At 73.6% G+C, this 45,201-nt stretch carries 42 protein-coding genes; 4 read left to right on the forward strand and 38 right to left on the reverse strand.

Going from position 1 to position 45,201, the window contains the following annotated elements:
• Positions 1–146 precede the first annotated feature (146 nt).
• The 13 genes from metK to pyrR all read right to left on the reverse strand — a co-directional run bounded on the left by metK (position 147) and on the right by pyrR (position 14,705).
• On the reverse strand, positions 147–1,337 hold the full coding sequence (metK, locus tag ACSNN7_RS16125; protein WP_436681618.1) for a methionine adenosyltransferase: 1,191 nt from the start codon (positions 1,335–1,337) through the stop codon (positions 147–149).
• A 99-nt stretch (positions 1,338–1,436) separates the two neighbouring features.
• Entirely contained in the window at positions 1,437–2,645 is a 1,209-nt protein-coding gene (coaBC, locus tag ACSNN7_RS16130; RefSeq protein ID WP_436681619.1) for a bifunctional phosphopantothenoylcysteine decarboxylase/phosphopantothenate--cysteine ligase CoaBC, read from the reverse strand.
• Between the two features lie 14 nt (positions 2,646–2,659).
• A complete protein-coding gene (rpoZ, locus tag ACSNN7_RS16135; protein WP_007075826.1) occupies positions 2,660–2,923 on the reverse strand; it encodes a DNA-directed RNA polymerase subunit omega in 264 nt (87 codons plus the stop codon).
• Positions 2,924–2,970: 47 nt separating this feature from the next.
• Positions 2,971–3,504, reverse strand: coding sequence for a guanylate kinase (locus tag ACSNN7_RS16140; RefSeq protein ID WP_436681620.1), 534 nt, complete (start codon positions 3,502–3,504; stop codon positions 2,971–2,973).
• 25 nt (positions 3,505–3,529) lie between these two features.
• The gene (gene mihF / locus ACSNN7_RS16145; RefSeq protein WP_088970961.1) at positions 3,530–3,847 is read right to left on the reverse strand and encodes an integration host factor, actinobacterial type; all 318 of its coding nucleotides are present in this window, start codon (positions 3,845–3,847) and stop codon (positions 3,530–3,532) included.
• Between the two features lie 170 nt (positions 3,848–4,017).
• The gene (pyrF, locus tag ACSNN7_RS16150; RefSeq protein WP_436681621.1) at positions 4,018–4,851 is read right to left on the reverse strand and encodes an orotidine-5'-phosphate decarboxylase; all 834 of its coding nucleotides are present in this window, start codon (positions 4,849–4,851) and stop codon (positions 4,018–4,020) included.
• Between the two features lie 65 nt (positions 4,852–4,916).
• The gene (locus ACSNN7_RS16155; protein WP_436681622.1) at positions 4,917–6,191 is read right to left on the reverse strand and encodes an adenosylmethionine--8-amino-7-oxononanoate transaminase; all 1,275 of its coding nucleotides are present in this window, start codon (positions 6,189–6,191) and stop codon (positions 4,917–4,919) included.
• 43 nt (positions 6,192–6,234) lie between these two features.
• Entirely contained in the window at positions 6,235–7,272 is a 1,038-nt protein-coding gene (locus ACSNN7_RS16160) for a quinone-dependent dihydroorotate dehydrogenase (protein ID WP_436681623.1), read from the reverse strand.
• A 103-nt stretch (positions 7,273–7,375) separates the two neighbouring features.
• On the reverse strand, positions 7,376–10,768 hold the full coding sequence (gene carB, locus ACSNN7_RS16165; RefSeq protein WP_436681624.1) for a carbamoyl-phosphate synthase large subunit: 3,393 nt from the start codon (positions 10,766–10,768) through the stop codon (positions 7,376–7,378).
• The gene (gene carA, locus ACSNN7_RS16170) at positions 10,761–11,924 is read right to left on the reverse strand and encodes a glutamine-hydrolyzing carbamoyl-phosphate synthase small subunit (protein WP_436681625.1); all 1,164 of its coding nucleotides are present in this window, start codon (positions 11,922–11,924) and stop codon (positions 10,761–10,763) included. The genes carB and carA overlap by 8 nt, the downstream gene beginning before the upstream one ends.
• Positions 11,924–13,201 (reverse strand): dihydroorotase, encoded by a 1,278-nt coding sequence (locus ACSNN7_RS16175; protein ID WP_436681626.1) that lies wholly within the window; start codon positions 13,199–13,201, stop codon positions 11,924–11,926. Before ACSNN7_RS16175 ends, carA begins: the two co-directional genes overlap by 1 nt.
• Positions 13,198–14,124, reverse strand: a complete 927-nt coding sequence (locus ACSNN7_RS16180) for an aspartate carbamoyltransferase catalytic subunit (RefSeq protein ID WP_436681627.1) — start codon at positions 14,122–14,124, stop codon at positions 13,198–13,200. Before ACSNN7_RS16180 ends, ACSNN7_RS16175 begins: the two co-directional genes overlap by 4 nt.
• Positions 14,121–14,705 (reverse strand): bifunctional pyr operon transcriptional regulator/uracil phosphoribosyltransferase PyrR, encoded by a 585-nt coding sequence (gene pyrR, locus ACSNN7_RS16185; RefSeq protein ID WP_436681629.1) that lies wholly within the window; start codon positions 14,703–14,705, stop codon positions 14,121–14,123. Before pyrR ends, ACSNN7_RS16180 begins: the two co-directional genes overlap by 4 nt.
• A 287-nt stretch (positions 14,706–14,992) precedes the next feature.
• Here pyrR and bldD point away from each other — a divergent pair, with 287 nt between their 5' ends.
• Positions 14,993–15,481: a transcriptional regulator BldD gene (bldD, locus tag ACSNN7_RS16190; RefSeq protein ID WP_013285505.1), complete on the forward strand. Its 489-nt coding sequence runs from the start codon at positions 14,993–14,995 to the stop codon at positions 15,479–15,481.
• 96 nt (positions 15,482–15,577) lie between these two features.
• Here the strand turns inward: bldD and nusB are convergent, their stop codons facing one another.
• The 4 genes from nusB to aroB all read right to left on the reverse strand — a co-directional run bounded on the left by nusB (position 15,578) and on the right by aroB (position 18,601).
• Positions 15,578–15,988 (reverse strand): transcription antitermination factor NusB, encoded by a 411-nt coding sequence (nusB, locus tag ACSNN7_RS16195; RefSeq protein ID WP_436681652.1) that lies wholly within the window; start codon positions 15,986–15,988, stop codon positions 15,578–15,580.
• A 23-nt stretch (positions 15,989–16,011) separates the two neighbouring features.
• Positions 16,012–16,569 (reverse strand): elongation factor P, encoded by a 558-nt coding sequence (gene efp, locus ACSNN7_RS16200; protein WP_018785069.1) that lies wholly within the window; start codon positions 16,567–16,569, stop codon positions 16,012–16,014.
• 518 nt (positions 16,570–17,087) lie between these two features.
• On the reverse strand, positions 17,088–17,528 hold the full coding sequence (gene aroQ / locus ACSNN7_RS16205) for a type II 3-dehydroquinate dehydratase (protein ID WP_436681630.1): 441 nt from the start codon (positions 17,526–17,528) through the stop codon (positions 17,088–17,090).
• Complete coding sequence (gene aroB, locus ACSNN7_RS16210) at positions 17,525–18,601, reverse strand: 3-dehydroquinate synthase (protein ID WP_436681631.1); 1,077 nt, start codon at positions 18,599–18,601, stop codon at positions 17,525–17,527. The genes aroQ and aroB overlap by 4 nt, the downstream gene beginning before the upstream one ends.
• A gap of 144 nt (positions 18,602–18,745) precedes the next feature.
• On the opposite strand from aroB, the gene ACSNN7_RS16215 reads away from it, so the two are divergent.
• Together ACSNN7_RS16215 and ACSNN7_RS16220 are read left to right on the forward strand one after the other, a co-directional pair.
• Positions 18,746–19,267 (forward strand): DUF2243 domain-containing protein, encoded by a 522-nt coding sequence (locus tag ACSNN7_RS16215; RefSeq protein ID WP_436681632.1) that lies wholly within the window; start codon positions 18,746–18,748, stop codon positions 19,265–19,267.
• Positions 19,264–20,031, forward strand: a complete 768-nt coding sequence (locus ACSNN7_RS16220; RefSeq protein ID WP_436681633.1) for a cytochrome c oxidase assembly protein — start codon at positions 19,264–19,266, stop codon at positions 20,029–20,031. Before ACSNN7_RS16215 ends, ACSNN7_RS16220 begins: the two co-directional genes overlap by 4 nt.
• Before the next feature lie 89 nt (positions 20,032–20,120).
• On the opposite strand, the gene ACSNN7_RS16225 is transcribed toward ACSNN7_RS16220, so the two are convergent.
• A complete protein-coding gene (locus ACSNN7_RS16225; protein WP_436681634.1) occupies positions 20,121–21,101 on the reverse strand; it encodes a helix-turn-helix transcriptional regulator in 981 nt (326 codons plus the stop codon).
• Between the two features lie 82 nt (positions 21,102–21,183).
• Between ACSNN7_RS16225 and ACSNN7_RS16230 the strand changes: the two genes are divergently transcribed.
• Positions 21,184–21,912, forward strand: a complete 729-nt coding sequence (locus ACSNN7_RS16230) for an alpha/beta fold hydrolase (RefSeq protein ID WP_436681635.1) — start codon at positions 21,184–21,186, stop codon at positions 21,910–21,912.
• Positions 21,913–21,925: 13 nt separating this feature from the next.
• On the opposite strand, the gene ACSNN7_RS16235 is transcribed toward ACSNN7_RS16230, so the two are convergent.
• The 20 genes from ACSNN7_RS16235 to ACSNN7_RS16330 form a co-directional block, all read right to left on the reverse strand.
• Positions 21,926–22,432, reverse strand: coding sequence for a shikimate kinase (locus ACSNN7_RS16235; RefSeq protein ID WP_436681636.1), 507 nt, complete (start codon positions 22,430–22,432; stop codon positions 21,926–21,928).
• Complete coding sequence (gene aroC, locus ACSNN7_RS16240) at positions 22,429–23,607, reverse strand: chorismate synthase (RefSeq protein ID WP_436681637.1); 1,179 nt, start codon at positions 23,605–23,607, stop codon at positions 22,429–22,431. The genes ACSNN7_RS16235 and aroC overlap by 4 nt, the downstream gene beginning before the upstream one ends.
• A 100-nt stretch (positions 23,608–23,707) precedes the next feature.
• Entirely contained in the window at positions 23,708–24,358 is a 651-nt protein-coding gene (locus ACSNN7_RS16245) for a methyltransferase domain-containing protein (protein WP_436681653.1), read from the reverse strand.
• A gap of 59 nt (positions 24,359–24,417) precedes the next feature.
• Entirely contained in the window at positions 24,418–25,302 is an 885-nt protein-coding gene (locus ACSNN7_RS16250) for a sulfotransferase family protein (RefSeq protein WP_436681654.1), read from the reverse strand.
• A 19-nt stretch (positions 25,303–25,321) separates the two neighbouring features.
• Entirely contained in the window at positions 25,322–26,887 is a 1,566-nt protein-coding gene (locus ACSNN7_RS16255; RefSeq protein WP_436681638.1) for a lipopolysaccharide biosynthesis protein, read from the reverse strand.
• A complete protein-coding gene (locus tag ACSNN7_RS16260; RefSeq protein WP_436681639.1) occupies positions 26,884–28,188 on the reverse strand; it encodes an O-antigen ligase family protein in 1,305 nt (434 codons plus the stop codon). Before ACSNN7_RS16260 ends, ACSNN7_RS16255 begins: the two co-directional genes overlap by 4 nt.
• 173 nt (positions 28,189–28,361) lie before the next feature.
• Complete coding sequence (locus ACSNN7_RS16265; RefSeq protein ID WP_436681640.1) at positions 28,362–29,309, reverse strand: glycosyltransferase family 2 protein; 948 nt, start codon at positions 29,307–29,309, stop codon at positions 28,362–28,364.
• Entirely contained in the window at positions 29,302–30,942 is a 1,641-nt protein-coding gene (locus tag ACSNN7_RS16270; protein ID WP_436681641.1) for a Wzz/FepE/Etk N-terminal domain-containing protein, read from the reverse strand. The genes ACSNN7_RS16265 and ACSNN7_RS16270 overlap by 8 nt, the downstream gene beginning before the upstream one ends.
• Positions 30,943–31,125: 183 nt before the next feature.
• Positions 31,126–33,048, reverse strand: coding sequence for a hypothetical protein (locus ACSNN7_RS16275; RefSeq protein ID WP_436681642.1), 1,923 nt, complete (start codon positions 33,046–33,048; stop codon positions 31,126–31,128).
• Positions 33,049–33,266: 218 nt separating this feature from the next.
• Positions 33,267–34,208 carry a glycosyltransferase gene (locus ACSNN7_RS16280; protein ID WP_436681643.1) on the reverse strand — a complete coding sequence of 314 codons (942 nt, stop codon included), beginning with the start codon at positions 34,206–34,208 and terminating at the stop codon, positions 33,267–33,269.
• 79 nt (positions 34,209–34,287) lie between these two features.
• On the reverse strand, positions 34,288–35,118 hold the full coding sequence (locus tag ACSNN7_RS16285; RefSeq protein WP_436681644.1) for a phosphatase PAP2 family protein: 831 nt from the start codon (positions 35,116–35,118) through the stop codon (positions 34,288–34,290).
• A 308-nt stretch (positions 35,119–35,426) separates the two neighbouring features.
• Entirely contained in the window at positions 35,427–36,671 is a 1,245-nt protein-coding gene (locus ACSNN7_RS16290; protein WP_436681645.1) for a hypothetical protein, read from the reverse strand.
• A gap of 122 nt (positions 36,672–36,793) precedes the next feature.
• Entirely contained in the window at positions 36,794–38,245 is a 1,452-nt protein-coding gene (locus ACSNN7_RS16295) for a family 16 glycosylhydrolase (protein WP_436681646.1), read from the reverse strand.
• Between the two features lie 162 nt (positions 38,246–38,407).
• Complete coding sequence (locus tag ACSNN7_RS16300; RefSeq protein WP_436681647.1) at positions 38,408–39,235, reverse strand: shikimate dehydrogenase; 828 nt, start codon at positions 39,233–39,235, stop codon at positions 38,408–38,410.
• Between the two features lie 49 nt (positions 39,236–39,284).
• On the reverse strand, positions 39,285–40,487 hold the full coding sequence (gene mltG, locus ACSNN7_RS16305; RefSeq protein ID WP_436681648.1) for an endolytic transglycosylase MltG: 1,203 nt from the start codon (positions 40,485–40,487) through the stop codon (positions 39,285–39,287).
• Positions 40,484–40,945 carry a Holliday junction resolvase RuvX gene (gene ruvX / locus ACSNN7_RS16310; RefSeq protein WP_436681649.1) on the reverse strand — a complete coding sequence of 154 codons (462 nt, stop codon included), beginning with the start codon at positions 40,943–40,945 and terminating at the stop codon, positions 40,484–40,486. Before ruvX ends, mltG begins: the two co-directional genes overlap by 4 nt.
• A 72-nt stretch (positions 40,946–41,017) precedes the next feature.
• A complete protein-coding gene (gene alaS / locus ACSNN7_RS16315) occupies positions 41,018–43,696 on the reverse strand; it encodes an alanine--tRNA ligase (RefSeq protein WP_436681650.1) in 2,679 nt (892 codons plus the stop codon).
• Positions 43,693–43,998, reverse strand: coding sequence for a hypothetical protein (locus ACSNN7_RS16320; protein WP_154938113.1), 306 nt, complete (start codon positions 43,996–43,998; stop codon positions 43,693–43,695). Before ACSNN7_RS16320 ends, alaS begins: the two co-directional genes overlap by 4 nt.
• 32 nt (positions 43,999–44,030) lie before the next feature.
• Positions 44,031–44,492 (reverse strand): DUF948 domain-containing protein, encoded by a 462-nt coding sequence (locus tag ACSNN7_RS16325; RefSeq protein ID WP_280837126.1) that lies wholly within the window; start codon positions 44,490–44,492, stop codon positions 44,031–44,033.
• A 147-nt stretch (positions 44,493–44,639) separates the two neighbouring features.
• Positions 44,640–45,201 (reverse strand): hypothetical protein (locus tag ACSNN7_RS16330; protein ID WP_436681651.1); only part of this gene is annotated, 562 nt, incomplete at its 5' end.

Consider the following 45,201-nt stretch of genomic DNA (forward strand, 5'->3'; position numbering starts at 1 on the left):
CCGCACCCCCGGTACGGCGTCGCCGTCCAGCTCGGCCGGGACCAGGTAGTCGAAGGGGCGATCGAGGTGCGGCAGCGGCACGTCGACGCAGACACGAGCGACCGGCGACCCCTCAGCGGGTCGCCGGTCGCTGCGCCTGGTGCCGGTCAGGCTCCCGCTACCGACTTGAGGTCGGCGGCCCGGTCGGTGCTCTCCCAGGTCAGGTCCGGCAGCTCGCGGCCGAAGTGGCCGTACGCGGCGGTCTGCTGGTAGATCGGGCGGAGCAGGTTGAGGTCCCGGATGATGGCGGCCGGGCGGAGGTCGAAGACCTCGGTGACGGCCTTCTCGATCGAGGCGACCGGCACGGTCTCGGTGCCGAAGGTCTCGATGAAGAGGCTCACCGGGTGGGCCTTGCCGATCGCGTAGGCGACCTGCGCCTCGCAGCGCTCGGCCAGGCCGGCGGCGACCACGTTCTTGGCCACCCAGCGCATCGCGTACGCGGCCGACCGGTCCACCTTCGACGGGTCCTTGCCGGAGAACGCGCCGCCGCCGTGGCGGGCGTAGCCGCCGTAGGTGTCGACGATGATCTTGCGACCGGTGAGGCCGGCGTCGCCCATCGGGCCACCGATCTCGAACCGGCCCGTCGGGTTGACCAGCAGCCGGTAGCCGCCGGTGTCCAGGTCGAGGCTCTCCAGCTCCGGGGCGATGACGTGCTCACGCACGTCCGGGGTGAGCAGCGAGTCCAGCGAGATGTCGGCGGCGTGCTGGCTGGACACGACCACGGTGTTGAGCCGGACCGGGCGCAGGCCGTCGTACTCGATGGTGACCTGGGTCTTGCCGTCGGGCCGCAGGTAGGGGACGGTGCCGTCCTTGCGCACGGCGGCCAGCCGGCGGGCCAGCCGGTGGGCCAGGGCGATCGGCAGCGGCATCAGCTCGGGGGTCTCCGAGCAGGCGAAGCCGAACATCATGCCCTGGTCGCCGGCGCCCTGCGCGTCCAGCGCGCTCTCCGACGCACCGGTCCGCAGCTCCATGGCGTTGTCGACACCCTGGGCGATGTCGGCGGACTGCCCGCCGATCGAGACGCTGACCCCGCAGGACGCCCCGTCGAAGCCCTTCTTCGACGAGTCGTACCCGATCCCGAGGATGGTCTCCCGGACGATGGTCGGGATGTCGGCGTACGCCTTGGTCGTCACCTCACCCGCGACGTGCACCTGCCCGGTGGTGATCAGCGTCTCCACCGCGACACGGCTGTGCGGGTCCTTGGCCAGCAGGGCGTCCAGGATGCCGTCGCTGATCTGGTCGGCGATCTTGTCCGGGTGGCCCTCCGTGACCGATTCGGACGTGAAAAGACGTGTCACGGCACTCCTAAGCACTTGAGTCTCTCTGGAAAGGTCGCTCCGCGGCAGTTTAGTCACCTGATTCCAGAGTGACGCAGCCAACGGCGAAGTGACCAGGGTTCAGGACGGTGCGGGCAGCCGGCCCACCACGAGGTCCCAGACCTGGTCCGCCAGGTCCTCCTTGGACTGCTCGGGAAGGGTGACGACACTGCCGTCCGCGCCGACCACGGTGGCCGCGTTGGTCTCGGCTCCGAAGACCTTGTCCACGCCCACCTCGTTGATCACGATGAGGTCGGCCCGCTTGCGGGCGAGCTTCGCCCGGCCGTTGGCCTCCGCGTCGCCGGTCTCGGCGGCGAAGACCACCAGCACCTGCTCCGGGCGGCGCCGCCGGCCCAGCTCGGCCGCGATGTCGGGGTTGGTGACCAGCGCGAGGGTCGGCGCGCTGCCGTCCTCCGACTTCTTGATCTTGCCGGACGCGTAGGTCGCCGGCCGGAAGTCGGCCGGCGCGGCGGCCATCACCACCGCGTCGGCGTCGGCGGCGGCCGCCAGGGTGGCCGTGCGCAGCTCCTCGGTGGTGCCCACCCGGACCAGGTCCACCCCGGCCGGGTCGGGCAGGGCGACGTTCGCCGCGATCAGCGTGACCCGGGCGCCCCGGGCGACGGCCGCGCGGGCGAAGGCGTACCCCTGCTTGCCGGAGGAGCGGTTGCCGAGGAAACGGACCGGGTCCAGCGGCTCCCGGGTGCCGCCCGCGGTCACCACGATGTGCCGGCCGGCCAGGTCGGCGGGGGCGTCGACGCCCCGGGCCAGCGCCCGCCGGGCGACGGCGAAGATCTCCGCCGGATCGGGCAGCCGGCCCTTGCCGGTGTCCGCGCCGGTGAGCCGCCCGACCGCCGGTTCGATCACCCGCACGGCGCGCGAGCGCAGCGTGGCGACGTTGGCGACGGTGGCCGGGTGCTCCCACATCTCGGTGTGCATGGCCGGGGCGAGCACCACCGGACAGCGCGCGGTGAGCAGGGTGTTGGTCAGCAGGTCGTCGGCGAGGCCGTGGGCCGCCTTGGCCAGCAGGTCGGCCGTGGCCGGCGCGACGACCACCAGGTCGGCCCGCTGGCCGAGCCGGACGTGCGGGACCTCGTGCACGTCGGACCAGACGTCGTCGGCGATCGGCCGGCCGGAGAGCGCCGCCCAGGTCGGCGCCCCGACGAAGCGGAGCGCCGACGCGGTCGGCACGACCCGGACCCGGTGGCCCGACTCGGTGAAGAGCCGCAGCAGCTCACACGCCTTGTAGGCGGCGATGCCGCCGCCGACCCCGAGGATGATCTCGGCGGGCATCGGCGGAGCGGGGGTTACGGCTGGTCGGTCGGCTCGGCGGTGAGCAGGCCCGCGTTGATCTCACGCATCGCGATCGAGAGCGGCTTCTCCTGCGGGGTGGTCTCCACGAGCGGGCCGACGTACTCCAGCAGGCCCTCACCGAGCTGGCTGTAGTAGGCGTTGACCTGGCGGGCACGCTTGGCGGCGAAGATCACCAGCGCGTACTTCGAGGTGGTCTTCTCGAGGAGCTCGTCGATCGGCGGGTTGGTGATGCCCTCGGGGTTGGCGATGGATCCCACGAAATACCCTCTGCGTCTGAAGTGTCCGCGCGAGCGCGGCTGGTCGCTCAACCGCGCAGTCGCGGCTGGGCGGGAGCCAGATAGGAAGAACCGAGCAAGCCTACCAGTTCGGCCACGACCCGCTCGGTGAGGTCGTGGACCACGGTGTGTCCGACGGCCGCGGCGACCGTCGGGTCCGGACGATGGCCCGGCGGCGCCAGCAGGATCAGCCGGACGTCCGGCAGGGCCTCCCGGACGGCGAGCGCGCCGGGCAGGTCCAGCGGGAGCAGCACCGGCCGGCCGGCGGCCAGCCGGGACCGCAGCGGCTCCCGGGGCGTGCCACGCCGGTGCCCACCCATCCGGGACCACTCCAGCAGCTCGCCGGCGGCGATCATCCGGTCGAAGCCGGCCGGGCCCACGAAGCGCCGGTCGACGCCGTCGACCTCGTCCGGGCGCCGGGGCCGGGTGGTCACCGGCACCGGCATCCACACGGACGGAGAACGCGCCCGGACCAGCTCGACGACACTCTCCCGCGCGGCGCCCGAGGGCCCCGCCAGGACAGTGAGCCGAGCCGCCGGGCGCGCCTCGTCATCCGTGCTCACCGCTTGTTTCTACACGTTGCGGCGTTCAGTTTGCGGCGAACTCTCCAAGCAGAGCCTTGCGCTGCTGCTCGCCCAGCCCGCGCAGACGACGGCTGTCGGCAATCTTGAGCTTCTCCATGATCTGGGTGGCCCGGATCTTGCCGATGCCCGGCATCGCCTGCAGGACGGCCGAAACCTTCAGCTTGCCGACGACATCGTCGGACTCGGCCCTGTCGAGGACGGCGGCGAGGGTGGTCTTGCCCTGCTTGAGCTGCTCCTTCAGCTCAGCACGGGCCTTGCGGATCTCCGCGGCCTTCTCCAGCGCGGCAGCGCGCTGCTCGGGGGTCAGTGACGGGAGCGGCACCAGTTCTCCTCAGGTCCCTATCGCGACGGGCGGGGCGCACCGCCGCTGTCGTGAAACGTGGTGTCGCTGGCAACCAAAGGGGTCCGTGGTTCCCAGCGCGGGGAAAACTAGCGGTCGCGGGCGGTTTCGGCAACGTGGACGCGCGAAGATCAGCGAAAGTGACCGAGCCGTCAGTCAGCCAGAACGCCGCGGCAGTCGGCCAGCACGCGGTCCACGGCGGCCCTCAGGGCGGCCTCGTCCGGGCCGGCGCCCAGCACCTCGCGCGAGTACGACGGCAGCACCGACGGCAGGCTGGAGCCGAAGACCGTCCGCAGGTCGGCGGCCGTCGCGCCCTGGGCGCCGAGCCCCGGTGCGAGCAGCGGCCCGTTGACCTTCGACAGGTCGTGGCCGGTGTCGCCGATCGTCGCGCCGACCACCAGCCCGAAGCTGCCCAGCGGCTCGGCACCTTCGTTGAGCTGGGAAATCTCGTCGATGACGGTCTGCGCGACGGTGCGTCCGTCGGCCGTGCGGGCCCGCTGCACGGCGGCGCCCTCCGGGTTGGACGTGAGCGCCAGCACGAAGACCCCGCCGCCGTGCGTGGCCGCCAGTTCGAACATCGGGGCGAGCGAGCCGACCCCCAGGTACGGGCTCGCGGTCACCGCGTCGACATGCAGCGGGCTGGACGGGTCGAGGTAGGCCGAGGCGTACGCGGCGACCGTCGAGCCGATGTCGCCGCGCTTGACGTCGAGGAGAACGAGCGCGCCGCAATCTCGTAACTGTCGGATAGTTGACTCAAGAATTCCGACACCTCGGGCACCGAACCGCTCGAAAAAGGCCGACTGGGGCTTGACCACCGCGACCCGGTCCGCAAGCGCTCCCACGACGGTCCGGGCGAACCGGTCCAACCCGTCGACGTCATCCGGCAGCCCCCAACGGGCCAGCAGCCCGGGATGCGGGTCGATGCCCACGCAGAGCGGCCCCCGCTCGGCGACGGCGCGGTGCAGCCGGGTCCCGAAACTCTCCATCGGCTTCCTCTCCTCACGCTCGCGCTCGGTGACCGGCCGGTGCCGGTCCCGTCCTGCCCGCCGGCTCAGCCGGCCTTCACCGCCGCCGCGACGCCGGCCGCGATCCGGGCCACGTCCGCGTCGTCGGTCACGTACGGCGGCATGGTGTAGACCAGGTCGCGGAACGGGCGGAGCCAGACGCCCTGGGCCACGGCGGCGGCGGTCGCCGCCGCGATGTCCACCTCGTGGTCCAGCTGCACCACGCCGATCGCGCCCAGGACCCGCACGTCGGCCACGCCCGGCGCACCGCGCAGCGGCTCCAGGCCGGCCCGCAGCCCCGCACCGACCCTGGCGACCTCGGCGGCCCAGTCACCGGCCCGCAGCAACCCCAGGGACGCGTTGGCGACCGCGCAGGCCAGCGGGTTGCCCATGAAGGTGGGACCGTGCGCCAGCACCCCGCCGGCGGAGATGCCCCGGGCGACCTGCGGGGTGCAGAGCGCGGCGGCCAGGGTGAGGTACCCGCCGGTGAGCGCCTTGCCGACGCAGAGCACGTCCGGGCTCACCCCGGCGTGCTCGGCGGCGAACATCGTCCCGGTCCGGCCGAAGCCGGTGGCGATCTCGTCGAAGATCAGCAGCACCCCGTGCGCCCGGGTCACCTCGCGCACCACCCGCAGGTACTCCGGGTGGTGGAAGCGCATCCCGCCCGCGCCCTGCACCACCGGCTCCACGATGACGGCGGCCAGCTCGTCGGCGTGCCGCTGCACCGCGTCGGTCAACGCCGCCACGTACGCCTCGTCGGGCGGGTCGTCGAAGCCGCCGGGCGGCACCGGGGCGAAGACCTGCCGGGGCAGCACGTCGCCCCAGAGGTGGTGCATGCCGCCCTCGGGGTCGCAGACGCTCATCGGGTGGAAGGTGTCGCCGTGGTAGCCGCCCCGCCAGGTGCCCAGCCGGCGGCGTTCCGGGCGGCCCACGGCCCGCTGGTACTGCAGGCACATCTTGATCGCCACCTCGACGCTGACCGAGCCGGAGTCGGCCAGGAACACGTGCTCCAGCCCCTCGGGGGCCAGCTCGACCAGCGTCCGCGCCAGCCGCACGGCGGGCTCGTGGGTGAGCCCGCCGAACATCACGTGGCTCATCCGGCCGAGCTGGTCGGTGACCGCCGCGTCGAGCACCGGGTGCCGGTAGCCGTGGATCGCCGCCCACCAGGACGACATCCCGTCGACCAGTTCCCGGCCGTCGGCCAGCCGCAGCCGGACGCCCTCGGCGCCGGCCACCACGTACGGCGGCTGGGCCGGGGGCAGCGCCGCGTACGGGTGCCAGACGTGGGCCCGGTCGACGGCCAGGATCTCCTCGGGCGTCACGTGCTCTCCTTCGTACCCTCGGGGGCTTCCCGGCCGGGACGGCTCACCCGGCCGGCACCGGCGCGGTGGCGCCCGCCGACGCGCGGGCCGCCGCCCGGACCAGGGCGGGGCCCCGGTAGATGAAGCCGGTGTAGAGCTGGATCAGGCTGGCCCCGGCGTCGAACATCCGGGCGGCGTCGTCGGCATCGAGGATGCCGCCCACACCGACGACCGGCAGCCGACCCCCGGTCTCCCGGTGCACGAAGGCGACCACCTCGCGGGCCCGGGCGGCCAGCGGACGGCCGGAGAGCCCGCCGGCCTCCGCGGCACGCTGCGCATCGGCCGGGGCGAGCCCGTCGCGGGCCAGCGTGGTGTTGGTGGCGATCACGCCGGCCGCGCCGCGGGCCAGGCAGACCTCCAGCAGCTCGGCGATCGCCGGCTCGGTCAGGTCCGGGGCGATCTTCACCAGCACCGGCTTCTCCCCCACCAGCGCCGCCAGCAGCGTGTCCAGGTGGCACTTGTCCTGCAGCGAGCGCAGGCCCGGGGTGTTCGGCGAGGAGACGTTGACCGCGAAGTAGTCGCCGTGCTCCCGCAGGGCCCGGTACGAGGCGAGGTAGTCCCCGACCGCGTCGTCCAGCGGGGTCACCTTCGACTTGCCGAGCGAGATGCCCAGCGGCGCCCCGATCGGGCGGGGCAGCGTGGCCAGCCGGGCGGCGAGGGCCTCGGCGCCGGCGTTGTTGAAGCCCATCCGGTTGACCACGGCCTCGCTGTCGCGCAGGCGGAACAGCCGGGGCCGGGGGTTGCCCGGCTGGGCGTGCGCGGTGACCGTGCCGACCTCGACGAAGCCGAAGCCGAGCGCCGGCCAGGCCGGCAGCGCCACGCCGTTCTTGTCCATGCCGGCCGCCAGCCCGACCGGGTTCGGGAACTGGACCCCGAACACCGTCCGCGGCGCGCGCACGGCGTAGCGGGCTCGCAGCGCCCCCAGCACCGCCGCCCGCCGCGACACCCCGGCCAGCCGCCGCAACGTCCACTCGTGCGCCGCCTCCGCGTCCCCGCCCCCGATCCGGAACAACTGAGGCCGCACCACCCGCTCGAACATCACCGCCCCATCCCCCGGCTCCCTGCCGCGCCGATCATGAGGTTGACGGCGATGTCGATCTCCTCGACCCCCGCCAACCTCATGATCATCGCAACGACGGGGGCGGTCACTCGCCCGCCCGGAGAGCGGCGTGGAGCTCCTGGAGGGGACGGACCTGCATGTCGCCACGGATGCGGGCCTCGATGCCCATCACCGCCGCCGCCGCGCCGGGGACGGTGGTGATGCAGGGGATGTCGGCGGTCACCGCGGCGCTGCGGATCTCGTAACCGTCGGAGCGGGCGCTCGCGCCGGAGCCCTGCGGGGTGTTGACCACCAGCGCCACGTCGCCGCCGAGGATCATCGAGACCGCGTCCTCGCCCTCGCCGGACTCGTAGTGCTTACGGATCTGCTCGCAGGCGATGCCGTGCCGGCGCAGCACCTCGGCGGTGCCGGTGGTGGCGACGATCTCGAAGCCCAGGTCGGCCAGGCGCTTGATCGGGAAGATCATGCCGCGCTTGTCCCGGTTGGCGACCGAGACGAAGATCCGGCCACCGGTGGGCAGCGACCCGTACGCAGCCGACTGGCTCTTGGCGAAGGCGTGCCCGAAGTTGGTGTCGATGCCCATCACCTCGCCGGTGGACTTCATCTCCGGGCCGAGCAGCGAGTCGATGCCCTTGCCGGACGGGGTGCGGAACCGCTTGAACGGCAGCACCGCCTCCTTGACCGCGATCGGGGCGTCGGCCGGCATCTCGCCGCCGTCCCCGGTCGGCGGGAGCAGCCCCTCGGCGCGCAGCTCGGCGATGGTGGCGCCGAGCGCGATCCGGGCCGCCGCCTTGGCCAGCGGCACCGCCGTGGCCTTGGAGACGAACGGCACCGTCCGCGACGCCCGGGGGTTGGCCTCCAGCACGTAGAGCATGTCGTCCTTGAGGGCGTACTGGACGTTGAGCAGGCCCTTGACGCCTACCCCCCGCGCGATCGCCTCGGTGTAGCGGCGCACCTGGGCCAGGTGCGAGCCCGCGAGGGTGATCGGCGGCAGCGCGCAGGACGAGTCGCCGGAGTGGATGCCGGCCTCCTCGATGTGCTCCATCACCCCGCCGAGGTAGACCTCACCGTCGGCGTCGCAGAGCGCGTCCACGTCGATCTCGATGGCGTCGTCGAGGAAACGGTCCACCAGCACCGGGTGGTCCGGGGAGATGTCGGTGGCCCGGCCGATGTAGTCGCGCAGGGTGGCGTCGTCGTAGACGATCTCCATGCCCCGCCCGCCGAGCACGTACGACGGCCGGACCAGCACCGGGTACCCGATCTCGTCGGCGATCGCCTTCGCCTCGTCGTACGAGGTGGCCATGCCGTGCGCCGGGGCGCGCAGCCCCGCCCGGGCCAGCACCGCGCCGAACGCGCCGCGCTCCTCGGCGAGGTGGATCGACTCCGGGGAGGTGCCGACCACCGGCACGCCGGCGTTCTTGAGCCGCTGCGCCAGCCCCAGCGGGGTCTGCCCGCCGAGCTGCACGATCACCCCGACCACGCCCGGCCCACCGGCCGCCTTGCCCGACGAGTCCTCGGCGTGCCAGACCTCCAGCACGTCCTCGAAGGTCAGCGGCTCGAAGTAGAGCCGGTCGGCGGTGTCGTAGTCGGTGGAGACCGTCTCCGGGTTGCAGTTGACCATGACGGTCTCGTAGCCGGTGCCCGCGGCGCCGGAACCGGACGCGGCGGCTCCGCCGATCGGCGCGCTGCGCAGCGCCTGGACCGCGTGCACGCAGGAGTAGTCGAACTCGATGCCCTGACCGATCCGGTTCGGCCCGGAGCCCAGGATGAGCACCTTGGGCCGGTCCGAGGGCACGACCTCGGTCTCGGAGTCGTACGTCGAGTAGTGGTACGGGGTGGTCGCCTCGAACTCGGCGGCGCAGGTGTCCACCGTCTTGTAGACCGGCCGCACGCCGAGGCGGTGCCGCAGGGTGCGCACGCCGTCCTCGGCGGCCAGCTCCGGCCGCAGCGCGGCGAGCTGCCGGTCGGACAGGCCGGCCCGCTTCGCCCGGCGCAGCAGCTCGGCGTCGAGCACCGGGGCGTCCACGATCTCCGCGCGCAGCTCGACCAGGCCGGCGATCTGGTCCAGGAACCAGGGGTCGATCCCGCCGGAGGCCGCGGTGACCTCGGCGATGGAGGCGCCCAGCCGCAGCGCCCGCTCCACCGTGTAGAGCCGGCCGTCGTGCGGCATCCGCAGCGCGGCGAGGGTGTTCTCCTTCGTCGCCCCCACCGGGTCCGGGGTGGTCCAGAAACCCGAGGATTGGGTCTCCATCGAGCGCATCGCCTTGTTGAGCGCCTCGGTGAAGTTGCGTCCGAGGCTCATCGCCTCGCCGACCGACTTCATGGTGGTGGTCAGCTCCGGGTCGGCGCCGGGGAACTTCTCGAACGCGAACCGGGGGATCTTCACCACCACGTAGTCCAGCGTCGGCTCGAACGCCGCCGGGGTCTTCAGGGTGATGTCGTTGGGGATCTCGTCCAGGGTGTAGCCGATGGCCAGCTTCGCGGCGATCTTCGCGATCGGGAAGCCGGTCGCCTTGGAAGCCAGCGCCGAGGAGCGCGACACCCGGGGGTTCATCTCGATCACGACGATCCGGCCGTCGGCCGGGTTGACCGCGAACTGGATGTTGCAGCCGCCGGTGTCCACCCCGACCTCGCGCAGCACCGCGATGCCCAGGTCACGCAGGCGCTGGTACTCCCGGTCGGTCAGCGTCATGGCCGGGGCGACGGTGACGCTGTCGCCGGTGTGCACGCCCATCGGGTCGATGTTCTCGATCGAGCAGACCACCACCACGTTGTCGTGCCGGTCGCGCATCAGTTCGAGCTCGTACTCCTTCCAGCCGAGCACGCTCTCCTCGATGAGCACCTCGTGCACCGGGCTGGCGGCCAGGCCGGCACCGGCGATGCGGTGCAGGTCCTCGTCGGTGTGCGCCATGCCGGAGCCCAGGCCGCCCATGGTGAACGAGGGCCGGATCACCACCGGCAGGCCCAGCTCGGCGACGGTCGCCTCGACCTCGGCCATCGAGTGGCAGACCCGGGAGCGCGGCACCAGGCCGGCCGGGTCCTCGACGCCGAGCCGGGCGCCCGCCTTGGCGACGATGTCCTTGAACAGCTGCCGGTCCTCGCCGCGGTTGATCGCGTCGATGTTGGCGCCGATCAGCTCCACGCCGTACTTGTCCAGCACCCCGGCCTCGTGCAGGGCGACCGCGGTGTTCAGCGCGGTCTGCCCGCCCAGGGTGGGCAGCAGGGCGTCCGGGCGCTCCTTGGCGATGACCAGCTCGACGAACTCCGGGGTGATCGGCTCGACGTACGTGGCGTCGGCGAACTCCGGGTCGGTCATGATGGTCGCCGGGTTGGAGTTGACCAGGCTGACCCGGATCCCCTCGCTGCGCAGCACCCGGCACGCCTGGGTGCCGGAGTAGTCGAACTCGCAGGCCTGCCCGATGACGATCGGCCCGGAGCCGATCACCAGGATGTGCTTGAGATCGGTCCGCTTAGGCATTCGCGCGCCCCTTGCTCTGAGTCCGGCCCTCGATCAGCTCGGCGAAGCGGTCGAAGAGGTAGTCCGCGTCGTGCGGGCCCGCCGCCGCCTCCGGGTGGTACTGGACGGTGAAGGCGGGCACGTCGATGGCCCGCAGCCCCTCGACCACGTTGTCATTGAGGCAGACGTGCGACACCTGGACGCCCCCGAACTCGGTGTCGATCACCTGGTCGGGGACGACCGCGCCCTGCCCGGCGCCCGGCACCTGCACGGCGAAGCCGTGGTTGTGGCTGGTCACCTCGACCTTGCCGGTCGCCCGGTCGAGCACCGGCTGGTTGATGCCGCGGTGGCCGTAGCCGAGCTTGTAGGTGCCGAAGCCCAGCGCCCGGCCGAGGATCTGGCTGCCGAAGCAGATGCCGAAGAGCGGCACCTCGCGGCGCAGCACCTCCCGGGCCAGCGCGACCGGCCCGTCGGCGGTCGCCGGGTCGCCCGGGCCGGGCGAGAGGAAGACCGCGTCCGCGCCGGTGGCCAGCAGGTCGTCGACGGTCGAGCCGGCCGGCAGCACGTGGGTGGTGACGCCGCGCGTGGCGAGCCGGCGCGGCACGTTGCGCTTGATGCCCAGGTCGAGCGCGGCCACCGTGAACCGGTGCTCGCCGATCGCCTCGACGACGTACGGCTTGTCGGTGGTCACCTCGGCGGAGAGGTCCGCGCCGACCATCTGCGGCGACTGGCGGACCCGGGCCAGCAGGGCGCGCGGGTCGTCGTCGACGCTGGAGATGCCGACCCGCATCGCGCCGCGCTCGCGCAGGTGCCGGGTCAGCGCCCGGGTGTCCACGCCGGCGATGCCGACCACACCCTCGGCGGCGAGCCGGTCCTCCAGCCCGCCGGTGGCCCGCCAGTTGGAGCCGATCCGGGCCGGGTCGCGCACCACGTACCCGGCGACCCAGATCCGGCCGGACTCGTCGTCCTCGCCGTTGACGCCGGTGTTGCCGATGTGCGGGGCGGTCTGCACCACCACCTGGCGGTGGTACGAGGGGTCGGTCAGGGTCTCCTGGTAACCGGTCATGCCGGTGTTGAAGACCGCCTCGCCGAAGGTCTCGCCGACGCTGCCGTACGCCTCGCCGGGGAAGGTGCGCCCGTCCTCGAGTACGAGGATCGCGGGCCTGCGCTTTGCCATTACTTGACAGCCTTTCCGTCCAGGACCGTCGGCTCGCCGCGCAGGAAGGTCGCCACGATGCGACCTGGCAGCGTCATGCGGGCGTACGGGGTGTTGCGACTGCGGCTGGCCAGCTCCGCGGGCTCGATCACCCGGCGGGCGGCCGGGTCGACCAGGGTGAGGTTGGCCGGGACGCCGGGCGCCGGGTCGAGGCCGTGCCCGTCCAGGCCGGCGATCCGGGCCGGGGTGCGCGACATGCGCTCGGCGATCAGGTCCCACTGCGGCCCGAACACGTCCAGGGCGATGGAGAGCGCCGTCTCCAGGCCGAGCATCCCCGGCCGGGCGTACGCCCACTCGCACTCCTTGTCCTCCACCGCGTGCGGCGCGTGGTCGGTGGCGACCACGTCGATGACGCCCTCGGCCAGCGCGGCGCGCAGCGCGGCCACGTCGCTCTCGGTACGCAGCGGCGGGTTGACCTTGTAGACCGGGTCGTACGTCTCGGCCTTGGCGTCGGTGAGCAGCAGGTGGTGCGGGGTCACCTCGGCGGTCACCTTCACCCCGCGCGACTTGGCCTGACGCAGCACCTCGACGCTGCCGGCGGTGGAGACGTGGCAGACGTGCAGCCGGCTGCCGACGTGCTCGGCCAGCAGCACGTCGCGGGCGATGATCGCCTCCTCGGCGACCGCCGGCCAGCCGGTCAGCCCGAGCCGGGTGGAGACCTCGCCCTCGTGCATCTGCGCGCCCTCGGTGAGCCGGGGCTCCTCGGCGTGCTGGGCGATGATCCCGTCGAACGCCTTGACGTACTCCAGGGCGCGGCGCATCAGCTTCGGGTCGGCCACGCAGTGGCCGTCGTCGGAGAAGATCCGCACCCGGGCGGCGGAGTCGGCCATCGCGCCCAGCTCGGCCAGGCGCTCGCCGGCCAGCCCGACGGTGACCGCACCGATCGGCTGCACGTCGACCAGCCCGGCCTCGCGGCCCAGCCGCCAGACCTGCTCGACCACGCCGGCGGTGTCGGCGACCGGCGAGGTGTTGGCCATCGCGCAGACCGCGGTGTAGCCGCCGAGCGCCGCGGCACGGGAGCCGGACTCGACGGTCTCGGCGTCCTCGCGGCCGGGCTCGCGCAGGTGGGTGTGCAGGTCGACCAGGCCGGGCAGGGCGACCAGCCCGGTGCCGTCGACGACGGTGGCCTCCGGCGCGGTCAGCCCGGCGCCGGTCTGCGCGACGACGCCGTCGCGGATCAGCAGGTCGGTCGGCGCGGCGCCGACGACGCTCACGTTGCGGATCAGGTACGAGGTCACAGGTTGTTTCCTCCGAGCAGCAGGTAGAGGACGGCCATCCGCACGGAGACCCCGTTGGCGACCTGTTCGACGATGGTGGAGCGGGGCGAGTCGGCGACCTCGGGCGTGATCTCCATGCCCCGGTTCATCGGGCCGGGGTGCATCACGATCGCGTGGTCGGGCAGCCGGCGCATGCGCGGGCCGTCCAGGCCGTAGCGGCGGGCGTACTCGCGGGCGGAGGGGAAGTAGGAGTCGCTCATCCGCTCCCGCTGCACCCGCAGCATCATCACCACGTCCGACTGCGGCAGCACCGCGTCGAGGTCGTAGGAGACGTCGGTGCCGGGCGCGAGCGCCTGGCCGATGTGCACCGGGATCAGCGTCGGCGGGCCGACCAGGGTGACCTTGGCGCCGAGGGTGGAGAGCAGCAGCACGTTGGAGCGGGCCACCCGGGAGTGCAGCACGTCCCCGACCACCGCGACGTGCAGGCCGGCGAGCCGGCCCAGCCGGGAGCGCATCGTGTACGCGTCGAGCAGCGCCTGGGTGGGGTGCTCGTGGGTGCCGTCGCCGGCGTTCACCACCGAGCCGGCCACCCAGTTCGCCAGCCGGTGCGGCGCGCCGGAGGCGGGGTGCCGGACGACCACCGCGTCGGCCCCCATCGCCTGGAGGGTGAGCGCGGTGTCCTTCAGGCTCTCCCCCTTGGTGACGCTGGAGCCCTTGGCCGAGAAGTTGATCACGTCCGCGCTGAGCCGCTTGGCGGCCGCCTCGAAGGAGATCCGGGTCCGGGTGGAGTCCTCGTAGAAGAGGTTCACCACGGTCCGGCCGCGCAGCGCGGGGAGCTTCTTGACCTCCCGGCCGGCGACGGTGGCCATCTCGGCGGCGGTGTCGAGGATCTGGGTGGCGGTGGCGGCGTCCAGGTCGGCGCCGGAGAGCAGGTGCCGGATCATGAAGGGGTACCCCCGAAGAGCTTGACCTCGTCGGCACCGTCGGTCTCGGCGAGGGTGACCTTCACACTCTCGGCGAGCGAGGTCGGGATGTTCTTGCCGACGTAGTCGGCGCGGATCGGCAGCTCGCGGTGGCCGCGGTCGACCAGGACGGCGAGCTGCACGCTGGCCGGCCGGCCCACGTCGTTGAGCGCGTCGAGCGCGGCCCGGACGGTGCGGCCGGAGAAGAGCACGTCGTCGACGAGGATGACCCGCTTGCCGTCGATGCCACCCGGCGGAAGCTGGGTCGGGCCGACCGCGCGGGTGGCGTGCCGGCGCAGGTCGTCGCGGTAGAGTGTGATGTCGAGCACCCCGACCGGGACGTCGACGTCCTCGAAGGTGCTGATCCGGGCGGCGAGGCGCCGCGCGAGCGGGGCGCCCCGGGTGGGGATGCCGAGCAGTACGGTGTCGGCGGCGCCCTGGGTCTTCTCCAGGATCTGGTGGGCGATCCGGTCGACGACGCGCTGGACGTCGGCGCTGGCGAGGATCACCTTCACCGAGGGTTGTCGCTCCTGCGACGTTTGGGCAGCCGGTGGGCAGGCCACGGCGGACCTCCTTCCCCGCCTCACGGGACGGGTCGTTAAAGGACGTCTGAATGTCCGGCCGGATCGCGAACGGTCCGGGCCGGGGCTTCAGGCCACGTTACCAGCGGTCACCGGGCGGGCCGTCAGCACCCACTGATCCCCGGATCAGGTCGGCGAAATGGGGATAAGTCCCCCCGCGCTCCCCAACGGCAGGGTCGCGACCACTTGACCACGTGTCGCAATCCCCGTACCGTCACGCTCCGTAGCGATCGCTGGGAGAACCCCACAGCAGCACTGGGAGTGTCCGAATGCCCTCTGAATACGCCAAGTCGCTGGGCGCCCGCCTGCGCTCCATCCGCCAGCAGCAGGGCCTGTCCCTGCAGGGTGTGGAGGAGAAGTCGAACGGGCGGTGGAAGGCCGTGGTGGTCGGCTCGTACGAGCGCGGCGACCGGGCCGTCACCGTGTCCCGCCTGGCGGAGCTGGCCGACTTCTACCGCGTTCCCGTCTCGGAGCTGCTGCCCGACGGCAGCGGGGTGCGGCACGAGCCCACCAGCAAGATCGTCCTGGACCTGGAGCGGCTCTACGACGAGGCCTCCGAGGACCTCGCCTACGTCGCCCGGTACGCCCGCGCGATCCAGCAGCAGCGAGGCGACTACAACGGCCGGGTGCTCTCCATCCGCGCCGACGACCTGCGTGCCCTCGCCATCGTGTACGACGCCTCGCCGTCGGGCCTGATCGAGCGGCTCACCGAGCACGGTGTGCTGGTCGCCGACCCGCGGGCGTTCTTCGCGTCCTGACGGTTCGCACTGCGAAGGGCCCGTGCCGGACGGCACGGGCCCTTCCTGCATCTGCGGGCGGTCGGTGCCGGAGCACCGGCACGCCCGGCCGCCGCGTCAGCGGGTGGCGTACTCGGCGATCCGCCCGAGGATGCCGTTGAGGAAGCGCGGCGAGTCGTCGGTCGACATCTGCCGGGCCAGCTCGACCGCCTCGCTGATCGCCACCGCGTCGTCGATCTCGTCGACGTAGAGCAGCTCGTAGACGGCGATCCGGGCGAGGTTGCGGTCGACCACCGGCATCCGGTCCAGCGTCCACCCCTCGGCGTAGCTGGCGATCACCTCGTCGATCCGGGCGAGGTGGGTCGCGACCCCCTCGACCAGGCCGACCGCGTAGCCCAGGTGCTCCGGCCGCGGCTTCTCGATCCGCTCGACGTAGCCGGCGAGCACCTCGACCGGGGGCCGGTCGCGCAGGTCGGCCTCGTAGAGCACGTCCAGCGCCCGCTTACGCGCCTTGCGGCGCGACGGCATCTGCTGCTTGGGACCCTCGGCCATCAGGCTCGGCCGAGGTAACGGCCGTCGCGGGTGTCGACCTTGATCTTCTCGCCGGTGGTGATGAAGAGCGGTACCTGCACGGTCGCGCCGGTCTCGACGGTGGCCGGCTTGTTGCCGCCGGTCGACCGGTCGCCCTGCAGACCCGGCTCGGTGTAGGTGACCTCCAGCACGACCGAGGTCGGCAGCTCGATGTAGAGCGGGACACTCTCGTGGGTGGCGACGGTCGCCTCGGCCTCGGGGAGGAGGTAGTTGGCCGCCTCGCCGACGGTGCCGCCGGGGACGGTGATCTGGTCGAACGTCTCCAGATCCATGAAGACGTAGTCCTCGCCGTCGGCGTACAGGTACTGCATGGTGCGCTTGTCGACGGTCGCGGTCTCGACCTTGGTGCCCGCGTTGAAGGTCTTGTCGACGACCTTGCCGGACAGCACGTTCTTCAGCGTCGTACGGACGAACGCCCCACCCTTACCGGGCTTGACGTGCTGGAACTCGACGACGGCCCAGAGTTCCCCGTCGAGGTTGAGTACCAGGCCGTTCTTGAGGTCGTTGGTGGATGCCATTTCCTGCCTTGATCATCAATTGGCGGACAGACCTGGCAAGTCTACTAGTTGTGTCCAACCGGCGACTCCGCCTCCGCCCGGCCCGACCGACGCCGCCCTCCCGGTCACCGTGCGTCACCTTTCGCACCACCCCGCACACCCCCGCCGCCCCCTTTGCTCTGCTGCCCTGGACGCGACAGTCACCGAACGTGCCCGGGCCCGCAGCAGGGTCCGATCGCGCGACGAGCCAGCTGCCCAGCTCACGCCCGGTGTCGCCGTCAGGGCAGCAGAGCAAAGGGGCCAGGGGAGGCTGGCGGCGGGGAGTCGCACGTCACCGAGCGTTGCATGTGCCGCCGACCACTCACGGTGAGCGTCGACGACAGCGCGCCGCAGGCGGCGCGCCCGGCAGTCGACGGCGATCGCGTCGACCAGGCCGTGCACCGCCGTCAGGCCGCGATTCGTCGGTCACGCCGCGGGCCGTCGGACAGGCCGTAGGCCCGGGAGACGGCCCGGCAGGGGGCGTTCGGCGTCGGGACCGCTCAGCCGGTCGCGCCGAGGCGGCTGGCCAGGTGGTGCAGGGCGAGGCGGTAGCCGTCGACGCCCAGGCCGCAGATCACCCCGGTCGCCACGGCGGAGACCACCGAGTGGTGCCGGAACTCCTCACGGGCGTGGATGTTGGAGATGTGCACCTCCACCAGCGGCCCGCGCAGCAACGCGCAGGCGTCCCGGACCGCGATCGAGTAGTGCGACCAGGCGGCCGGGTTGAGCACCACCGCCGCCTGCTCGTCGGCCGCCTCGTGCAGCCAGCCCAGCAGCTCGTGCTCGGCGTCGGTCTGCCGGACGATGACGTCCAGCCCCAACTCGCGACCGGTGTCCACACAGAGCGTCACCAGGTCGGCGTAGCTGGTCAACCCGTACACGTCGACCTGCCGGGTGCCCAGCCGCCCCAGGTTCGGCCCGTTCAGCACGTACACCCTCACGAGGAGATCTCCCGGTAGGCGGCGTGCAGCAGCTCGTCGTCCGGCCCTTCGAGGATCGCCGGCCGGGCCAGGCCGTCCAGCACCACGAAGCGCAGCTTGCTGCCCCGGGCCTTCTTGTCCACCCGCATCGCGGCCAGCAGCTCGGGCCAGGCGCCGGCCGGGTAGCTGGTGGGCAGGCCGAGCGCGGCCATGACCGACCGGTGCCGCTCGGCGGTGGCCGCGTCGAGCCGCCCGGCCAGCCGGGCCAGGGCACCGGCGTAGACGGTGCCGACCGCGACGGCGTGCCCGTGCCGCCAGCGGTAGCCCTCGGCCTTCTCGATCGCGTGGGCCAGGGTGTGGCCGTAGTTGAGCACCTCCCGCACCCCGGACTCGCGCAGGTCACCGGAGACCACGTCGGCCTTGACCCGGATCGCCCGTTCGATCAGCTCCCGCGCCACCGGGCCGGTCGGGTCGACGGCGGCGGCCGGGTTCCGTTCGACCAGGTCGAGGATCACCGGGTCGGCGATGAAGCCGCACTTGACCACCTCGGCCATCCCCGCGGCCAGGTCGGCCGGGGGCAGACTGTCCAGCGTCGACAGGTCGCAGAGCACGCCGGCCGGCGGGTGGAACGCGCCGACCAGGTTCTTGCCGGCGGCGGTGTTCACGCCGGTCTTGCCACCGACCGCGGCGTCCACCATGCCGAGCAGCGAGGTCGCCACGGGCACCCAGCGCACCCCGCGCAGCCAGCAGGCGGCCACGAAGCCGGCCAGGTCGGTCACCGCGCCGCCGCCCACGCCGATCACCGCATCGGTACGGGTAAAGCCGGCCGCGCCGAGCCGCTCCCAGCAGTCGGCGGCCACCTCGATCCGCTTGCCCGCCTCGGCGTCGGGCACCTCGATCGGCAGCGGCGCCGCACCGAGCGCGCGCAGCTGCTCGGCCAGCGTGTCGGCCAGGTCCTTGAGCGGCGGCGCGAACAGCAGCGCGACCCGGTCGGCGCCGGGCAGCAGCCGCGGCAGCGCATCGAGCAGGTCTCGTCCCACCAGCACGTCGTACGGCCGCTCGCCGCCGACCGGGATCCGGGTCACCTCGTTCATCGCAGGGCAGCCTAGTGCAGTTCGGGGCACCGGACGGGCGCTGTCCACCTGGTGGAGCCGTGACGCGCCGGGCGGGCGCGACGTTTAGCCGGGCGGGACGCGGGCACGGCGGAAGCATCGACCCGGGACGGCGGAGGTTTCCCCATGGCCACCACGACCATCGACGGCGCTGACATCCGGCTGCCCGCCACCATCCTCGGCGTCGGGCTCGGCGGCTTCGCCGACGGCATCGTCCTGCACCAGGTGCTCCAGTGGCACCACCTGCTCAGCAGCACCGACAGCGACAACGTCGGCATCCGGGCGTACCCGGTGGACACCGTCCCGGGTCTGCAGATGAACACCCTTTGGGACGGGATCTTCCACGTGGTCACCTGGGTGGCGGTGCTCACCGGGCTGGCACTGCTCTACGCCCGGGTGACCCGCTCCCGCGGGCGGCTCTGGCGCTCCCGCGTTCTGTGGGGCTGGGCGCTGGTGGGCTGGGGGCTGTTCAACCTGGTCGAGGGGCTGATCGACCACCACCTGCTGGGCATCCACCACGTGCGCGGCGGCCCCCACCAGACGGCCTGGGACATCGGCTTCCTGCTGTTCGGCGTGGCCCTGATCGCCGCCGGCTGGCTGGTGCAGCGCCGCGCCGGCACGGTCGACACCTGCGCCGACCGGCGATGACCGGGCCGCACGGCGACGGCGTCGGCCCGCTGCTGCTCGTACCGCTGCTCGGTTTCTGGGTCTACCTGGCCGCGGCGCTGCGGCAGCGCGACCCGGGGCGCGGCGGCTGGAGCCACTGGCGTACCGCGAGTTTCGGCGCGGGCACCGCGCTGCTCGCGGTGGCCGCGATGGTCCCCGGCCACGACCTGCTCGGGCACATGTGGCGGCATCTGCTGGTCGGGATGCTGGCGCCGCTCGGGCTGGTGCTCGGCGCGCCCGGCACCCTGGCGCTGCGCACGGTGCGCCGGGACCTGGGGCGCGCGGCGCTGCGGGTGCTGCGCCACCCGGCGCTGCGGGTCGCCGCCCACCCGGTCACCGGCCTGCTGCTCACCGCCGGCGGGCTCTACCTGCTGCACCTGACCCCGCTGTACCGGGCCACCCTGGCCCACCCGGGGCTGCACACCCTGATTCTGCTGCACTTCCTGGTCAGCGGATACCTCTTCACCTGGGCGATCGCCGGTCCCGACCCGGGTCCGCACCGGCCGGGGGTGCCGCTGCGGCTGGTCGTGCTGGGGCTGTCGGTCGCCGCGCACGCCACCCTCGCCCAGCTCATGTACGCCGGCCTGGTCGACGCGGCCGCGCCGGTGGCACAGCTGCGGGCGGCGGCGACGCTCATGTACTACGGCGGCGACCTGGCCGAGATCCTGCTCGCCCTGGCCCTGCTGGTGACCTGGCGGCCGGCGGCCCGGCGCGCCCGCGCCGAGCCGGTGCCGTCGCCAGCCTGAGCCCGCACGCCGCCCGCCGGTCCCGGCCGCGCGCGTCCCGCCGCCCCCATCGATCCGGGCACGGGAGCCTCGCCGCGTCCGTCGTCGCCTCAGCCGGGCGGCGGGACGGGGCCGGCCCGGTCGGCCCAGCCGGCCAGCCGGGTCGCGTGGGCGCGGACGGCGTCGCGCAGCGCGTCCGGGGCGAGCACGGTGAACGGCCAGCCCAGCCCGGCGAGCAGCTGCGCCATCCCGTCGAGGTGCTCGGCGCGGGCCCGCAGCAGCACCCCGTCGGCGACCTCGGTCAGCTCGGCGACGCTGGGCGGGATGCGGCGGCGGGCGGTGGCCAGGTCGGTCTCCAGCAGCACCTCCACGACGTGCGCGTACGGCACGCCGGCCAGTGAGCGGGTCACGTGGGCCACCGGGTCGAAGCCGTCCGGCACGGCGAAGGTCTCCGGGCCGGTGCTGACCGCGCCGATGCGGTCCAGCCGGAAGGTGCGTACCTCCTGGCGGAGGTGGTCGTGGCCGGTGACGTACCAGCGGCCGGCGTGGAACACCAGCCCGTACGGGTCGACCTGCCGCCGCGACGAGTCACCGCGCCAGGAGCGGTAGTCCACCGTCACCCGGCGCCGCTGCCGGGTGGCCGCGCCGAGGGTGAGCAGGGTGCCGGCGGCCGGACGCAGCGCCGGGTCGGCCCGGCGCAGGGTCAAGCCGAGGTGATCCTGGACGGCGGCGAGCCGCTCCGCGAGCGACGCCGGCAGCACCCGCCGGATCTTCGCCAATGCGGTGACGGTCGCCGGCTCCTCGGTGCCCAGCCCCAGCCGTTCCGCCGCGACCAGGCCGAGCAGCACCGCGACCGCCTCGTCGTCGGTGAGCATCAGCGGCGGCAGCTTGTAGCCGGGGCGCAACCGGTAGCCGCCGTACCGGCCGCGTTCGGCGGCGACCGGGATGCCGAGGTCGGCCAGGGTGGCGGCGTAGCGGCGCACGGTGCGCTCGTCGACGCGCAGCCGCTCGGCCAGCTCGACGCCGGTGAGCCGGTGGTGGCTCTGCAGCAGTTCGAGCATCCCCAGCACCCGACCCGCGGGATGTGACACGGGACACCTCGCAATACCGGGCGGAAACTGTCCGGATTCGAGCTTACGGTGTCCGTGGACATCGAGACGAGGGAGATCCGAGATGGCGACGTTCGTGCTGGTGCCGGGGTTCTGGCTGGGTGGCTGGGCGTGGCGGGAGGTGACCGCCGACCTGCGCGGGCGCGGCCACGACGTGTACCCGGTGACGCTGACCGGGGTGGCCGAGCGCGCCCACCTGGCCGGCCCGGAGGTGGGCCTGGAGACGCACACCGCCGACCTCACCGGGCTGATCGAGGCGGAGGAGCTGCGCGACGTGGTGCTGGTCGGGCACTCCGGCGGCGGAATGCCGGTCCTCCAGGCGGCCGACCGGATGCCGGACCGGATCGCCCGGGTGGTCTACGTGGACAGCGGGCCGCTGCCCGACGGGGTGTCCCAGTTCGACACCAACCCGCCGGAGGAGCAGGAGCGCCTGCGCGCGCTGATCGGCGACGGGCACCTGCTGCCACCGCCGGCCTGGGAGCCCGCCGAGGACCCGCAGAATCTGGCCGGCCTGGACGACGACGCGCTGGCGCTGCTGCGACGCCGGTCCACCGGGCACCCGCTGGGCGCGGCGACGGATCCGGTGCGGCGTACCGGCGGACGGGCGGTGCCGGCCGCGCTGGTGGCGTGCACCTTCCCGGTGGAGGTGGTCGCCGCGATGATCGCCGAGGGCCACCCGTTCTTCGCCGGTCTCACCGGCGCCGAGCTGCACGGGCTGCCGACCGGTCACTGGCCGATGCTGAGCGAGCCGAAGGCCCTGGCCGACCTGCTCGACACCATCGCCCGGGGCTGAATCGCCCGGCGGGTCAGGGCTTGAGCAGGGCGACGATCTCGGCGGCCAGCTCCGACGGGGCACGCCCGTCGGTGACCACGGTCGCGGTCGCCACCTCGGCGTAGAGCGGGCGGCGCTGCTCCATCAGGTGCTTGAGGGTGGCCCGGGGGTTGATCGCGAGCAGCGGCCGGCCGGCGCCGAGCCCGACCCGCTTCACCGCGTCGGGCAGCTCCACCGACAGGTGCACCACGGTGTGCCCGACCAGCGCGGCGCGGTTCTCCTCGGCGAGGACCGCGCCGCCGCCGAGGGCGAGCACCCCGCCGTGCGAGGCCAGCGCCGCCGCCACCGCCGCCCGTTCGAGGGTACGGAAGTGCGCCTCCCCCTCGTCGATGAAGATCTCCGGGATCGGCTTGCCGGCCAGCCGCTCGATGTCGGCGTCGGTGTCCCGGAAGTCGACCCCGAGCAGCGCCGCCAGCTCCTCGCCGACGGTGGTCTTGCCGGAGCCGGGCGCCCCGACCAGTACGCAGACCGGCTTCGTCACCGGATCACCAGCGCGTCGAGGTAGCCGGCGAGGTTGCGGCGGATCTCGGTCACCGAGTCGCCGCCGAACTTCTCGGTGGCCGCCTCGGCCAGCACCAGCGCCACCATCGCCTCGGCGACCACGGCGGCGGCCGGGACGGCGCAGACGTCGGAGCGCTGGTTGATGGCGGTGGCCGGTTCGCCGGTGGTCACGTCGACCGTGGCCAGCGCCCGGTTCAGCGAGGAGATCGGCTTCATCGCGGCCTTCACCCGCAGCGGCTCACCGGTGGTGATGCCGCCCTCCAGGCCGCCGGCCCGGTCGGTGACCCGGCGCACGCCGGTGGCGGTGGGCATGATCTCGTCGTGCGCCTCGGAGCCGCGGGAGCGGGCCTGCTGCCACCCGTCGCCGATCTCCACGCCCTTGATGGCCTGGATGGACATCAGCGCGGTGGCCAGCCGGGCGTCAAGCTTGCGGTCCCACTGCACGTGGCTGCCCAGGCCCGGCGGCACCCCGTACGCCAGCACCTCGACCACGCCGCCGAGGGTGTCGGCGGCCTTCTTCGCGGCGTCGACCTCGGCGACCATCCGGGCGCTGGCCTCCGGGTCGAGGCAGCGCAGCGGGTCGGCGTCGATCCGCTCGGCGTCCTCCGGCCGGGGCCGCAGGCCCGGCTTGGCGGCGACCGGGCCCAGCTCCACCACGTGCGAGACGATCTCGATGCCGAGGGCCTGCTTCACCAGCGCCTTCGCCACCGTGCCGACGGCCACCCGGGCGGCGGTCTCCCGCGCGCTGGCCCGCTCCAGGATCGGCCGGGCGTCGGTGTGGCCGTACTTCTGCATGCCGGCCAGGTCGGCGTGGCCGGGCCGGGGGCGGGTGAGCGGGGCGTTGCGGGCCTGCCGGGCCAGCTCGTCGGGGTCGACCGGGTCGGCGGCCATCACGGTCTGCCACTTCGGCCACTCGGAGTTGCCGACCCGGATGGCGACCGGGCTGCCCAGCGTGACGCCGTGCCGCAGGCCGCCGATGACCTCGACCTCGTCGCGTTCGAAGGACATCCGGGCGCCCCGGCCGTAGCCGAGCCGGCGGCGGGCCAGCTCGTCGGCGATGTCGGTGGTGGTCACCTCGACCCCGGCGGGCACCCCCTCCAGGAGGGCGACGAGGGCGGGACCGTGCGATTCACCTGCAGTCAGCCAGCGCAACACAGCGCTCAGTCTGTCACGCCCGGTCGCCGCCCCGACGTGCCGCCCGGCGCGTCCCGCCCTGCGGACGCGAACGTCCGCCGGTCAGATCACCAACGGGTGGTCAGGCCGTCCTGACCGCGATGATGGACTTGGTCAGACCGAGCATCCGCTCGGCCCGGATGGTGGAGTCGGGGAAGAGGTAGCGCATCTCGGCGCGGCCGATCAGCTCGGTGGTGAGCACCTGCTTCATGGCCTGGTCCCAGGACTTGCCCGGGGTGTAGGCCAGCGGCCACTTGCGGGCCACCGCCACCCGGGCCGGCACCGGCAGGAACTGCATGCCGGGCGCCACCCAGTGCGGCTCCACCGGGAAGTACCGGTACGGGGTCTGCACCCAGTGGCGAGGGGCGAGCTCCCGGATCGCCTCGGCCATCCGGCGGCGCCGCTCGTGCCCGCCCACGTGCTCCAGCACGCTGTTGCTGAACACCAGGTCGTAGCGGCGGTTCAGGATGGCCGGCGGCAGTTCGCAGGCGTCGGCGTGGTCGGCCTCCACCCAGTCGGGCAGCTCCGCCGGCAGCGGCTCCAGGTTGACCACGTGCACGTGCTTCGGGCGCACCGGCACCGTCGACCAGCTGCCGACCCGGCCGCCGAGGTCGAGCACGGACATCTCGGCGAGGTCGGGGAAGGTCTCCGACAGCCAGAGCGCCCGCTTCGCCCGGCGCTTCGCGCCGTACGAGTCCGGGGAGTCGACCAGGCGGAAGCGCAGCGCGTTCAGGGAACTCCGGCGGCGTACCGTCGGGTTGTCGTCGTTGGTCCGGGTCCCGCTCGCCACGGTCAGCTCCCCCAGTCGAAGGTCATGCCCAGCCGGCTGGCGAGGGCCTCGTTGTACGGCGCGTAGTACCGGGTCAGCTCGGCGCGGACCGCCGGGTCCATCGCGCTGCTGCGCCGGTCGTTGAAGACCTCGTACCGGTCGAGCTGGTGGGCGGGCAGGCCGAGGAAGTCCAGCACCCGGGCGTAGGTGGCGGCGGGCTCGCGGTACAGCGTCTCGCTGGGCAGGATCAGCAGCTGCTCCGGGGCGAACCGGTCCAGCCACGGTTCGAGGTGTTCCAGGTAGCGGCCCCGCGCCCGGTAGGTGTACCAGTCGTAGGCGGTGCTGACGTACGTCGGGTCGGCGAGCAGCTTCTCCCGCTCCCCCGCCGTCCGCTCCTCCTCCCGGGCCAGCGCCTCGGCGAAGTCCAGCGGCTCCACGCCCTCGCTGCGCCGCTCCTTCCAGTGCGAGTACGCCCGCTCCACCGGGTCGCGCAGCAGCACGATCAGCTTCACGGCCGGGATCAGCTCCGCCACCCGCCCGGGCGCGAGCGGGTGGAACATGTACAGCGGTGCGGCCTCCCCCACCCGGGTCGGGCCGCCGTACCGGCGTTCCAGCGCCCGCCGCTGCCGCTGCGTCGGGAAGTGCGAGCGGTACCACGTCTCGCCCCGGGCGAAGGTGTCCTCGAAGTAGTGCGAGGTCTTGGTGTTCCAGGCCGGGAAGAGCCGGGGCACCAGCGGGTGCGCCAACAGGTAGCGCCAGAGCGAGGTGGTGCCGCCGCGCTTAGTGCCGATGACGAGGAAGTCCGGCAGCGGGCGCCGGTCGCTGGTGCGCTCCCCGTAGCGGACCAGCGAGCTGCGCACGCCGGTCCGTACCGGGGCGGGCACCAGCGCCTTGACCCTGTCGCGCATCGTCATCTCGTCCTCCTCGTCAGCTCGGCCCACGGCCCAGCAGGGTCGGCGCCGTCGCCCGCGCCCGTCGGCGTACCCCCGGGTGCAGCAGCAGCGCGCCGCCGAGCAGCACCGCCGCCCCGAGGGTGAGGAACAGCCCGGCCACGCCGCGGCCGGCGAGGGCCGCCCCGGCCGAGGCCAGCACGGCGGTGACGGTGCCGGCGACCGCTGCGGCGCCCAGCACCGACCGGGTGATCAGCGGCTCGCCGACCACCCGGCGGGCGGCCACCGTCGCGATCACGTTCTCCGCCACGATGCCGACGGTCCAGGCCACCGCGGCGCCCAGCGCCCCGTGCGGCGGGATCAGCAGCACGGCCAGCACCACGTTGAGCAGCAGCCCGGTGGCGGCGGCGAGCAGGTGCCGCCCGCTGCTGCCGCTCATCAGCAGCAGCGTCTGCACGATGCCGGTCCCGGCGTTGACCATCATCGCGCCGGCGAGCACCACCATGGCGGCGGCGCCGGCGGTGAACTCCGCGCCGAACAGGCGCAGGAAACCGGGCGCGAACACGGCCAGCAGCAGGTAGCCCGGCCAGGAGAGCGCGATGGTCACGGCGGTGATCCGCCGGTAGACCAGGGCCGCCTCGCCGGTCCGCCCCTGCCCGAGCAGCCGGGAGAGCTGGGGCGCCACCGCCACCCGCAGGCCCTGCATGATCAGCAGCCCGGCCAGGGCGTAGCGGCCGACCGCGCCGATGATGCCGGCCTCGGCCTGGTCGGCGAGCGCGGCGGTGAGCAGCACCGTCAACCACATGCTGCTGGCGTCGATGGTCGCCGAGGCGGCCCGGGGCAGGGCGAAGCCCCACAGGGTTCGCCAGTCCTCGCGGACCGGGCGCAGCGCGGCGCCGGTCCCCAGGCCCAGCGGACGGGCCAGCAGCGCCGCGCAGACCAGCACGGCCACGGCGACCGGCACGAGCCAGCCGGCGAAGGCCACCGTCACCCCCGCCCCGGCGATCAGTGCCGCCGACACCAGGGCCGGGCGGGCCGCCGGCACGAAGACGTACTGCACGGCCACCAGGGCGGCGACCGGACGCACCGCCCGCACGGCGGCCAGCAGCACCGTCGTCGCCACCACGAAGGGCAGGCCGGCGAAGGCGAGCCGGAGCAGGCCGGCGCCCTCGCGGGTGCCCGGGTCGAAGAGCACCGGCGCGAGCGTCCCGGCGAGGGCCACGCCGGCCGCCGCGACGACGACCGTGAGCAGCAGCGCGGGGAACAGCGCGACCGGCAGCAACCGGGCGGCGTCACCGTCGCGGCCCGCGCGCCGTCTGGGCAGCGCCCAGACCAGCGCGGTGTCGGCGCCCGCGCAGCAGAGCACGCCCATGATCGCCACCACGCCGATGGCGGTGAACATCGCCCCGGAGCCGGCCGGCCCCAGGCCACGGACGATCACCACGGTCAGCACGAAGCCCAGCACGCCGTTGACCGCCGCGCCGGCCAGCCCGACCAGTCCGCTGCGCGTGCTGCGCCGTACCTCCCGCTCGCCGGCCGAGCCACCGGCGTCCGCGACGGCCGTGGCGGTCGCGCCGGTCGCTCGCGTACCCGGATCGGTCATGCCGTTCCCCCCTGGCGTGGCGGGTCCGCGACCGGCCGGTCCGGCGCGGACACCGGCGGCGTGGACGCGTCGGCCGCCGCCCGCACCGGTCCGGCCGCCGGCGGGTGAGAAGGCTCCGGGAGGCGCAGTGGGACCGCCGCCACCCCGGTCGCCGACGGCAGGGGCACCGGCGGCGCCGGCACGGACGCCCGGCCGACCCCCCGGGTACGCCACGGCGTCAGCGGCACCGGCTGGGCCATGGTGGACGGCCCGGTGGACTCCCGGTTGACGGGTCCGCCGACCGCCGCCAGCCCGGCCCCGACGGCGAAGAAGATGACCGAGAGGTTCGGGTCGATGTAGGCGTAGACCGGGATGACCACCAGCGCGATCACCGGGACGGTGCTGAGCCAGTGCCCGGCCGGGGAGACCGCGGCGGCCAGCCGCCGGGCCACCAGCACCAGCCAGCCGAGGAAGACCACCAGCGCGGGGATGCCGTGGCTGTAGAGGATCTGCCAGATCAGGCCCTGGGTGCCCAGCGGCTCCTCGGCGAGGGTGGTGTCCACGCTCTTCGGCGCCCCGTACCCGAGCAGCGGCGACCGCTCGACCGCCTGCCAGGTCCGCACGTAGAGGTCCATCCGGTCGACGTTGGTGTCGGTGCTGCTGACCCGGGCGTCGATCATCTCCTGCACCGGCACGACCAGGCTGACCACCCAGACCAGCACGACCAGCCCGGCGATCGAGACGATCAGCCGGGCGTTGCCCCGGACCAGGGCGCGCAGGCCCAGGTAGAGCAGGCCGGCGCCGAGGCCGAGGAACATGCCCCGGTTGAGCGTCATGAACGCCGGCACCACCGACAGCGGCAGCGACACCCACAGCGCCACCCGGAACCGCCCGGTACGCACCGAGGTCAGGTACGCCAGCACGCAGGGCACCAGCAGCGCGTACGCGGTGCCCCAGTTGTTGGTGTACGGGTACGGCGCGGCGGTGCGGTAGATCGGCGAGCGCGACTGCGGGTTGAACTCGTTGGCCCGCACGTGGGTCAGCGCCTGGATGAACCGCTCCCCCGAGATGCTCTGCGGCAGCGCCATCTCCACCGGCGTGGTCAGCGCGAAGGTGGGCGCGAGCACGGCCAGCCAGCCCAGCGCCACCACCCCCAGCCAGTACCAGCCCAGCGGGCGCAGCACCCGGTCCCACCGGGCGCCCTCGCGGACCAGGGTGTGCACGTAGACGCAGACCACCAGGGCAGTGGCCAGGAAGCCGAAGCGCAGCCCGAAGGTGAGGTACGCGGTGGCCCGGTCCAGCCGGGTGGCGCTGAGCAGCACCAGGGTGAGGAAGACCAGCCAGGCCGCGGGTGACCAGCAGGGCGAGCAGCACGACCCCGAAAACCGACCAGCCGAGGTAGAACGCGCCCAGCGCCCACCAGAGCGGCACCAGGGCGAACATGGCCGTCAGCGGCCAGACGGGCAGCGGCGGCGCGGTCGCCCCGGGCCGCCGGTCAGACACCCCGGCCCCGGCGCTGGGCCAGCCGGAGCACCCGCTCCCCGGAGAGCAGGCCGAGCACCACCGGCACGGTCACCAGCACCCGCTTCTCGCGCGGGTTGAGCCGGAGCACCCGGCCCAGCTCACGCAGCGCCTCGCGGCGCCGCCGGCCCGAGGCGAGCGCGAAGGCGATCTGGCCGTGCAGCCGGGCCAGCCCGGTCCGGCTGCCGGCCAGCTCCGGGTGCTTGTCCAGCAGGTAGCGGGTGGCCTCGACGATCATGGCCCAGCGGCCGAAGAAGAACGACCCGCCGTGCCAGTCCACCACCACCAGCACCTCCGGCACGATCACCACCGGGCCGTGCGCGGCCACCCGCAGCAGCCACTCGTAGTCCTCGCCGTAGCCGCCCGGCAGCTCCTCGTCGACCGGGCCGACCGCGTCCCAGGTGGACCGGCGGACCAGGATGGTGCTGGAGTGCACCTCCATCACCCGGTCCTCGACGAAGTCGGGCAGGGCGACCTCCGCCCGGTCCAGCTGCCGCTCCTTGGCGATGCCGGGGCCCTCCAGCCGGATGCCGCAGCTCGCGGCGGCGGCGTCGGGGCGCGAGGCCAGCAGCTCCACCTGCCGGGTGAGCTTCGCCGGCAGCCAGAAGTCGTCGTCGTCGCAGAACGCGATCAGGTCGCTGGTCGCCTCGTCCGCGCCGGTGTTGCGGCCGCCGGGCAGCCCACGGCGGTGCGTGTTGGTGGCGTACCGCAGGGTGCGCCCGGCCGGCACGTCGAGGTCGAGCGGGCGGATCTCGGTGTGGTCGTAGACCACCACGCACTCGACCGGCCCCGGGTAGTCCTGGTCGAGCACCGCCCGGACGGCCCGCTCCAGCAGCCCCGGACGGTCCCGGGTGGCCACCACCACGCTCACCGGCGGGTACGCCGGCGGCGTCCCGGCGTCCGGCTGGTCGCGGTCAGTCACGGCCGTCTCCCGTCAGCACGAATCCGAACGGCTCCACCCCGACCGCGCGCAGCCGGTCCACCAGCTGGGTCAGCTGGCCGGTGCGGGTCCGGTCCTGGGCCGCGACCAGCACCGCCCGGCCCTCCCGGGCGGCCCGGACCCCGCGCTCGTCGTGCAGCGCGGGCGGGGCGTCCAGCACGGTGAGCCCCTCGGCCGAGGAGGCGGCGTCCAGGTCGACGAGGCGGACCCTGCCGGTGCCGATCCGCAGCTCCTGGCCGTCGGTCGCGGCGGCCTCGGCGACCACCGGCCGGGCGGTCGGGATGACCTCCGTCTTGTCCTCCGCCGTGGTGGTGGAGCGGTACACCGCGCCGTTCTTCGCCTCGGCGGGGGCGGGGAACGGCCGCGGCTTGCGCACCGCCGGGATGACGGCGGTGTCGTCCGGACCGGCGGTGGCGGCCGGCGCGGGCGTGGTGGCGGGCACCGGCCGGGGGCGGGGCACCCGGGGTCGGGCCGGCTCCACCGGCGGGTTGCGCCTCTGCGCGTCCAGCATCAGCGGGCGGATCCGGTCCAGGCTCTCCGGCGTGACGCCCAGGCGTACCTCGTGGCCGGCGGCGGCCAGCACCGCGGCGAGCCCGGCGGTGACCTGCTCGCGCCCCTCGTCGGCCGCCGAGGAGAGCACCACCAGCGGGGTCCGCTGCGGCCCGTCGACCCAACGGCCGAGGGCCAGCACCAGGTAGCGCAGGTCCGACTCGTCCGGCTGCCCGCCACGGCGGCGGCGCACCGTGCCCAGCAGCGGCGCGCCGACGGTCGAGGCCGCCTCGGCGGCGGTGCGGACCCGGCGGTCCAGGGACTCCCGGACGAAGGCCACCAGCCCGCCCAGGAGCAGGCCGCCGAGGATGCCGGCGAGGAGGATCAGCGGCGCCGCGTCCCGGCTGGAGGGCACCGGGGTACGGGCGGCGCTGGTCACCGAGCCGGGGCTCAGGTCGGCGGAGGCCACCTTGGACCGTTGCTCGGCGAGCGTGGCGAGCTGGTCGTTGAGCGCCCGCAACTGGTCGAGCAGGGCGCTGGTGCGCGGCGACGGATTGGTGGAGTTCTGGTTGGCCGGCAGCGACCGCTGCGTCGTGGTGCGCTGGGCGGTGACCAGGTCGATCGTGTCGTCGTACGACTTGAGCACGGCGGCCCGCTGGTTCTCGTACATGCCCTTGCGCAGGTCCAGGTACGACTCGGCGGCGCCGTTCGCGCCGTCCACCGCCTCCTGCTCGCTGCGGCCGGCGTAGCTGAAGCGCATCACCTGGCCACCGACCGGCGTCTCCACCTCCAGGGCGTCGGCCACCTCCTCGGTGTCCCGCCCGGTGATGCGGGCGACGTCGTCGATGACGTCGTTGCTGGTGGCGATGCCGCTCTCGGCCGTCATGTTCACCGCGCGGTCGGCGCCCCCGGACGGCACCGAGAACGGGTCGGTCACCACCGGCCGGACCACCACGGCGGTGGTGGCGGTGTAGGTGGCCGGCAGGACGAACAGGTAGCCCAGCACGGCCGCCAGCACCAGCGCCGCGGAGGCGAGCACGATCCGCCACCGCCGCAGCGGGATGCGGGCCAGCTCGACGAGGCCGACCGGGCGTTGCCGGGCGGAAGCGACGTCGGTCACGTCCATCAGGTCAGGTCCTTGCGCGATGAGGAAGGGGTGGCCGGCACCGGCCGGGCGGGGACCGCGCCGGTGGGTCGTCCCATTGTCGCCGACCGTTCACCCGCGGTCGACAGCCGACCGGCCCCTGCGGTACGGGCGGTCCGTCGATGTCGCGGGGACACCGACGGACCGCCCGGTACGCGCAGCCGGTCAGGAGGTGGCGAAGAAGAGCGTCCGGCTCGACCAGTTCACGCCGGCCGAGGCGGGCGCGAGCTGGACCGAGGCGGTGCCGTCGACGACCGTCTCGTCGAACGGGACGGCCCGCAGCGCGCCGTCGGTGTACCCGTACACGATCTTGCCGTTGACCCAGGCCATGCCCCGGACGTTGCCCCAGGCGAGGTTCAGGCTGGGCAGGGTGAACTCGGTGCAGCCGACGATGTAGCCGTCCGGCTCCAGGTAGCGGTAGAAGAGCTTGTTGGTGCCGGCCTTGGTGTAGTACATCCGGCCGTCGAGGTAGAACGCCCCGCTCATCGTGGCGGCCTTGAACCAGTTGTTGTAGCCGCTGCTGATCCAGGGCGCGCCCACCGAGCCGGCCGAGAAGATCGACACGTCCAGGTAGCTGCCGTTCGGCGCGGTCGCGTCGGTCTTGGACCAGTAGAGCTTGTTGCCGACGGAGAACGCCGCGCCCGCCGCGGTGAGGTTCGGCTGGCTGGTCGCCACCGGGGTGCCCAGCGTGGTGCCGTCGAACGGCACCTTGGTCGCCTGGCCGTCGGCGGTGCCCACGTAGAGGTGGCCCGAGGCGGCCGACGGCGCGTTGACCGCCGGGACCGTACGCCCACCGGCCAGCGGGAAGAGCCCCATCCGGCCGTGGTACTCGTTGCCGAGCCCGTCGTTGTCGAAGCCGGCGAGCAGGCCGTTGCTGCCGCGCCACAGCTCCCACATGATCGGTCCCCAGTCGGTGGTGCCGGCCGGCGCGCCCGAGCGGGTCGGGTTCCATACCAGCGGCATGCCGTTGATCGGGTCCAGGGCGCCGAGACCGAAGCGGTTGATGGCGCCGGCGCCCGCGGAGTCGTTGCCGTTGGCGTTGTTCAGCCAGCGGAAGTGACCGCCGACGTAGACCACGTTGTCGGCCACCTCGACGGAGGTCACCGAGTCGGTGCCGGTGTAGTTGACCCAGGTGCCGTCGATGGCGGCGCCCCGGGTCGCGGTCTCGAACCGGGCGATCGCGTCGCAGTACGCCCCGTCGGCCCGGCCGCCGTCCGCGATGATCACGAAGTAGCTTCCGTCGTCGGAGAAGTCGACGTCGCGGGCGTAGAACGGGAAGCCGGCGTAGCAGGGCGCCACGTACCGCTGGGTGCTCCAGTTGGCGACGGCCGGCGTGCCGGTCAGGTTCTCCACGACCACCACCTGGTTGCGCGCCTGGCCGTTGACCTGGGTGAAGTTGCCGACCGCGACGAGGGTCTTCCCGTCCGGCGCGACGGCGAGGCCCCAGACCAGCTCGGCGCTGGACCGCGCGACGCTCGCGTCGATCTGGAACGTCGGGTCGATCGCCCCGGTGGTGGCGTCCAGCCGGGCCAGCAGGGAGTGCTGGGTGCCGTTGACCCAGTGGAAGGCCCCGGCGATGTAGAGCTTGTTGCCCAGCACGACGGTGCGCCGGACCAGCCCGCCGTCGCTGCGGCCGACCCAGGAGCCGATGGTGGCGCCGGTGGCCGGGTCCAGCTCGACGAGGTTCTTGCGGGCCACGCCGTTGACCGTGCCGAACGCGCCGCCGACGATGAGCTTGCCGTCGGGGCTGACCGCCAGCGCGTGCACCGCGCCGTCCAGCGCCGGGGTGAACCCGGTCTTCAGCGCCCCGCTGGCCCGGTCGTACGCGAACAGGTAGCTGCGGGCCGTCCAGCTCGCGCCGCCGGCCGCCTTGATCGAGGTGAACGAGCCACCGACGTAGACGGTGGTGCCGATCTCGGCGAAGGCCTTCACGTCGCCGTTCTGCGCGTGCGGGATGTTGTCGGCCGGGTTCGCCGAGGTGAGGGTCATGGGCACCGGCGGCAGGCCGTCCGCCCGGGCGGGCGCGGCGAGCAGGCCGACGGCCAGCACCGACGCGGCGAGCGCGGCGAGCCACCGCCGCACCGGCACCCGGTGCGATCGATACGACGTTCTGAGCAGCACTGGCGCCCCCAAGGAGAAAATGAGATCCTGCGTAGCTTGCTGGGTTCCGATTTGTCGCACCATCGACCGACCGGCCCGGTTGAGCGGCGGCTCGGTGTGGTCGGCGTCGTCCGGGTCGCGGGGAAACGCCCCACGATGGACGGGGATCGTGCCTCGACCGGTGGCCGGGCGGGCCGGGCCGGTCGTCACGCCGTCCACCGGAACGGTGCCGGCGCGCCGGTCGCCCCGACCGTCCACGATGCCGCCTCGGTCAGGTCCGCGACGCTGATCTCGTCGGCCTCGCGGGCCAGCACCAGCCCCCGGCGGTCCAGTTCCCGGGCCATCGCCACCTGGTGGTCGTCGACGTGCTCGCCGTGCCGGCGGCGGCGGGGCACGTACACGGCGCGGTGCCCGGACCGCAGGGCCGCCAGCGCCGAGCCGACCCCGGCGTGCGTGACGATGACGTCCGCCTCCCGCATGGCCTGCTGCATCTCCGCGTACGGCACCTGGCGGCGGGCGCCGGCCGGCATCCGTGGGACGACGGTCGAGCCGACCTGCCAGAGGATCTCCGCCTCCGGCGGGAGCACGTCGACCAGGCGGCGCAGCAGCCGGGGGAAACCGAACCGTTCGTGGGTGCCGAGGGCCACCACGATCCGCGACACCGGCCGCGGCGTCGCCCGCCGGGTGGCGGTCCAACCGTCGAAGATGGAGCCGCCGTAGCTCCACCGGCCGGCGGCCCAGCCCGGGTACTGGGTGTAGAGCCGGGCGCGGGGCACCCCGGCCACCAGCCGTCCGGTCAGCGAGGGCCCGTCGGTGCGGGTGGCGCTCTCGATGTAGTGGCAGGCCAGGCCGTGGCGGGCGGCCGGCACGAAGAAGGACATGGCCACGCTGGCACCGGTGCTGATGACCTGCCGGAACCGTCCGCCGCCGAGCACCCGGCGGGCCGCGAACAGGTCCCGCAGCGCGCCCACCACGTCGCGGGTGGTGGCCGGCGGGACGTGGATGACCTCCTGGCCGTCGAGCAGGGAACGGCTCTGCGGTGAGTCGAAGGTGGCCCAGACGCAGTCGTCCTGCACGCCGAGCCGGGGGGCGAGGTCGTGCAGCTCGGCGAGATGTCCACCGGTGGAGGCGACGAGAAGGGTGGTCACGTCGATGCCAGCTTCCAGATCGAGGGATGGAGGCCCGGTCGCCGCGCGGTAGGGGGGTGGCGGCGGCCGGGCCGGATGGTCAGGTGCCGGCGGGTACCGCCTGCCGGGTCGGCTCGGTCCGTTCCGCCGGCGGCCGGACCCGGCCCTCCAGGACGAGGACCGCCAGCGCCACCACCGCGAACAGCAGGACGGCGAAGATCCAGCCGCCGAGCACGTCGGTCAGCCAGTGCTTCTCGGCGTAGATCCGCGTGTAGCCCTCGAGGCTGACCAGCGTCACCACCAGCGTCGCCAGGGCCACCCGGACGCCGCGCGGCAGGCGCCAGGTCAGCATCGCCAGCACCGCGATGGTGCCGAAGGTCAGCATGATCCGCGCGCACCCGCCCGACGGATAGGTGCCCAGGTCGGTCGGGGGGTGGCCGCGGTCGACCATGGTCGCCAGGATGGCCTGGACGTACTGCTCGACGACGAACTGCAGGGGCAGCACGACCAGCGGAACCCACCACCGGCGGCGCCACCACAGGATGACGAAGACCACCGTCGCCACGCCGGTGACCCACTTGAGCGGATACCGGTCACCGAGCGCGGTGTAGAAGGAGTTCAACTCCGCCCAGGTGTCGACGCGCCGGGCGTGCACGTAGTCGAAGACCGGATGGTCGACCTGCGGTTCGAGGCGGGACAACGCCTCCCCCAGCGGCCAGCAGATCGCCACCACCGCGGCGCAGCCGGCGAGCAGCACGACCAGCGCGGCCCCGGTCCGGCCGAAGGCGGCGGTCAGCCCGGCCACCGCCACCCGCAACCGGTGCGCCACCCGGCCGTCGCGGAGCACCGGCGCCCAACGGGTCGCCGCCAGCGGCGTCAGCACCGCCGGGGCCAGCACCGCCAGCACACCCAGCGCGTAAATGAGCGTCATCGCCGGTCGCCACCGCCCCGTCGGCGGGCCGCGCCGCCCACCACGGTCCGCCCGGCGGCCCCTCGCCCGGCGTCACCTGCCGTTGCCATCCGTCCCCCTGCCCACGCCGGCCCACCGCCGGTCACTCCACGTCCGGAACCCGGCGGCGCCCCCACGCCGGCCGGGCAGGATCGACCACGCCGTCCCCGGCAGGTGGTGATCGAGTGGTGACACCCTAGAGGACCGATTCCGATGAGCGGTAGTGAGCAGATCACTCACGTGGCATTTCCTCGGGTTTGCCGGTCGCCTCCCCGACAGCCGCGGCCGGCTCAGCCGGTCCCGTCGGCCCGCAGCCGGTCGGCGAGGACGTGCAGCAGCGCGGGGTGCAGCCGGTCGCTCCAGCCGCCGCCCCCGGCGGCCAGCTCCGCCGTCCGCAGCCAGAGCTCCACCAGGTACGCGTCGGCGACGAGCCGGCGACGCGTCGCGTCCAGCCCGAACGCGTCGCCGTGCCGCTGGAGCAGCGCGCGCATCTCGGCGGCGGCCGCCGGCACCGGCCGGCCGCGCAGCGACAGTGCACTCTGGAAACTCTGGTGGGCCAGGTCGAACCCGACCGGCCGCGCCGCACCGCTGTTCTCCCAGTCCCAGGCGATCAGCCGGCCGCCGTGGCGGCCGAGGTTCCAGGGCACCCAGTCGCCGTGCCAGTGACCGAACTCCAGCGCGGTGTCGCCGTCGCGGGCCAGCAGCGCGGCGACCGCGTCGACGACGGGACCGCCGGCGACCTCGGCGCGCGCGACCAGGTCGGCCAGGAACGCCGACCCGCGCAGCGGCCGGGGCTCGCCCGCCGGGCCGCCCCGGCGGGCCACCGCCAGCATGGCGGCCACCTCGGGGCGGTCCGGGTGCGGCAGCCGGCGGACCCGGGCGGGCATCGGCTCCACCAGGGTCACCGCCAGCTCGCCCCAGCGCAGCTCGCGCAGCAGCCGGGGCACGTCCGGGAGGTCGCCGCCGTCGCGGGGCAGCGCGCGCAACGCGGCGGCCTCCGCCGCCACCATCGCCCGGGTCGCGTCGTTCCAGCCGATCTTCGCGTACCCGTGGGCCGCGCCGCGGTCGTCGAAGAGCTGCAACGTCGGCTTGTGGTGCGGGTCCGGCGGGCGGACGCCGATCGCGGCGTGCAACCGGCGTCCCGCCAGCCGGCCCAGGTGCGCGGCCAGCAGCAGCTCGGTCTCGTCGACGCCGTCCGGCACGGCGACCGTCAGCACCGGCATCCGGGCGAGTCCGGTGCCGCCGAGCCCGGCCAGCAGGCCGACGGCGAGCCGGTTGGCCCGCACCCGGGGTGGCCGCAGCGCGTTGTACGCCAGCGTCGACGCCGCCCCCACCCGCCGGCTGGCCAGCGGCAGCAGGAACTTCGCCCGCGCGACCGACGGCACCACCGCGTAGCGGGCGACGACCCGGTGCCCGGGCGGGGGCGCCGCGCCGGAGACGTCCAGCCACGACCTCGGGTCGCCGAAGATCGCCCGGGTCACCCAGCCGATGCCGTCGGAGCGTTCGCGGGGATCGTCCGCCCGGCGCGCCGTCATGCCGTCTCCCGTCCGCCCGGACCGGCCACCGGTCCGCGCTGGCGGACACGATAGGGGCCGGAGGCAAGCAACCGCCCGGCGGGCTCGGAGCCCGCCGGGCGGCGTGGTGCCGGTGGCCGGGGTCAGCGCTGCCAGACGCGGACGTGGTCGACCCGGAAGTCGGCCGGGAAGCGGGTCGACGCGTCCGGGTCGCCGAGCCAGCCGCCCACCTGGAAGTTCAGCCGCAGGTTGTACGGCTTGTGAAAGACCTCGTCGAACCAGGGCGTGGTCGCCCGGTCGCGCTGCCAGACCAGCCGGCCGTCGATGTACCAGCGGATCGCGTCCGGCTCCCACTCCGTGGTGTACGTGTGGAAACCGTCGCCGGGGTACCCGTTCGGGAAGGTGTACCGCTGGTCCTGCTTGACCGGCGTGTAGTCGTAGAAAATGCCCAGGGTGGCGGCCCGGTAGAGGTCACCGCCGCCGGGCAGCTCGACCACGTCGAGCTCGCCCCGGCCGCCGTCGTCGGGGCGCAGCCAGAACGCCGGCCAGAGGCCCTTGGAGTCGTCCGGCCCGTTGGGCGACTGGGCCCGTACCTCGAACCGGCCGTACCGGAACGACGCCCGGCCGATCGTGTCCAGGTAGCTCTGGGTGTACTGGCGGGTCTGCGAGCTGCACACCGCGGTCTCCCGCTGGGCGCGCAGGGTGAGCACGCCGCCGGCGACGAAGGTGTTGTCCGGGTCGTCGACGTTGCAGCCCCGGTCGATGTCGCGGCCCTCGTTGTCGCGCAGGTTCCACCTCGACCGGTCGACCGCCGTCCCGTCGAACTCGTCCGACCAGACCAGCCGCCAGCCCGGGACCTCGTCGCCCGGGCGGACGGTCGGCGACGGTGCGGGCGCGCCGGTGCTCGGTGGCGGGGTCGTGGCGGTCCGGCTCGGGGTGGGCGAAGCGGTGCGGCTGGGTGACGGCGCGGGCCCGGCGGTGGTCGCGATCGGGCTCGGTGCCGCGCTCGTCCGGGTGGGCGCGGGCCGGCCACCGCGCCCGTAGCGCAGCACCAGGTGGGGCCGGATGGCCGCCTTGACGTTCTCCCGTGAGGCCCAGTAGATCCGGGTGTTCCAGGTCTCCTGGGTCAGCGCGAAGACGAACCGGCCGTTGCCGGTGACCGAGGCGGAGACGTCCCACTCGTTGAAGCCCTGACCGACCTGCTCCACGCTGGACAGCGCCGGGCCGAGCGGCGGCCGCTGCGACCAGGTGCCCGGGCCGGTGGCGGTGCCGAGCGCCCGGTGGGCGTGCACCCGGGAGGCGAACGGCTGCCAGGCGTACACCCGCAGGGTGGCGCGCACGTCGACCGCGTCGGCCGGCAGGTCGCGCACCGCGAACTCGACTAGGGCGTCCCGTTCGCCGTTGCGGTTGCCGTCGCAGAGCCGGGGGCAGCTGGCCAGCGTCGTCTTGACGCCGTTGTCCCCGTCCTGCGGCACCTGGGTGGCGGTGGTGTCCGCCGCCGCGGCCACCACCAGGGGCGGCACCTCCGACGCCACCAGCGGCATCGTGGTGGCCACCACGCCGGCGACGATGCCGGCACTCAGGACGCTCAGCACGACGGCCTTGCGACGCGGGCCGAGGCGGGAAACTGCGCGGTGGAGTCCGTGCCTGCTCAAGGGACACTCCCCGTATGGGCGACGATTACCGGCAGCAGCGTATCGACGCGCGACGCTCGTCGTCGGTCGGACATCCGGTTGCCGCCGCGAATTAACCGGCTACTAAGACTGCCCGCGCCGATGCGCGATCAGCGCGTGCGCCATCGCCTCCCGAGGAGCGGGCACGCCGGTGAACTGCTCGAACTGGCCGACCGCCTGGGCCAGCAGCAGGTCAAGCCCGGAGACCACCCGGGCGCCGGCGGCCAGCGCCGACGCGGCCAGCGGGGTCGGCCAGGGGTCGTAGAGCGCGTCGAACAGCACCGTCGACGGCCGCCAGCGGAGCTTGCCGGCCAGCGGGTCGGCGACGCCCTTGGGCACGGTGGAGACGACCACGTCCGCGCCGGCGTGCGCGACCGCGTCGGCCCAGTCGGCGCCGGTCAGGGCCACCCCGACCGCCCGGGCGACCGGCCGCAACTCGTCCACCGCCGCCGCCCGGCGGGCCACCACGGTCACCGAGGCCGCACCGAGCCGGGCCGCCGCGGCCAGCGCCGCGCGGGCGGTGCCGCCGGCCCCGAGCACGGTCACCGTGCCGCCCGGCGCCACCCCGGCCGAGGTGAGCACCTCGACCATGCCGGTGACGTCGGTGTTGTCGGCGTACCAGGTCCCGTCGGGGCGGCGTACCAGCGTGTTGGCGGCGCCGACGGCGGCGGCGACCGGCGACGCGGCGTCGGCCACCGCGAGCGCCGCCTCCTTGCCGGGCATGGTCACCGACAACCCGGCCCACTCGGGGCCGAGGCCGGCGACCAGGTCCGGCAGCTCCGCGGCGGCGCACTCCATCCGGGTGTACGACCACCCGGCGAGCCCGGCGGCGGCGTACCCGGCGTTGTGGATCACCGGGGAGAGCGAGTGCGCGATCGGCTTGCCGAGCACCGCGGCTCTGTGCACCGTCATCTCACTCCCCCGCGCGGACCCCACGATCGGACCAGGGCAGCGTAGCGAGTCAGAGCACCCCGTTCTGCTTCGCCTTCTCGATGTTGCGCTCGTGCTGGGCGTTGGTGTCGGCGAAGGCCGAGTGCCCCTGCTTGTCGATCGCGACGAAGAAGAGCCAGCCGCCCTCCGGCGGGTCCATCGCGCCCTGCAACGCCTGCTTGCCCGGGTTGTTGATCGGGGTGGGCGTCAGGCCGGGGTGGGCGTGGGTGCTGTACGGGTTCTTCGGGTCGCGGATGTCCGCGGTGGTCATGTCCTTCGACGCCTTGGTCTTCTTGCCGGTGAGCTGCCAGTAGTAGTTCACCGACACGTCGAACTCGAGGCAGCTGCACGGGAACTTGCCCGAGTAGGCGCGGTTGTACGCGACCCGGGCGATCTTGCCGAGGTCGTCGGCGTTGCCGGCCTCCGCCTGGGCCATCGAGGCGACGATCAGCGCCTCGTACGGGCTGATCCCGCCCCGCTTCTCCTGCACCTGCTCGGCGAACTTCATCTCACCGGTGACGCTGAGGAAGTTGTCGACCATGTCCTTGAGCAGGCCCTCGGCGGTCGCCTTCGGCGCGACCTCGTAGGTGTCCGGGTAGAGGAAGCCCTCGATCGACTTCGTGACCTTCTTGCCGTCCTTGCGGACGAACCACCACTCCGGCACGCCGAGCGCCTCCGGGTCCTTGGCGGCGGCCTCGAACTCCTTGACCGGGATCTTGGTCTTCTCGGAGAGCAGCTTGTAGGTGTCCTTGGCGGTGCGCCCCTCCGGGATGGTCACCTGGTTGGTGACCTTGTTCTTCCGGTCGAGCAGCATGGCGAGCGCCTTCTCCGCGCTCATCTGCTTGCGCACCTTGTAGACGCCGGGCTGGATGTTCTTGCTGAGCGCGTTCTCCTCGGCCGCCTCGATGAAGGCCTTGGTGCTCTTCACCACGTCGGCGGCGACGAGGGCGTCGCCGATGTCGGCGATCAGCGCGCCCTGCTTCACCTCGACCGTCGCTTCGCCGGTGCCGGCGCCGTCGTAGTCCGGGGTGACGAAGTAGTTCTGGACCCGATCGAAGCCGTAGAAGGCACCGCCGCCGATGCCACCCAACAGGACCAGGGCCATCAGCAGGGCGAAGATGGTCTTGCCCCGGCCACCCGACTTGCCGCTGCGTCGCTGGACGAAGCTGCGTCGGTGCCGGCCCTTCTCACCCCTCTCCGGCTCGTCGAACCCGAGGTCCAGATCGTCGATCATTCCGTCCGCCTCCGCTGCGCTTCCAGCCAGCTCTGCAGGATCTCGACCGCGGCGGCCTGGTCCACCACCGCGCGTTGGCGCTTTCCCCGGACGCCTCGCTCCGCCAGCCTACGAGACGCGACGACGGTCGACATCCTCTCGTCGGTGAGCGTCACCGGAACCGGCGCTATTACATCCGCCAATCGGTCCGCGTACGCCGTCACGTGGCGCGCGGCCGGACCGAGCTTACCGGCAAGATTGACCGGAAGGCCGAGGACGACCTCCACGGCCTCGTGCTCGGCGACCAGCTGGGCGAGTTGCGTCATGTCGCTGGGCACCGCGTCGGGCTCCGCCGTCAGGTCCCGGGCGAGCGTCACCAGCGGCGTGGCCAGCAGGCCGTGCGGGTCCGACCGGGCCACCCCGACCCGTACCTGCCCGACGTCCACGCCGAGCCGAACGCCTCGGGTGAACTCACCCACAGCGCACCACGTCCCCGGCGGAACGGGCCAGGGCGGACCGGGTCGGTCCGCCCTGGGTCTCCTCGTACGTGATCACGCCTCGGCGATCGCCTTCTCGACGGTGAGCAGCAGGTTCGGCGCTTCCGCCGCCGGCAGGCCGCCACCCTGGGCGACGTCGGGGCTGCCGCCGCCCCGGCCCGAGAAGGCCGCCTTGACCAGGTCGTTGGCGGCGAGCCCGCGACCCCGGGCCGCCGCGTTCACGGCCACCACCAGGGACGCCTTGCCGCCGGCGCGGGCCGCCACGGCGACCACCGCCGGCCGGGCCGGGTCGATCTTGCCGCGAATCTCCTGGGCCAGGGTCCGCACGTCGTTGCCGACCGCGCCCTCCGGCGCCTCGGTGCCGACGTACGCCACCCCGCGGACGTCCTTCGCCTGCCCGGCGAGCGCCGCCGCGCCGCCCAGCACCAGCTGGGCCCGGAGCTTCTCCAGCTCCTTCTCGGCGTCGCGCAGCTGCGTCACGGTCTGCTCGACCCGGTCGGCGACCTGGTCGCCCGGCACCCGGAACAGCTCCGCCAGCCGGGAGACCAGCAGGTGCTCCCGGGCCAGGAAGCCGAACGCGTCCATGCCGACCAGCGCCTCGATCCGGCGTACCCCCGCGCCCACCGACGCCTCGGAGAGGATCTTGACGAGGCCGAGCTGCGCCGAGCGGGCCACGTGGGTGCCGCCGCACAGCTCCCGGGCGTAGTCGCCGACCTCGACGACCCGGACCCGCTCGCCGTACTTCTCGCCGAAGAGCGCCATCGCGCCGATCCGGCGCGCCTCCTCCTGCGAGGTGATGAAGGCGTGCACCTCCAGGTCCGCCTGGAGCACCTCGTTGACCTGCTGCTCCACATCGTGCAGCACGCTCGGCGCCACCCCGGTCGGGGTGTTGAAGTCGAACCGCAGCCGGCCCGGCGCGTTCAGCGAACCCGCCTGGGTCGCCGACTCGCCGAGGAAGTTGCGCATCGTCTGGTGCACCAGATGGGTGGCCGTGTGCGAGCGGGAGATGGCCCGCCGCCGGGTCACGTCAATCTCCGCGTACCCGGTCTCGCCGGCGCGCACCTCGCCGCGCAGCACCTTGGCCCGGTGCACGATCAACCCCGGCACCGGCTGCTGCACGTCGAAGACCTCGACCTGGCCGCCGCCCACGGTGATCAGGCCCTGGTCGGGCTGCTGGCCACCGCCCTCGGCATAGAACGGGGTGGTGTCCAGCACCAGCTCGATGGTGTCGCCCTCGACCGCCGCGCCCACCTCGGCGCCGCCGGCGAGCACCGCCCGGACCCGGGACTCCCGGTTCAGCTCGGTGTAGCCGGTGAACTCCACGGCCCCGCCCGCGTCCAGCACCGACCGGTACGCCGACACGTCGGTGTGCCCGGTCTTGCGGGCCTGTGCGTCGGCCTTGGCCCGGTTGCGCTGGTCGGCCATCAGCCGGCGGAAGCCCTCGGCGTCCACCTGCAGGCCCTGCTCGGCGGCGATCTCCAGGGTCAGGTCGATCGGGAAGCCGTAGGTGTCGTGCAGCTGGAACGCCTTGTCGCCGGAGAGGGCCGGCCGGCCCGCCGACTTCGTCTCCGCGATCGCCGTGTCCAGGATCGTGGTGCCGGCCCGCAGCGTGGCCAGGAAGGTGTCCTCCTCGGCGTACGCGTACTGGGAGATCCGGTCGAACTCCTCGGCCAGCTCCGGGTACGACGGGGCCATGCAGTCCCGCGCCACCGGCAGCAGCTCGGGCAGCGCCCGGTCCTGGTAGCCCAGCAGGCGCACCGCGCGGATCGCCCGGCGCATGATCCGGCGCAGCACGTAACCGCGACCCTCGTTGCTCGGGGTCACCCCGTCGCCGATCAGCATCAGTGCGGTCCGCACGTGGTCGGCGACCACCCGCAGCCGCACGTCGTCCGGGTGCGACTCGCTGGCCACGTGCCCGGACTGGGCGCCGTAGCGCTTGCCGGTCAGCTCCGCCGCCCGGTCCAGGATCGGCCGGACCTCGTCGATCTCGTAGAGGTTGTCGACGCCCTGGAGGATGGAGGCCATCCGCTCCAGGCCCATGCCGGTGTCGATGTTCTTCGCCGGCAGGTCGCCCAGGATCGGGAAGTTCTCCTTGCCGGTGCCCGGGCCCCGCTCGTACTGCATGAAGACGAGGTTCCAGAACTCCATGTAGCGGTCCTCGTCGACCGCCGGGCCGCCCGGGCTGCCGTACTCGGGGCCCCGGTCGTAGAACAGCTCGGAGCAGGGACCGCACGGGCCGGGGATGCCCATCGACCAGAAGTTGTCCGCCTTGCCCCGGCGGACGATCCGCTCGGCCGGCACGCCCACCGAGCGCCAGATCTGGAACGCCTCGTCGTCGTCGAGGTAGACCGTCGGCCAGATCCGCTCCGGGTCCAGCCCGTAGCCGCCCTCGGCGACCGGCTTGGTGACCAGCTCCCAGGCGAGCGGGATCGCCCCGTCCTTGAAGTAGTCACCGAAGGAGAAGTTGCCGTTCATCTGGAAGAACGTGCCGTGCCGGCTGGTCTTGCCGACCTCGTCGATGTCCGGGGTGCGGATGCACTTCTGCACGCTGACCGCCCGCCGGTACGACGGGGTCTGCTGCCCCAGGAAGTAGGGGACGAACTGCACCATGCCGGCGTTGACGAACAGCAGGTTCGGGTCGCTGATGGCGGGCAGCGGAGCGGACGGCACCACGGCGTGGCCGTTCGCCTCGAAGTGGGCGAGGTACCGCCGCTTGATCTCCGCCGTCTTCATCGCTGGTGTTCCTCCGGAAAAATCTCTCGGTCACCGATGCGCGGGTCCTCCCGCAGCTCGGCGAACTGGTCGTCGAACGCCTCGCCCCGGGCGAACGCCTCGTGGATCTCCTGCTCGCGCTCGGCCATCCCGACCCGTACGTCCTCCACGAAGCTACGCAGCGACTCGACCAGGCTGCCAGCGGATTCGGAGAGCCCGCTCGCGATCCCGGCCGGGGTGTACGCCTGGGCGGTGCGGGTCGCCTTGCGGACCACCACCACGCCCACGGCCAGGCCGATGCCCAGCCAGAACAGTCGCCTCATGCTCTCATCCCTCCCGCTCGTCGCCGACCGGGTCAGCGGTTGTCGCGCCGCGCGGCACGGCGCTGCTGCTTGATGGTGTCGCGCACCTCACGCTCGGTCTCGGCGTGCCGGCGAGCCGAGGCGGCCCGGCGCACGCCGTACCCGAAGGCGGCCACCTTGACCAGCGGGTTGGCCGCGGCGGCGGAGACGACGGTGGCCAGGTTCGCCACGTTGGCGGTGACGTTCTGCGCGTGGGAGGTCATGGTGTCGACCTTGGCGAGCTGCAGGTTCACCCCGTCCAGCGAGGTCTGCACCTGCTCCAGGGCGGTGTTGACGTTCTTCACCGTGGTGTTCACGTCGCCGAGCAGCGGGGTCGTCTGCTCGTTGATGTCGTTGATCATCCGGGTCGTGGCGTCCACGGTGTGCCGCAGGCGCAGGATCGGCACCGCCAGCACGAGCACCAGCATCAGGAACGCGCCGGCCGCGATCAGCGCAGCGATCTGTCCACCATCCACGCATGTCCTCCTCAAGCAGAGTTCCGGAGCGGATGTCCGGAACGCGCGACCGTCTCGGGCCCGCCGTCGCTCCGCGCCCCACGGGGGGCCGGCGGGAGCGGGCGGGCACGCCAGCCCCAGACCCTACCGTCCGTGATGAAAACCGGCTCAGGACGGTGAGCGTGTCAGTTCCCCGAGCGGGTCCTCCGTGAACGTCGGGAAGGGATCCTCACCCGTCAGCGACGGGTCGGTGCTCGGCTGCGGCCGGGTCCGCTCGTCGTCGATCGCGTTGCGGACCTTCACCGACACCAACGATCCGGCACACGTCCCCGCTGCGGGCGACGCCTCGGTGGACGGCGGGACCGTCGGCGCCCCGGCGGCCGGCGGCGCCGCGCAGGTCGGTTCGCGTACCCACAGGTCGAGGGTGAGCTCGTCGCGGCGCCAGCAGGTGTAGCGCCCCTTCTCCTTCTGCTCCGGGCAGCGGCTGACCTGCCAGGGCTGCCAGCCGTCCCGGCGCAGCGCCGCCTCGTACACCCCGGCGGTCTCCTCGGGCGCGCGTTCCGACTCCACGGTGCGTTCCCGCAGCCGGCAGTCCTGCAGGCACCAGCGGCTGCCGCTGACGTTGTCGACCGTCTGCGCCGCCGCCCAGCCCGGCACGTCCAGCTCGTCGAGGGTGTCGAAGACCGGGTCACGGCTGAGCGTACGGAGGCCGAAGAAGAGCGGGATCGCG

The organism is Micromonospora sp. URMC 105, assembly GCF_051386295.1.
Lineage (GTDB): Bacteria > Actinomycetota > Actinomycetes > Mycobacteriales > Micromonosporaceae > Micromonospora.

What these genes read in the sequence shown, in the direction of transcription:
- ACSNN7_RS16285 (WP_436681644.1), bottom strand. Translation starts at nt 35,118, where the DNA reads ATGACGCTCATTTACGCGCTGGGTGTGCTGGCGGTGCTGGCCCCGGCG.
- ACSNN7_RS16320 (WP_154938113.1), bottom strand. Translation starts at nt 43,998, where the DNA reads ATGAGGCGACTGTTCTGGCTGGGCATCGGCCTGGCCGTGGGCGTGGTG.
- efp (WP_018785069.1), bottom strand. Translation starts at nt 16,569, where the DNA reads ATGGCATCCACCAACGACCTCAAGAACGGCCTGGTACTCAACCTCGAC.
- carB (WP_436681624.1), bottom strand. Translation starts at nt 10,768, where the DNA reads ATGCCTAAGCGGACCGATCTCAAGCACATCCTGGTGATCGGCTCCGGG.
- ACSNN7_RS16180 (WP_436681627.1), bottom strand. Translation starts at nt 14,124, where the DNA reads ATGATCCGGCACCTGCTCTCCGGCGCCGACCTGGACGCCGCCACCGCC.
- bldD (WP_013285505.1), top strand. Translation starts at nt 14,993, where the DNA reads ATGCCCTCTGAATACGCCAAGTCGCTGGGCGCCCGCCTGCGCTCCATC.
- ACSNN7_RS16255 (WP_436681638.1), bottom strand. Translation starts at nt 26,887, where the DNA reads ATGACCGATCCGGGTACGCGAGCGACCGGCGCGACCGCCACGGCCGTC.
- aroB (WP_436681631.1), bottom strand. Translation starts at nt 18,601, where the DNA reads ATGAACGAGGTGACCCGGATCCCGGTCGGCGGCGAGCGGCCGTACGAC.
- ACSNN7_RS16220 (WP_436681633.1), top strand. Translation starts at nt 19,264, where the DNA reads ATGACCGGGCCGCACGGCGACGGCGTCGGCCCGCTGCTGCTCGTACCG.
- pyrF (WP_436681621.1), bottom strand. Translation starts at nt 4,851, where the DNA reads ATGGAGAGTTTCGGGACCCGGCTGCACCGCGCCGTCGCCGAGCGGGGG.
- ACSNN7_RS16290 (WP_436681645.1), bottom strand. Translation starts at nt 36,671, where the DNA reads ATGACGGCGCGCCGGGCGGACGATCCCCGCGAACGCTCCGACGGCATC.
- coaBC (WP_436681619.1), bottom strand. Translation starts at nt 2,645, where the DNA reads ATGCCCGCCGAGATCATCCTCGGGGTCGGCGGCGGCATCGCCGCCTAC.
- alaS (WP_436681650.1), bottom strand. Translation starts at nt 43,696, where the DNA reads ATGAAGACGGCGGAGATCAAGCGGCGGTACCTCGCCCACTTCGAGGCG.
- ACSNN7_RS16300 (WP_436681647.1), bottom strand. Translation starts at nt 39,235, where the DNA reads ATGACGGTGCACAGAGCCGCGGTGCTCGGCAAGCCGATCGCGCACTCG.
- ACSNN7_RS16215 (WP_436681632.1), top strand. Translation starts at nt 18,746, where the DNA reads ATGGCCACCACGACCATCGACGGCGCTGACATCCGGCTGCCCGCCACC.
- carA (WP_436681625.1), bottom strand. Translation starts at nt 11,924, where the DNA reads ATGGCAAAGCGCAGGCCCGCGATCCTCGTACTCGAGGACGGGCGCACC.
- ACSNN7_RS16270 (WP_436681641.1), bottom strand. Translation starts at nt 30,942, where the DNA reads ATGGACGTGACCGACGTCGCTTCCGCCCGGCAACGCCCGGTCGGCCTC.
- mltG (WP_436681648.1), bottom strand. Translation starts at nt 40,487, where the DNA reads ATGATCGACGATCTGGACCTCGGGTTCGACGAGCCGGAGAGGGGTGAG.
- nusB (WP_436681652.1), bottom strand. Translation starts at nt 15,988, where the DNA reads ATGCCGTCGCGCCGCAAGGCGCGTAAGCGGGCGCTGGACGTGCTCTAC.
- ACSNN7_RS16230 (WP_436681635.1), top strand. Translation starts at nt 21,184, where the DNA reads ATGGCGACGTTCGTGCTGGTGCCGGGGTTCTGGCTGGGTGGCTGGGCG.
- ACSNN7_RS16250 (WP_436681654.1), bottom strand. Translation starts at nt 25,302, where the DNA reads ATGCGCGACAGGGTCAAGGCGCTGGTGCCCGCCCCGGTACGGACCGGC.